Annotated in this window: 55 protein-coding genes, 1 tRNA gene and 1 riboswitch (2 of these 57 cut by a window edge); of the genes, 32 read left to right on the top strand and 24 right to left on the bottom strand. The window is 66.6% G+C overall.

Annotation, left to right across the window (positions count from 1 at the left end; all coding sequences use genetic code 11):
• The 5 genes from ispG to AC1RNQ_RS15805 form a co-directional block, all read left to right on the top strand.
• Positions 1-991 carry the 3' portion of a flavodoxin-dependent (E)-4-hydroxy-3-methylbut-2-enyl-diphosphate synthase gene (gene ispG, locus AC1RNQ_RS15825; RefSeq protein WP_493172510.1) on the top strand. Its footprint begins 161 nt before the window's first position, so 991 of the gene's 1152 nt are visible here — the last part of the coding sequence; its start codon lies beyond the left edge, outside the window; its stop codon occupies positions 989-991.
• A gap of 285 nt (positions 992-1276) precedes the next feature.
• Positions 1277-1519 (top strand): AbrB/MazE/SpoVT family DNA-binding domain-containing protein, encoded by a 243-nt coding sequence (locus AC1RNQ_RS15820; RefSeq protein ID WP_493172508.1) that lies wholly within the window; start codon positions 1277-1279, stop codon positions 1517-1519.
• Entirely contained in the window at positions 1516-1902 is a 387-nt protein-coding gene (locus AC1RNQ_RS15815; RefSeq protein ID WP_493172506.1) for a type II toxin-antitoxin system VapC family toxin, read from the top strand. The genes AC1RNQ_RS15820 and AC1RNQ_RS15815 overlap by 4 nt, the downstream gene beginning before the upstream one ends.
• 13 nt (positions 1903-1915) lie before the next feature.
• The gene (locus AC1RNQ_RS15810; RefSeq protein ID WP_493172504.1) at positions 1916-2686 is read left to right on the top strand and encodes a hypothetical protein; all 771 of its coding nucleotides are present in this window, start codon (positions 1916-1918) and stop codon (positions 2684-2686) included.
• Positions 2667-3098, top strand: a complete 432-nt coding sequence (locus AC1RNQ_RS15805; protein ID WP_493172502.1) for a hypothetical protein — start codon at positions 2667-2669, stop codon at positions 3096-3098. The genes AC1RNQ_RS15810 and AC1RNQ_RS15805 overlap by 20 nt, the downstream gene beginning before the upstream one ends.
• Here the strand turns inward: AC1RNQ_RS15805 and AC1RNQ_RS15800 are convergent.
• Positions 3095-4045 carry a nuclear transport factor 2 family protein gene (locus AC1RNQ_RS15800; protein WP_493172500.1) on the bottom strand — a complete coding sequence of 317 codons (951 nt, stop codon included), beginning with the start codon at positions 4043-4045 and terminating at the stop codon, positions 3095-3097. The genes AC1RNQ_RS15805 and AC1RNQ_RS15800 overlap by 4 nt on opposite strands.
• Positions 4039-4353, bottom strand: coding sequence for an NIPSNAP family protein (locus tag AC1RNQ_RS15795; RefSeq protein ID WP_493172499.1), 315 nt, complete (start codon positions 4351-4353; stop codon positions 4039-4041). Before AC1RNQ_RS15795 ends, AC1RNQ_RS15800 begins: the two co-directional genes overlap by 7 nt.
• Positions 4354-4419: 66 nt before the next feature.
• On the opposite strand from AC1RNQ_RS15795, the gene AC1RNQ_RS15790 reads away from it, so the two are divergent.
• Together AC1RNQ_RS15790 and AC1RNQ_RS15785 are read left to right on the top strand one after the other, a co-directional pair.
• Positions 4420-4788, top strand: a complete 369-nt coding sequence (locus AC1RNQ_RS15790) for a winged helix-turn-helix transcriptional regulator (protein WP_493172497.1) — start codon at positions 4420-4422, stop codon at positions 4786-4788.
• Positions 4789-4843: 55 nt separating this feature from the next.
• On the top strand, positions 4844-5323 hold the full coding sequence (locus tag AC1RNQ_RS15785) for a GNAT family N-acetyltransferase (RefSeq protein ID WP_493172495.1): 480 nt from the start codon (positions 4844-4846) through the stop codon (positions 5321-5323).
• A gap of 37 nt (positions 5324-5360) precedes the next feature.
• On the opposite strand, the gene AC1RNQ_RS15780 is transcribed toward AC1RNQ_RS15785, so the two are convergent.
• The 5 genes from AC1RNQ_RS15780 to AC1RNQ_RS15760 form a co-directional block, all read right to left on the bottom strand.
• The gene (locus AC1RNQ_RS15780) at positions 5361-6113 is read right to left on the bottom strand and encodes a class I SAM-dependent methyltransferase (RefSeq protein ID WP_493172493.1); all 753 of its coding nucleotides are present in this window, start codon (positions 6111-6113) and stop codon (positions 5361-5363) included.
• Positions 6114-6578: 465 nt separating this feature from the next.
• Positions 6579-7691 (bottom strand): S41 family peptidase, encoded by a 1113-nt coding sequence (locus AC1RNQ_RS15775; RefSeq protein WP_493172491.1) that lies wholly within the window; start codon positions 7689-7691, stop codon positions 6579-6581.
• 83 nt (positions 7692-7774) lie between these two features.
• Positions 7775-7975, bottom strand: a complete 201-nt coding sequence (locus AC1RNQ_RS15770; protein WP_493172489.1) for a hypothetical protein — start codon at positions 7973-7975, stop codon at positions 7775-7777.
• 10 nt (positions 7976-7985) lie between these two features.
• Positions 7986-9119 (bottom strand): acyltransferase family protein, encoded by a 1134-nt coding sequence (locus AC1RNQ_RS15765; protein WP_493172487.1) that lies wholly within the window; start codon positions 9117-9119, stop codon positions 7986-7988.
• Positions 9120-9224: 105 nt separating this feature from the next.
• Positions 9225-10742, bottom strand: a complete 1518-nt coding sequence (locus AC1RNQ_RS15760; protein ID WP_493172486.1) for an acyl-CoA carboxylase subunit beta — start codon at positions 10740-10742, stop codon at positions 9225-9227.
• Positions 10743-10798: 56 nt separating this feature from the next.
• Between AC1RNQ_RS15760 and AC1RNQ_RS15755 the strand changes: the two genes are divergently transcribed.
• From AC1RNQ_RS15755 to AC1RNQ_RS15745, 3 genes are all read left to right on the top strand, one after another.
• Complete coding sequence (locus AC1RNQ_RS15755) at positions 10799-11305, top strand: thioredoxin family protein (protein ID WP_493172484.1); 507 nt, start codon at positions 10799-10801, stop codon at positions 11303-11305.
• A gap of 10 nt (positions 11306-11315) precedes the next feature.
• A complete protein-coding gene (locus AC1RNQ_RS15750; protein WP_493172482.1) occupies positions 11316-12095 on the top strand; it encodes an SDR family NAD(P)-dependent oxidoreductase in 780 nt (259 codons plus the stop codon).
• Positions 12096-12264: 169 nt separating this feature from the next.
• Positions 12265-13167: a DMT family transporter gene (locus AC1RNQ_RS15745; protein ID WP_493172480.1), complete on the top strand. Its 903-nt coding sequence runs from the start codon at positions 12265-12267 to the stop codon at positions 13165-13167.
• A gap of 169 nt (positions 13168-13336) precedes the next feature.
• On the opposite strand, the gene AC1RNQ_RS15740 is transcribed toward AC1RNQ_RS15745, so the two are convergent.
• The gene (locus AC1RNQ_RS15740; protein ID WP_493172478.1) at positions 13337-14296 is read right to left on the bottom strand and encodes an L-threonylcarbamoyladenylate synthase; all 960 of its coding nucleotides are present in this window, start codon (positions 14294-14296) and stop codon (positions 13337-13339) included.
• Positions 14297-14350: 54 nt separating this feature from the next.
• Between AC1RNQ_RS15740 and AC1RNQ_RS15735 the strand changes: the two genes are divergently transcribed.
• Both AC1RNQ_RS15735 and AC1RNQ_RS15730 read left to right on the top strand, forming a co-directional pair.
• Positions 14351-16084, top strand: coding sequence for an acyl-CoA dehydrogenase (locus AC1RNQ_RS15735; protein ID WP_493172477.1), 1734 nt, complete (start codon positions 14351-14353; stop codon positions 16082-16084).
• A 221-nt stretch (positions 16085-16305) separates the two neighbouring features.
• Positions 16306-18576: an EAL domain-containing protein gene (locus tag AC1RNQ_RS15730; protein WP_493172475.1), complete on the top strand. Its 2271-nt coding sequence runs from the start codon at positions 16306-16308 to the stop codon at positions 18574-18576.
• Positions 18577-18992: 416 nt separating this feature from the next.
• On the opposite strand, the gene tuf is transcribed toward AC1RNQ_RS15730, so the two are convergent.
• From tuf to AC1RNQ_RS15715, 3 genes are all read right to left on the bottom strand, one after another.
• A complete protein-coding gene (gene tuf, locus AC1RNQ_RS15725; RefSeq protein WP_493172474.1) occupies positions 18993-20180 on the bottom strand; it encodes an elongation factor Tu in 1188 nt (395 codons plus the stop codon).
• 623 nt (positions 20181-20803) lie between these two features.
• Positions 20804-20878 (bottom strand) — tRNA-Gln (locus AC1RNQ_RS15720).
• An 83-nt stretch (positions 20879-20961) separates the two neighbouring features.
• Positions 20962-22047 carry a branched-chain amino acid aminotransferase gene (locus AC1RNQ_RS15715; protein ID WP_493172472.1) on the bottom strand — a complete coding sequence of 362 codons (1086 nt, stop codon included), beginning with the start codon at positions 22045-22047 and terminating at the stop codon, positions 20962-20964.
• 77 nt (positions 22048-22124) lie between these two features.
• Between AC1RNQ_RS15715 and AC1RNQ_RS15710 the strand changes: the two genes are divergently transcribed.
• Positions 22125-22637 carry a MarR family winged helix-turn-helix transcriptional regulator gene (locus tag AC1RNQ_RS15710; RefSeq protein ID WP_493172471.1) on the top strand — a complete coding sequence of 171 codons (513 nt, stop codon included), beginning with the start codon at positions 22125-22127 and terminating at the stop codon, positions 22635-22637.
• An 88-nt stretch (positions 22638-22725) separates the two neighbouring features.
• Here AC1RNQ_RS15710 and proC read toward each other — a convergent pair whose 3' ends face one another.
• A complete protein-coding gene (proC, locus tag AC1RNQ_RS15705) occupies positions 22726-23556 on the bottom strand; it encodes a pyrroline-5-carboxylate reductase (protein WP_493172469.1) in 831 nt (276 codons plus the stop codon).
• Positions 23557-23571: 15 nt separating this feature from the next.
• Positions 23572-25245, bottom strand: coding sequence for an alkaline phosphatase family protein (locus AC1RNQ_RS15700; RefSeq protein WP_493172468.1), 1674 nt, complete (start codon positions 25243-25245; stop codon positions 23572-23574).
• A 100-nt stretch (positions 25246-25345) separates the two neighbouring features.
• Between AC1RNQ_RS15700 and AC1RNQ_RS15695 the strand changes: the two genes are divergently transcribed.
• From AC1RNQ_RS15695 to AC1RNQ_RS15675, 5 genes are all read left to right on the top strand, one after another.
• A complete protein-coding gene (locus AC1RNQ_RS15695; protein WP_493172466.1) occupies positions 25346-27418 on the top strand; it encodes a protein-disulfide reductase DsbD family protein in 2073 nt (690 codons plus the stop codon).
• Complete coding sequence (locus AC1RNQ_RS15690) at positions 27418-28155, top strand: TlyA family RNA methyltransferase (protein ID WP_493172464.1); 738 nt, start codon at positions 27418-27420, stop codon at positions 28153-28155. The genes AC1RNQ_RS15695 and AC1RNQ_RS15690 overlap by 1 nt, the downstream gene beginning before the upstream one ends.
• Before the next feature lie 102 nt (positions 28156-28257).
• The gene (locus AC1RNQ_RS15685; RefSeq protein ID WP_493172462.1) at positions 28258-28815 is read left to right on the top strand and encodes a TspO/MBR family protein; all 558 of its coding nucleotides are present in this window, start codon (positions 28258-28260) and stop codon (positions 28813-28815) included.
• Positions 28816-28849: 34 nt separating this feature from the next.
• Positions 28850-29164: an accessory factor UbiK family protein gene (locus AC1RNQ_RS15680; RefSeq protein WP_493172460.1), complete on the top strand. Its 315-nt coding sequence runs from the start codon at positions 28850-28852 to the stop codon at positions 29162-29164.
• 45 nt (positions 29165-29209) lie between these two features.
• Positions 29210-29716 carry a type III secretion system chaperone family protein gene (locus AC1RNQ_RS15675; RefSeq protein ID WP_493172458.1) on the top strand — a complete coding sequence of 169 codons (507 nt, stop codon included), beginning with the start codon at positions 29210-29212 and terminating at the stop codon, positions 29714-29716.
• Positions 29717-29817: 101 nt separating this feature from the next.
• On the opposite strand, the gene AC1RNQ_RS15670 is transcribed toward AC1RNQ_RS15675, so the two are convergent.
• The 3 genes from AC1RNQ_RS15670 to lptF all read right to left on the bottom strand — a co-directional run bounded on the left by AC1RNQ_RS15670 (position 29818) and on the right by lptF (position 33403).
• Entirely contained in the window at positions 29818-30771 is a 954-nt protein-coding gene (locus AC1RNQ_RS15670) for a right-handed parallel beta-helix repeat-containing protein (protein WP_493172456.1), read from the bottom strand.
• 326 nt (positions 30772-31097) lie between these two features.
• Complete coding sequence (gene lptG, locus AC1RNQ_RS15665) at positions 31098-32195, bottom strand: LPS export ABC transporter permease LptG (RefSeq protein ID WP_493172454.1); 1098 nt, start codon at positions 32193-32195, stop codon at positions 31098-31100.
• Positions 32195-33403 (bottom strand): LPS export ABC transporter permease LptF, encoded by a 1209-nt coding sequence (lptF, locus tag AC1RNQ_RS15660; protein WP_493172452.1) that lies wholly within the window; start codon positions 33401-33403, stop codon positions 32195-32197. Before lptF ends, lptG begins: the two co-directional genes overlap by 1 nt.
• A gap of 120 nt (positions 33404-33523) precedes the next feature.
• Between lptF and AC1RNQ_RS15655 the strand changes: the two genes are divergently transcribed.
• Genes AC1RNQ_RS15655 through AC1RNQ_RS15645 form a run of 3 tightly spaced genes read left to right on the top strand, consistent with a single transcriptional unit; the run spans position 33524 to position 35852 of the window.
• Positions 33524-33997 (top strand): DUF2141 domain-containing protein, encoded by a 474-nt coding sequence (locus tag AC1RNQ_RS15655; protein WP_493172450.1) that lies wholly within the window; start codon positions 33524-33526, stop codon positions 33995-33997.
• Between the two features lie 6 nt (positions 33998-34003).
• The gene (locus AC1RNQ_RS15650) at positions 34004-34978 is read left to right on the top strand and encodes a diacylglycerol/lipid kinase family protein (protein WP_493172448.1); all 975 of its coding nucleotides are present in this window, start codon (positions 34004-34006) and stop codon (positions 34976-34978) included.
• 10 nt (positions 34979-34988) lie between these two features.
• Entirely contained in the window at positions 34989-35852 is an 864-nt protein-coding gene (locus AC1RNQ_RS15645; protein WP_493172446.1) for a hypothetical protein, read from the top strand.
• Positions 35853-36268: 416 nt separating this feature from the next.
• On the opposite strand, the gene AC1RNQ_RS15640 is transcribed toward AC1RNQ_RS15645, so the two are convergent.
• From AC1RNQ_RS15640 to AC1RNQ_RS15630, 3 genes are all read right to left on the bottom strand, one after another.
• Positions 36269-38230: an ATP-binding protein gene (locus AC1RNQ_RS15640; protein ID WP_493172445.1), complete on the bottom strand. Its 1962-nt coding sequence runs from the start codon at positions 38228-38230 to the stop codon at positions 36269-36271.
• A gap of 113 nt (positions 38231-38343) precedes the next feature.
• On the bottom strand, positions 38344-39546 hold the full coding sequence (spt, locus tag AC1RNQ_RS15635; RefSeq protein WP_493172443.1) for a serine palmitoyltransferase: 1203 nt from the start codon (positions 39544-39546) through the stop codon (positions 38344-38346).
• A gap of 146 nt (positions 39547-39692) precedes the next feature.
• A complete protein-coding gene (locus tag AC1RNQ_RS15630) occupies positions 39693-39926 on the bottom strand; it encodes an acyl carrier protein (RefSeq protein WP_137869062.1) in 234 nt (77 codons plus the stop codon).
• A 164-nt stretch (positions 39927-40090) separates the two neighbouring features.
• Here AC1RNQ_RS15630 and AC1RNQ_RS15625 point away from each other — a divergent pair, with 164 nt between their 5' ends.
• The 3 genes from AC1RNQ_RS15625 to AC1RNQ_RS15615 all read left to right on the top strand — a co-directional run bounded on the left by AC1RNQ_RS15625 (position 40091) and on the right by AC1RNQ_RS15615 (position 43056).
• On the top strand, positions 40091-40651 hold the full coding sequence (locus AC1RNQ_RS15625; RefSeq protein ID WP_493172442.1) for a Pycsar system effector family protein: 561 nt from the start codon (positions 40091-40093) through the stop codon (positions 40649-40651).
• Entirely contained in the window at positions 40648-41502 is an 855-nt protein-coding gene (locus AC1RNQ_RS15620; protein WP_493172441.1) for a toll/interleukin-1 receptor domain-containing protein, read from the top strand. The genes AC1RNQ_RS15625 and AC1RNQ_RS15620 overlap by 4 nt, the downstream gene beginning before the upstream one ends.
• 147 nt (positions 41503-41649) lie before the next feature.
• Positions 41650-43056: an MATE family efflux transporter gene (locus AC1RNQ_RS15615; protein WP_493172440.1), complete on the top strand. Its 1407-nt coding sequence runs from the start codon at positions 41650-41652 to the stop codon at positions 43054-43056.
• On the opposite strand, the gene AC1RNQ_RS15610 is transcribed toward AC1RNQ_RS15615, so the two are convergent.
• Positions 43001-43501 carry a hypothetical protein gene (locus tag AC1RNQ_RS15610; protein ID WP_493172439.1) on the bottom strand — a complete coding sequence of 167 codons (501 nt, stop codon included), beginning with the start codon at positions 43499-43501 and terminating at the stop codon, positions 43001-43003. The two genes, AC1RNQ_RS15615 and AC1RNQ_RS15610, sit on opposite strands and share 56 nt — an antisense overlap.
• A gap of 143 nt (positions 43502-43644) precedes the next feature.
• On the opposite strand from AC1RNQ_RS15610, the gene groES reads away from it, so the two are divergent.
• From groES to AC1RNQ_RS15590, 4 genes are all read left to right on the top strand, one after another.
• On the top strand, positions 43645-43932 hold the full coding sequence (gene groES / locus AC1RNQ_RS15605) for a co-chaperone GroES (protein WP_037514464.1): 288 nt from the start codon (positions 43645-43647) through the stop codon (positions 43930-43932).
• Between the two features lie 64 nt (positions 43933-43996).
• Positions 43997-45640 (top strand): chaperonin GroEL, encoded by a 1644-nt coding sequence (gene groL / locus AC1RNQ_RS15600; RefSeq protein ID WP_493172438.1) that lies wholly within the window; start codon positions 43997-43999, stop codon positions 45638-45640.
• 104 nt (positions 45641-45744) lie between these two features.
• Positions 45745-46944, top strand: a complete 1200-nt coding sequence (locus tag AC1RNQ_RS15595; protein ID WP_493172437.1) for a hypothetical protein — start codon at positions 45745-45747, stop codon at positions 46942-46944.
• Positions 46941-47702 carry a glutaminyl-peptide cyclotransferase gene (locus AC1RNQ_RS15590; RefSeq protein WP_493172436.1) on the top strand — a complete coding sequence of 254 codons (762 nt, stop codon included), beginning with the start codon at positions 46941-46943 and terminating at the stop codon, positions 47700-47702. Before AC1RNQ_RS15595 ends, AC1RNQ_RS15590 begins: the two co-directional genes overlap by 4 nt.
• 86 nt (positions 47703-47788) lie before the next feature.
• On the opposite strand, the gene AC1RNQ_RS15585 is transcribed toward AC1RNQ_RS15590, so the two are convergent.
• From AC1RNQ_RS15585 to AC1RNQ_RS15570, 4 genes are all read right to left on the bottom strand, one after another.
• A complete protein-coding gene (locus AC1RNQ_RS15585) occupies positions 47789-48469 on the bottom strand; it encodes a DJ-1/PfpI family protein (RefSeq protein ID WP_493172435.1) in 681 nt (226 codons plus the stop codon).
• Between the two features lie 20 nt (positions 48470-48489).
• Positions 48490-48581: riboswitch (ZMP/ZTP riboswitch) on the bottom strand.
• 35 nt (positions 48582-48616) lie between these two features.
• Positions 48617-48814: a hypothetical protein gene (locus AC1RNQ_RS15580; protein WP_493172434.1), complete on the bottom strand. Its 198-nt coding sequence runs from the start codon at positions 48812-48814 to the stop codon at positions 48617-48619.
• Positions 48815-48893: 79 nt separating this feature from the next.
• Positions 48894-49193, bottom strand: coding sequence for an entericidin EcnAB (locus AC1RNQ_RS15575; protein WP_493172433.1), 300 nt, complete (start codon positions 49191-49193; stop codon positions 48894-48896).
• Between the two features lie 185 nt (positions 49194-49378).
• Entirely contained in the window at positions 49379-49693 is a 315-nt protein-coding gene (locus AC1RNQ_RS15570; RefSeq protein WP_493172430.1) for a hypothetical protein, read from the bottom strand.
• A 235-nt stretch (positions 49694-49928) separates the two neighbouring features.
• Between AC1RNQ_RS15570 and AC1RNQ_RS15565 the strand changes: the two genes are divergently transcribed.
• The 4 genes from AC1RNQ_RS15565 to metH form a co-directional block, all read left to right on the top strand.
• The gene (locus tag AC1RNQ_RS15565) at positions 49929-50915 is read left to right on the top strand and encodes an ArsR/SmtB family transcription factor (protein WP_493172428.1); all 987 of its coding nucleotides are present in this window, start codon (positions 49929-49931) and stop codon (positions 50913-50915) included.
• The gene (metF, locus tag AC1RNQ_RS15560) at positions 50912-51853 is read left to right on the top strand and encodes a methylenetetrahydrofolate reductase [NAD(P)H] (protein ID WP_493172426.1); all 942 of its coding nucleotides are present in this window, start codon (positions 50912-50914) and stop codon (positions 51851-51853) included. Before AC1RNQ_RS15565 ends, metF begins: the two co-directional genes overlap by 4 nt.
• Complete coding sequence (locus AC1RNQ_RS15555; protein WP_493172424.1) at positions 51850-52899, top strand: homocysteine S-methyltransferase family protein; 1050 nt, start codon at positions 51850-51852, stop codon at positions 52897-52899. The genes metF and AC1RNQ_RS15555 overlap by 4 nt, the downstream gene beginning before the upstream one ends.
• Before the next feature lie 149 nt (positions 52900-53048).
• Positions 53049-54943 carry the 5' portion of a methionine synthase gene (gene metH / locus AC1RNQ_RS15550; RefSeq protein ID WP_493172423.1) on the top strand. The gene runs 733 nt beyond the window's last position, so only the first 1895 of its 2628 coding nucleotides appear in the window; the start codon lies at positions 53049-53051; its stop codon lies off the right edge, out of view.

Raw genomic sequence — 54943 nt, 5'->3', positions numbered from 1 at the left:
GATTCGCCGCTGCGAGGAGGCCGGCGCCGACCTGATCCGCGTCTCCTGCCCCGACACCGACAGCACCACGGCGCTCGGCAAGATCGTCCGCGCCGCGCGCATCCCGATCATCGCCGACATCCATTTCCACTATAAGCGCGCGCTCGAAGCCGCCGACGCCGGCGCCGCATGCCTGCGCATCAACCCCGGCAATATCGGCTCGTCGGAGCGCGTCGGCGAGGTCGTCCGTGCCGCCAAGGCCAACGGCTGCGCGATCCGCATCGGCGTCAACGCAGGCAGCCTCGAAAAGGATCTGCTCGAAAAATATGGCGAACCCTGCCCCGAGGCGCTGACCGAAAGCGCGCTCGACCATATCAAGCTGCTGCAGGACCATGACTTTCACGACTATAAGGTCGCGGTGAAGGCGAGCGACGTCTTCCTCGCGGTCGCCTCCTATATGCAGCTCGCCGACGCGGTAGACTGCCCGCTCCACCTCGGCATCACCGAGGCGGGCGGGCTGATCGGCGGCACGGTCAAGTCGGCGCTCGGCATCGGCAATCTTCTTTGGGCCGGCATCGGCGACACGATCCGCGTCAGCCTCTCGGCCGAGCCCGAGGAGGAAGTTCGCGTCGGCTACGAGATCCTGAAATCGCTGGGCCTGCGCACCCGCGGCGTCCGCGTCGTCTCCTGCCCCAGCTGCGCACGCCAGGGCTTCGACGTCATCCGCACGGTCCAGGCGCTCGAGGATGCGCTCAGCCACATCAAGACCCCGATGTCGCTCTCGGTCCTCGGCTGCGTCGTCAACGGCCCCGGCGAAGCACGCGAGACGGACATCGGCATCACCGGCGGCGGCAACGGCAAGCATATGGTCTATCTCTCGGGCGTCACCGACCACCATGTCGCCGACGCCGACATGATCGCGCACGTCGTCAAGCTGGTCGAAGCCAAGGCCGCCGAGATCGAGGCCGGCAGCGCGGTGAGCATGGACACGCTGCACGGCAAGGCGGCGTGAAGACCAAGGCCGACATCGTCGTCGAACCACCCGCCCTCCGCGAGGCAACCGCCATCGGCGGCCGGTGCCGCGGCGCTCGGCGCGGGCCAGGTCGCGGCGCTTGCGATCGGCGCCTTCGCCATCGGCCGCCTTCGCATCGGCAAGGCACGCATCCGCAAGCTGCGCATCGACGAGCTGAAGGTCGGGAAAAATAGTCCAAATCGGTCGCGACGGGACCTAGATCAGCTTCCGTTCCTTGTGCTCCCTTGGGTCCTACGCTATAAAATAGGACCTGAGGAGTTCACCATGACCCACCACGCCAAGCTTATCAAAGGTGGAAAGATCGTCATTCCGGCCGACCTTCGCCGTGCGCTCGGCTTCGATGAAGGCGATATGCTGGTTGTAGAACGCGATGGCGACGCACTTATCGTGCGTAGTCAGGCCGCGATGCTCAAGGACATCCGGGCGAAAGTGAAAGCCGGTCTGAAGCGCCCGCTCAGCGTCGAAGCCTATTTACAGGAAAAATGGGTCGAAGCGATCGACGAATGAGCTTCACCCTTGATGCTTCTGCTATCCTCGCAATGCTGCTCGACGAGCCGGGCGGCGATTACGTCTACGCTCGGCTCAACGCATCCCAAATCTCGGTCGTGAACCTCAGCGAAATTTATGCGGCGCTGCTCGACGGTGGCATGACATTCGACGAGGCCGAGGCCATTATCAATCCGCTGCCCTTTCGCGTCCGCACCTTTCGCGATGTGCATGCATGCAAGGTTGCGCAATTGCGCCCGATGACCAAACCGCTCGGCCTGTCGCTCGGCGACCGCGCGTGCATCGCGCAGTCGATGTTCAACGAGTTGCCGATCCTGACCGCCGACCGCCGGATGGCCGAGGCAAAATCCCTGCTCGACATCGACATCCGACTGATCCGCTGACAGGACCGCCACCATGCGCATCGCCGCCTTCTTCCGCACCATCGCCTCCGCCATCGGCGACTATCTGACCCGCACGGTCAGCCTGTTCTGGATCGGTCCCGCCGTTGTGGCGCTCGTCGTCGTCCCCGAATTCGCGCAGCATGTCGCGGAAATCCACCTTGGCATGTTCGACAGCCTCGCGATCGGGCGCAGCCTCGCCAATGATCCGCTGCGCTGGGCTTTTGGCTATGCGAAGCTCACCGGGCTCGCGCTGACCTTTTTCGCCTCGGCGCGCTTCTGGTGGTGCGCCGCGCATGGCGGGCGCTGGTATGATATCCGTAAGCTCGGCTGGGCTCGGCTGCTGCTCGGCTTTGTGCTGTTCTTCGCGATCGGATCGGTCGGCGAACTTTTCCCGCTGCTCGCGCACCGCGAACCGCCGGTTGCCGCCTCGATCGTCTTCAGCCTGCTCTCGCTCCCCTTCCTGTTCGTGATGATCGCGGGGCTGTTCGGCGACCGCGCGACACCGCTCAAGGGGCTGGTCCTGAAAAGCTGGCCATGGCTGTTGCTCCTCGCGCTGCTGCTCCCGCTCGTCTTCGCGCCGCTGTCGTGGTTGCACGGCATGAACCACAAATGGGCGATGGGCGCGCCCGACGCCGTCGTCTGGGCGCTGATGATCTTCGACAGCCTTGTCGTCGGCCTCATGGCCTCATCAGTGGGCGCGGCGCTGTCCGTCGCCTATGATCGCTTCTATAAGAGCGTCGGAACGACAAAATGGGGGAAGGGAGATGACAGCGGTAAAATATGACGCGCTCGACCGGCTGGTCCAGCTGCTCCTGCTGGTCGCGGCGGTCACCACCATCGCCAACGGCGCCTTCATGCTGGCGAGGCCGCTCGACTGGTATGTCTTTGTCCCCACCGTCGTCACCACCGGCCCGCCGAACGCGCATTTCATCCGCGACATCGGCCTCGCCTATCTCGGCAGCGGCGCGGTCCTGCTCTATGCGACGTTCGCTCCGGCCCGCCGCTGGCGCGCCGCGCTCGTCGGCGGGCTGTGGCTGGCGCTCCACGGCCTGCTCCACATCTATGAGGTCATGGCCGGCATCTGCGGCCCCGCGACCTTCTGGGCCGACGCGCCGGGAGTGATCGGCCAGCCCGCGCTCGTCATCGCGGCGCTCGGAATCGTCTATGCGCGTCGCAATGCGCGCGGCGCGCGCTAATCCGGAACACGCGTGAGCTGGGTATAGGCGATACGCCAGCGGCCATCCTGCCTGCTCCAGACATGCGCGATACGCAGCCGGCGGCTCTGCTGCCGCTCATCTTGCGTCCAGCGCAGCGTCATCACCCCGCCCGTCACCGCCATGTCGCCATCGACGCGCGCGACGGCTTGCTCGATCGCGAAGGGTTCGATGCGGAAATCGGGCTTCTCGAAATCGGCGAGATAGGAGCGCTTGTCCTGCGTCGTCGCGTCGGAGTTCACGAGCAGATAATCGTCGGTCACCACAGCGCCCAGCGCCGCGATATCCTTCGCCACCGTCGCGCGGTTGTGCGCCTCGACCGCCTGCGCGAGATCGGTGGGCAGGCTCGCGACGGCTTTCAACCGCCGGTCGACCGCGACCCAGTTCACTTCCCATGTCGCGCCGCCGTCGGCCGAAAAAGCCTGCTCGAAATGCACCTCGTCGGCCGATATCGGCGTGATGACGAACCGTACGCGGATCGGACGCCCGCCCAGCTTGTCGTCACCAGTGAAGACGCCGCGCCCGTCGGCGCCGAACCCGCCGGTCACCGGCGGGGTCATCGCGCCGTCGCGGAGGCTGGCGAAGTTGAGGCTCCATCGGCGCGCGCCGGGATCGTAGAGCCGGAGCGAAATGCCCTCGACCTTGCCCGCCGGTCCTGCGACCGACAGCTCGACGCTGTTCGCCCGCCCATCCATCAGCCCCCGAACAATGCTGGTGCCGCGATACTCCGCCCAGACCGGCGGTTTGCCCGATAGCGGATTGCGCAGCACACGCACGTCGGTCGCCCAGATCCCGATCTCGAAATCGAAATCATGCTGGCCGTCGCGCGCAAGGGCGGCCGGGGGCTCGCCCGGCGCAATATGCGCCATCGCGGGAGCGTCCAGCCCCGCGATCAGCAACACCGGCGCCAGCCATCGCACGCTCACCATGCGATCCGACCCTCGGGGTCGTCGACGACCACCACGTCATAACGTTCGAGCATCGGCATCAGCATCGCCTCCAACTCCTCTTTCCACAGCCGCCCTTCGTAAAAAGCCGCCTTCATCGTCTCGCGGCTTTCCATGTCGGGAAACCCGCGCATGAAAAAGAAGGCGTCCGCGTCCTCGACGCTCGGGAACGGCCCCGCGATCCGCATACCCAGCCGGTCATGCTCGGGACGCGTCTTGCTCTCGAAAATCTCGATAAAGCGGGTCCGCATTCCCGGCTTGGTCTGATAGGTCCGCATCTCGACGATCATCGCGTCATCCTGTCCGCTGCCGGAGGCGGCGACAAGGACGCACTTTCTGGTAACCGGGAGCATGCCATGGCCACATCGACCCCTTCGGACCCCGAAGCGAACATGCCGACCCCGCTCACCAATTGCCCGATGACCGCGGCGCTGAACGCGATCGGCGGCAAGTGGAGCCTGATCTGCCTCTATTATCTCGACAGCGGAACGCGCCGCTTCAACGAACTGAGGCGCCTGATCCCCGAGGTGTCGCACAAGGTGCTGACCGAAACGCTGCGCGGTCTCGAGGAAGAGCGGCTGATTGTCCGCGCCGTCCATTCGCTGGCGCCCTCGCACGTCGAATATGAGATTTCGCCGCACGGCGCATCGGTGCTTCCGCTGATGCACGAAATCCGCGCATGGGGCCGCAACCATCTCGACTATCGCAAGCAGGGCCTCGCTTAGGCCCCTTCCCCTCGTTAAAGGGAGCGGCCGACGTCCCTCTGCACAGGATATTTGCGTGACCCTTTCGATCCGCCCCGCCACCGCCGCCGACCTGCCGCTGATCGCGCAGTTCATCCGCGACCTCGCCGAATATGAAAAGCTCGCGCACGAGGTCCGCTTCGACGAGGCCGCTCTCGGCGACCGCCTGTTCGGCGCGCGCGCCTATGCCGAGGTGATCATTGGCGAGATCGACGGCGCGCCGCAGGGCTTCGCGCTCTTCTTCCACAATTTCTCGACCTTCGAGGGCAAGCCGGGAATCTATCTCGAAGATCTGTTCGTCCGCCCCGAAGCGCGCGGCTCGGGGCTGGGCAAGGCGCTGCTCGCGCATCTCGCGAAGCTCTGCGTCGAACGCGACTGCGCGCGCCTCGAATGGTGGGTGCTCGACTGGAACACCCCGTCGATCGGCTTCTACAAGAGCCTCGGCGCGCGGCCGATGGACGAATGGACCGTCATGCGCGTCGACGGCGACGCGCTGACCGCGCTGGCGGGCCAATAGCAAAAACCCCTCCCGCAGGCGGGAGGGGAATTGCTCGTCACCCCGGCTTCCTGAACCGCAGCACGAACTGGTCGGTCTTGCCCTGGATCGACGGATCGAACACCGCGACCGTCCGCGCATCGGCCTTGTTCGCGAGCAGCGGGCTTTCGCCGTCGAGCACGAAGCCCGCCGCGAGCACCTCGGCTTTCACCGCCTCGGCATCGATGCGGTGCAGTGTGTCGCAGTCGCGCGTCCCGGATCCCGCTGCGGCGCTATGGTCGAGCACAACATAATAGCCGCCGGGTTTCAGCGCCGCGAAGGCCGCCTTGTTCACGCGCTCGGCCGTATCCGTGGGCTGCTTGGCGCCCTTGAAGTCATGATAGTTGCGCGAGGTCCAGACGACATCGGCCGCCCCCGCCGAACCCACATTGTCGAACGAGCCTGCATAGGGTTCGACATTGGTGCGCCCCGGCTCGCCCGCGAGCGCCTTGATCGCATCGCTGCTGCTCGGCTCGGCCGCGACGACCTTGCCCTTCGGCCCCACCGCGTTCGAAAAGATGCGCGTGAAATAGCCTTCGCCGGGCAGGATTTCGACGACGGTGTCGCCGCGTTTGATGCGCGCGAACTTGACCATCATCCCGGGTTTGCGGTTGACGTCCTGCGCCTTGTCGGCGGCGGGGCGCCCCGGGTCGACCGCCGCGACCTGCGCCAGCGCGGGTTCGACCGGCACGACGAGGGCCGTGCCCGCGACGGCGAGACCGAAGGCGGCGAAAAGATAGCTGGTATTGCGGAGCAGTGCCTGACGCGTCATGATATTCCTCCCTTTTGGCGGCAGTTGACAGCGACTAGACGCCGGCAAGCGCGCGATTGGATGCAGCGATAAGGCAAAGCTGTCGCGCGCATGCGTATTATTCTACCAATACACTGATGCCGCCGACCAACCGACGAACAGCAGGGCGAAAGGCACCAGCGGCGCGTTGCGCGGTCATGATCGACCACACCGGAATCGTCGTCGGCGACCTTGCCGCGCCCGCGCCTTTTACGACGCCATCGCCGCCCCGCTCAGCCTCGCCACCGCGTCCAACGGACCCGAATCCTTTCTCTTCGGCAAGAGCAAGGAGGAACCCATTCCCTATCTCTGGAGGGGACCTTACGCCCCAGCTATTTGGCGGAAGGGCCGCGCCCCCGGGCTCACGCGAAGGCGGGCCGGCTATTATGGCGCCTTCCTGTTCGACCCCGACGGCAACAATATCGAGGCCTGCTGGCGCGAACCCTTCTAGCCGGCGGGTTTGGCCGTCCGCGGCTTGCGCCGCTCCATCGGCGCGCTCGGCATATGCGTATCGGAGAGCCGCTTCGCTTCGTCCACCGCGACGCCCAGATCGGTGAGCACGCGCATCAGCGCGTCGGCCGGCGCCACCGCGATGTCGGGCAGGACGCCCGTGCCTTCCCAATCCTTGCCCGTCAGCGGGTCATAGGTCCGCCCGACCGGGATGAACGCGCTATAACCGCCCCCCAGCTCTTCGCCCCGCCCGAAATGATTGGCGCCCGCGGTCGGCGCGCCGACCAAAGTGCCGCGTCCGGTGTGCTTCATCGCCAGCGAGAAATGCTCGGCCGCCGACGCCGTCCCGCCCGAGATCAGCACATAGACTTTGGCGTCGCGCAGCCGTACATCGGCGTTCGGCGTCACCCAATGTTCGCGCGTCACCATGCCCGCATCGCCCGCGACGCTGCGCATCGACGGCAAGCCGCCGATCGGCGATCCGCCGCCGGCATCGACCGACGCACGCGTCGCCATCGACACCAGCCGCGTCTCCTTGCCGAACAGCCACGGGAAGATGACGTCCATCTGTTCGACCCCGCCGCCGCCATGGGTGCGAATGTCGAAGATGATCGCCTTGGCATCGGCATGATCGGCCATGAATTTCGCCGCCTCGGCGGTCACCGCGGCATCCATCGGAAAGACGTTGAAGCGGACGAAGGCGATGCCCGGCGCGATCCAGCCCGCCTGCTCGACGGGCACGCGCGGCGCGCGGCGCATCGGCGGCGCACCGCCCGGCACGAGCGCTCCGGCCGCGCCCTCGGCTACGCGGATACGCAAATGGCCGTCGGGTGACACCGCATGGACATCGGCGTCGATCGCCGCGCCCAGTGCTTCGCCCGACAGCGAGGCATAGCGCCCCGCCTTGATCGCCGCGCGGATCGCCTCGGCATAACGCTTGCCCGTTTCGGGATAGACATAGTCGCGCGCCAGCAGCGCGGCATAGGCTTCGGCGATCGCATCGCCCTTTTCTGCGGGCGCGGCCGCTTCCTCGGCGGCGTGAACGGGCATTGCGGCAAGCGGCACCGCCGCGGCGAGCAGGAGCGGCAAAAGGCGCTGAGGACGAATCATCTTTGTCTCCAATCCAACCCCGGTCGGACGGACGTGTATCATGTCATCAATACAGATCAACTACATTTGTAGTCGATACGCATTCACGGCTTTTTGCGCGCAAACCAGACCAGCGCGATCCCGACCACAGCGAGTACGGTGCCGTTGCGCGTCCAGGTGATATCGCCCAGCATGAAGCTGCTCGATGGCCAGCGCACGATGTCGAGTCCCTGCAGGATCCACAGCCCGCCCATCAGGATCGCCGCGACCCCGACCACCGCCATCAGGCCTTTTACTGCGCCCATGTCCGTCTCCCTATTGGCGCTGCAGTCCGATCAGCGGCCGCAGCCAGCCGATGCTGCGCCCGATCCGATAGAAAAGCCAGCATCCCGTCACCGTCGCGGCGACCAGGATCAGGAAGGACGGCAGCGCCGCGACCTGCCCCTGCAGCAACCACCAGCCGGTGACGACGATGATCGTCTGGTGGACGATATAGAAGGGGAAGACCGCCTCGGCGAGCATCGCGCGGCGCGGGTGGTCGCGGTTCCACCAGCGGTCGGCGATCCCCAGCAACGCGATGAGGATCAACCAGCCGTTGACGTTGCGCGCGACATGATAGGGGAGGAACACCTCGGGGGGTGCGACTGTCTCGCCTGGCCAGGTCCATTCGATCCACGCGACGGGAAGGAAGGCGAGCAGGCCGAGCAGCAGCGCCGCCTTCCACCAGCGCGCCACGGCCTCGAACAGCACGGGCCGCACCCGCAGCAGCCAGCCGACGCCGAACGCCGTCAGATAATGAAGGTGCGACGGGCCGTCGTCGAACAGCGCGTGCGTCTCGTCATGATCGGGAAAGGCAAGGTAGATCGCGACCCACCACAGCGCCGGCACCACCAGCAACCGCCAGCCGCCGAGCAACCGCGCCGCGCCGTCGGCGATCCGCGCGCGCGCCGCCACGGGCACGATTGCCAGCAACAGCGCCGCGAGCATCGTATAGACCCAGAGGTACACGACGAACCACAGATGCTGCCACGTCGGCAGCGCGATGCCGTCGATGAACTGGAAGCCGAAATAATCGTGCAGCCAGAAATGCAGGAAACCGTGCGGGTAACCGTGCTGGCCCGCAAGATCGATCCACGGCTGCGGCGGAATGATCACCGCCATGCCGAACAGCAGGGGGATCAGCAGCCGCGCGCTCCGCGACCGCGCGAAGCCGCCCGGCCCGCCGAGCTTGGCAAACAGCGCCGCGCTCGCATAACCTGACACGAGGAACAGCAGCGCGAGCCGCCAGCTGTTCGTCGCGAGCATCGGCAGCGCGACCCATTCGACCGGCTCGGCGATCTTCACATGCCAGCCCCACGGCACGAAATACATGCCGATATGATAGAGGATCAGCAGCGCGAACGCCCCGATGCGGAGCCAGTCCATGCCGTAATGGCGCGCGCCGGTCATACTCTTCCCCCACTCCGTTCGCCCTGAGCTTGTCGAAGGGCCGTTCTTCCCTTTGGCGAGGTTGGAAAAAATAACGGTGCTTCGACAAGCTCAGCACGAACGGGTCTATTTCAACACCCGCCAGGCCAGTTCCGCAAACTCGCACAGCAAGGGCCGCGTATCGCGCGGATCGATGATGTCTTCGACTCCATATTTTTCGGCGGTGCGGAACGGCGAGCGCACGCGGTTCAGCCGCTCCCTGATCGCCTCCAGATGCGCCGCCGGATCCGCGGCGGCTTCCAGTTCGCTCTTGTACGCGACCTCGACCCCGCCCTCGATCGGCAAGCTGCCCCAGTCGCCCGAGGGCCAGGCGAAGCGATACTGGAAACGTTCGGCATTGCTCATCGCGCTGCCCGCGATCCCGTAAGCGCGGCGCACCACGACCGACGCGAGCGGCACCGTTGCGCGATAGATCGCGTTCATCGCCTGCACCCCATAGCGGATCGTCCCCGTCCGCTCGGCCTCGCCGCCGATCATGAAGCCGGGATTGTCGACCAGGTGGACGATCGGCAGGCGAAACTGGTCGGCCAGTTTGACGAAGCGCTCGGCCTTCTCGCTGGTCTTCGCGTCCCACGACCCGCCAAGGTACGAGGGATCGCTCGCGAGCACCGCGACCGGATAACCGTCGAGCCGGGCAAGGGCGGTGATCACCGCCCGCCCCCAGCGCGCGCCCATCTCGAAAAAACTGTCCAGGTCAAACACCGCCGCGCAGATCCGCCGCATCGCATAAACCTGCTTCGCCTCGCGCGGGACGGCCGACAGCAAGGCTTCCTCGCGCCGGTCGACCGGATCGCTGCATTGGGTCCGCAAGGCCCGGTCATGAATCGACGACGGCAAATAGGACAAAAACCGCCGCGCCGCCGCGAATGCCTCGGCCTCGCTCGCGACCTCGTCATCGACGACGCCGTTGCGCGTATGCACATCGCTCCCGCCCAGTTCCTCGCGGTCGAGCGTATCGCCGATCGCCGCCGCGACCGCCGGCCCCGCCGCGAACAGCTGCGACAGCCCGCGCACCATCACGCTGTAATGGCTCGCGACCACCCGCGCCGCACCCAGCCCAGCGGTCGGCCCCAAGGCCAGCGCCACGACCGGCACGGTATCGAGGTTAACGATGATCTCGTCCCATCCGGGCACGTGCGGGATATAGGTATAGCCCATATCCTCCAGCGTCTTGACCGACCCGCCGCCGCCGGTGCCGTCGATCATGCGGATCAGCGGCAGGCGATATTCATGCGCCATCGCCTCGCACTGCACGAACTTCCTGTGCAGCGCTGCATCGGCCGCGCCGCCGCGCACGGTGAAATCGTCGGCCGAGGCGACCACCGGCCGCCCATCGACATTCGCGCGCCCGAAGATGAAATTGCTCGCGGCCAGATCTTCCAGCTCGCCATCGGGGCCATATTTTCCGCGCCCCGCGATCTTGCCGATCTCGCGAAAGCTGCCCGGATCGACGATCGCCGCGAGCCGCGCCCGCGCATCCATCTTGCCGCGCCCGTGCTGGCGCGCGACCTTTTCCTCGCCGCCCATCTTCTCGGCCATCGCGCGGCGCGCGGCGAGTTCCTCGACTTCTTTTTTCCAGCTCATGGGACGGAGGCTAACTGACGTTGACGGAAACGTCATGCAAAACCTATCGTCGGCGCATGATGCGCAAAATCGCCCTCGCCTTCGCGATAGTCCTCCTCCCGCTCGTCCCCGCGCGGGCCTTCGACGACGCCCCGCTCCGTTCGATCCCCGGCGTCGAAAAGCCTTATGAAACCAACGTCTTCGATCCCGGCTCCGACGCGATGGCGGCGATCGATGCGGCGATCGCCGCCGCGCGCCGGTCGGGCAAGCGCGTGCTACTGGTGATGGGGTCGAACGACTGCCACGACAGCGCCTGGTTCGCCAACGCCGTGACCAGCGCCGGCCTCGCGGGCACGCTCGCCGCGCGCTACCATATCGTCTTCGTCGATATCGGCATGCCGCAGGTCGGCCAGGGCCGGAACCCCGAAATCCCGGCGCGCTTCGGCTTCAGGAAGATCAAGGGCACGCCGACGGTGGCGATCCTCGACGCGCGCGGCCATGTGCTCAACCGCAAGGCCGCGCCCCAATGGCGCAACGCCGCGAGACGCGACACGCACGAAATCCAGACCGAATTGATGCAATAGGGAGAGAGGCATGGCCGAGATGAACCTTGCGGGGCGCACTGCGCTCGTCACCGGCGCCTCGCGCGGCATCGGTCGCGGCATCGCGCTCGCGCTGGCCGAAGCGGGCGCCGACGTCGCGGTCAACTATACCCGCGACGAAGGCGCCGCCGCCGAAACCGTCGCCGCGATCCAGGCGCTCGGCCGCCGGGCCAAGGCCTATCAGGCCTCGGTCACCGACGAAGAAGCCTGCGCCGCGATGGTCGCGGGCATCGAGACCGATTTTGGCCCGCTATCGATCCTGGTCAACAACGCCGGCATCGCCAGCCGCGGCCGCGGCGTCGCCGACACCGACGCTGCCGAGGTCGAGAAACTGCTCGCGGTCCACGCGGTCGGCCCGCACCGGCTGTCGCGCCTCTGCCTGCCGCAGCTCCGCCAGCATGAACGCAGCGACGTGGTGGTCATCTCCAGCATCGCCGCGACCCAGCACGCCCCATTCGGCGCGCCCTACACGATGGGCAAGGTCGCGGGCGAAGCGCTCGCGATGGCGCTCGCCAAGGAGGAGCTCAAGCACGGCGTCCGCGTCAACATCGTCGCCCCCGCGCTGACCGTCAGCGACATGGGCGAACGCCTGTCGCGCGCGATCACCGGCCAGGACGACATCCACCACCTCGCGTCGAAAATGCCCTTCGGCCGCGTCGCCGAACCGAGCGACGTCGCCGCGGCGGTGCTGTGGTTCGTCAGCGACGCCAACCCCTATTGCTCGGGCCAGAGGCTCGCGATCGACGGCGCGGGCATGGCGACGTTCCGTTAGCCATAGGCGCCGGTTTCGGACGAAACACGACGCAAAAATCCTCCCCATCGACTTGCGATGGGGAGGATCCTTGGGTTCGCTCCCTACCCCAAACCCTCCACTCCAGCCGTCACGCCGCCCCAAAAACCAAAGCGCGATCAACGCGTCATTCTCGGCTACAGCCCCCGCCATGCGCCCCGATTCGCCCTCGCCGCTTATCCCCTTCCTGATCGCCTGCGCGGGAATCGCGACCTTTTCGGCGATGGACGTGCTGATGAAGGGGCTGTCGATCGACCTCGGCGCATACAACGCGGTCCTGTGGCGCACCGGCTGCGGCACGCTGGTCAGCGGCGCCATCTATTTCTCGCTGCGCCCGATCTGGCCCGACCGCGCGACGATGCAGATCCACGCCTGGCGCTCGCTGTTCGTCGCCGCGATGGCGCTCTGCTTCTTCTGGGCGCTCGCGCGGCTGCCGATCGCCGAGGCGATCGCGCTCGCCTTCGTCGCGCCGCTGATGGCACTCTACATGGCGGCGATCTTCCTCGGCGAGAAGATCGGCCCGCGCTCGGTCGCCGCTTCGCTGCTCGGGCTCGGCGGCGTAATCGTCATCGTCGCGGGCAAGATCGGCGGCAGCGATTATAATGCGGAAGCGTTATGGGCGGTCGGCGCGGTGTTCCTCTCGGCGGTCTTTTACGCCTACAACCTCATCCTCGCGCGGCGGCAAGCGAAGATGGCCGAGCCGCTCGAAATCGCCTTCTTCCAGAATTTCTTCGTCGCCGCGATCCTTGCGCTCGGCGCGCCCTGGTTTGCGGTAGTACCCAGCATCGACCACGCCCCGCATATCCTCGGCGCCGCGATCCTCGCGACGACGTCGCTGCTGCTGCTCAGCTGGGCCTATGCCCGCGCCGAAACGCAGATCCTCGCGACCACCGAATATACCGGTTTCCTGTGGGCGATGCTCTTCGGCTGGGTCTTCTTCGCCGAGCCCGTCACGCTGCCGACAATCGCCGGCGCAGTGCTGATCGTCGCCGCCTGCCTGATCGTGGCGCGCAAGGTCCCGCACGGCGATCCGGTCGAGCCGGCAGCGGCTTAGGAATAATCTCATGCGAAGGCGCGGAGAAATCCCAAAATCCGTTCGTGCTGAGCTTGTCGAAGCACCGTTCTTCCCTTCGCCGCCGGAAGAAAGAACGGCCCTTCGACAAGCTCAGGGCGAACGGAGTTTGAAAACGATATTTCTTCGCGTCTTCGCGTGATTCAAAATTTCACACCGCTGCGCGCGAAAGCCGGTCGTTGATCGCTGCTCCCAACCCATCCCGCGGGATTGCCGCCACCGCGATCCGCGTCTGCGCGCTCGCTGCCCCCGCGTGCAGCGCGTCGAACAGCCGTGCCGCCGCCTCGGTCAGGTCGCCCGCCCCGCTCAGCTGATAGTCGCCCACGAGCGCACCAAAACCGATCCCATATTCGTCGTCGGCAAAACCATCCGCCCCCAGTCGCATCGGCTTGCCCGGGGCATAATGGCTTGCGAGCATCCCCGGCGCGACGATCTCCGATCCCGCGACCCCCGTCACTGCCAGCCCCGACGCCTCGGCCAGCATCGCCGCCGTCACCGGCCCCGGCCGCAGCACCTCGACCGCGCCGTCCTTCACCCGCGCGATCGTCGATTCGACCCCCGCGCTCGTCGGCCCGTCGTCGATCACCAGCGCGATCCGCCCATCCAAAGTCGCCAGCACATGGCTCGCCCTGGTCGGGCTCACCCCGCCGCTCGCATTCGCGCTCGGTGCCGCCAGCGGCGCGCCGCTTTCAGCGAGCAAGGCCTGCATCGCGCGGTGCCCCGGCACGCGCAGCGCAATCGTATCGAGCCCCGCCGTCGCGATGCTCGCCACCGGGCAATCCGCCGTACGCGGCACCACCAGGGTCAGCGGCCCCGGCCAGAAACGCACCGCCAGCACCCGCTCGACCGCGCCAAACACGCCCAGCTTTTCTGCTGCCGCCAGATCGGGCACATGAACGATCAACGGATTGAAATCGGGCCGCCCCTTCGCCGCATAAATCCGCGCCACCGCCGCGGCGTTGCGCGCATCGGCGGCAAGCCCGTAGACCGTCTCGGTCGGCACCGCGACCGGCTGCCCCTCCCCGACAAGCCCCCCGGCGCGCGCGATTGCCTCCGCCGAGAAAGCGCGGGTATCGGTGGTGTAAAGCGGTGTTGTTTGACCCTTGGCCATGCCGCGCTATAGCGCCGCCACCTGTGGAATCATCCCTAAAAGGGGAGCCGGACCTTGACCTATACGCCGCCCACCACCGAACAGCTTTTTGTCTTGGGCCATATCGCGCGGATCGACGCGATGGCGCAACACGAACGTTTCGCCGACGCGACCCCCGACATGGTCGAGGCGATCGTCACCGGCATCGGCGAGTTCGCGGCGGAGGTGTACGCGCCATTGAACCGCGTCGGCGACGTCAACAACCCCAAGTGGCACGACGGCAAGGTCACCATGCCCCCGGGCTTCAAGGAAGCGTATCAGGCGTTCGTCGACGCCGGCTGGGGCAGCATCGACGGCCCGACCGAATATGGCGGCCAGGGCCTGCCCTTCACGCTCGCAACCGTGATCATCGAGGCGCTCGGCACCGCCGACATGGGCTTCACCCTGTGCAACATCCTGACTCCCGGCGCGATCCACGCGCTGATGGCCTATGGCACCGGGGAACAGCGCCAGACCTGGCTGCCCAAGCTGGTGTCGGGCGCGTGGAACGGTACGATGAACCTGACCGAGCCCGCCGCCGGCAGCGACGTCGGCGCGCTGCGCTCGACCGCTGAAAAAGTCACCGAAGGCCCGAACGCAGGCCTCTACAGGATCAAGGGGCAAAAGATCTTCATCACCTTCGGCGAGCACGACCTCACCGACAATATCGTCCACCTCGTCCTCGCGCGCACGCCCGGCGCAAGCGAGGGAACGCGCGGCATCTCGCTGTTCCTCGTCCCCAAATATCGCCTCGATGCGGAGGGCAATCCGACGATCGGCAACGGCGTCCACTGCGCCTCGATCGAGCACAAGCTCGGCATCCACGGTTCGCCGACCGCGGTGATGGTCTATGGCGAGGACGAAGATTGCCTCGGCGAGATCGTCGGCGCCGAAATGGGCGGCATGCGCGCGATGTTCGTGATGATGAACAACGCGCGGCTGATGGTCGGCTGCCAGGGCGTCCAGATCGCCGAACGCGCGACGCAGCAGGCGCAGGCTTTCGCCGCCGAGCGCATCCAGTCGTCGCTCGCCGGATCGCCCGACCGCACCCCGGTGACGATCGACCAGCACCCCGACGTGCGCCGCATGCTGTGGCGCATGCGCGCGCAGACCGAGGCCGCGCGCGCGCTGATCTATTACGCCTCCGCCCAGACCGATTTCGGCAAATTGGGCGACGAGGGTGCCGCGATGCGCGCCGAAATCCTGATTCCGCTCGCCAAGGCGCACGCGACCGACATCGGCTGCGAGGTCGCCAGCCTCGGCATCCAGGTCCATGGCGGCATGGGCTTCATCGAGGAAACCGGCGCCGCGCAGCATTATCGCGACGCGCGCATCGCCCCGATCTACGAAGGCACCAACGGCATCCAGGCGGCCGACCTCGTCGGGCGCAAGCTCGGCATGGCGGGCGGCGATCTCGTCCGCGGCCTGATCGACGACATCGCGCATGGCGCGGGCGATTTCCCCGAACTGCAGCAGCTCGTCGACGCGTGCCGCGCCGTCACCGACTGGATGGTGAACGCGTCGACCGGCGACCGGCTTGCGGGCAGCTATCCCTATCTCACCATGCTCTCGACCGCGACATGCGGCTGGCTGATGGCGCTGCAGCATAAGGCGGCGAAAACCGCACTCGATGAAGGCAATGGCGACACCGCCTTCCTCGAAGCCAAAATGGCATCGACGCGCTTCTACCTGCAACAGATCGTCCCCGCCGCCACCGGCCTCGCGCCGTCGGCGCTGGCGGGCGACGCGGCGCTTCCCGCCTTCGGCTGACGCCGGCCAGTCTCCGGTCCGGGGTGGTTTCCAGACTCAAAAACCCCTCCTCTGAAGAGGAGGGGCTGAGAAATGTCAGCTCCCACGCCGAAATCCGACGCACCATCACGCCCGGAAAACCGCGCCCATCCGTTAATCATTAACGCGATGATAACCATCGCGGCTTAGGCACATACGCTAACCGCTGGAGACGTGCGCGCGTGCCATTGATAGTCAACAGGATGATCGTCAGCTGGCGCACGCTCGGGCTTGCGCTGCTGCTCAGCATCATCGTCGGCATTTCGGGCGCGGGCGAGGTTCCCGACCGGATGATCGCGATGGCGACCAGCCGGCTCGGCGACCGGCCGGTTTCGGGCGATATCGTCATCGTCGCGCTCGACGACCGCACGCTCGGCCAGACCCCGGGCGGCGAATTTTCGATGACCCAATATGGCGAGGTCGTCAACGCGATCGACAAGGCCGGCGCGAAGCGCGTGTTCCTCGATTTCTATTTCGACCGCCGCGAATCCGATCCCGATTTCTCGAAACTGACCGAAGCGGTGCGCAAGATGGGCAACCGCGCGGTGCTCGCGGTTGCGACCAAGTCGATGCCCGGCACCGACCGCAGCCGCTCGATCTTTCCCAATCCCGCCTTCGGCGAACAGGCGCAGCTCGCCAGCATCGCCTGGGACTATGAATTCTGGCAGGTCTGGAACGTCCCGATCACCTATCTCGCCGACGGCCGCAAGCTCCCCAGCTTCGCCTCGCTGCTCGCGAACAAGCGCTCGGCCGAACCGAAGGCTTTCCGCCTCGATTTCTCCTACGACACCGGCAGCATCCCGCAATATGGCGCCGCCGACCTGCTCGCGGGGCGCATCGGCGCGGCGCAGCTCAAGGGCAAGGACGTCATCTTCGCGCCGACGGCCTCGACTTTCCAGGACGCCCATTATCTCCCCGGCCACGACCTCGTGCCCGGGGCCTATATCCATCTGATCGGCGGCGAGACGCTGAAGCGCGGCAATCCGGTCGATATCGGCTGGATGCCCGCGCTCGCCCTGATGGCGCTCACCCTCTTCGCCGCGCTGCTGCCGCGCTTCCAGCGCTGGTACGCACCGACCGCGATCGCCGCGGTCGGCGTCGCGGTCGTCGGCAAAGTGCTGCTCGCCACCCTGCTCGTCACCAGCTCGATCGGCGCCGCGCTCTTCTTCGTCGCCGCGGTCAGCGCCAATGTCTCGCGCAAACGCCGCCGCGCCTCGGCGCAGCGCGAGAATCCGGTCTCGGGCCTCCCCAATTTCGAGGCCTTGCGCGCGCAGGCCGCGTTCGGCAGCGCAACGGTCATCGCCGCCAAACTCGTCAATTTCGAGGATCTCGCGGCCTTCCTCCCCGGCCAGGGCAGCCAGCAGCTGGTCGACCAGGTCGCACGCCGCCTGACGCTCGCGTGCCATGGGACGCAGCTTCACCACGATCTCGACGGCACCTTCGCCTGGCTGGTCCCCTATTATCAGCACAGCCAGATCGAGGGGCATCTCGCCGGCCTCGCCGCCTTGTTCAACGCGCCGCTGACGATCGGCGAACTGCGCGTCGACGTCGCGATCGCCTTCGGGGTCAACGACGAGTTCGAGGGCTCGAACGCGCAGCGCCTCGCCGCCGCGCTCGTCGCCGCCGAACGCGCGATCCGCACCCGCGCGCTGTGGACCAAATATTCGCCGCGCCAAAAGGAAGACGCGGGCTGGCAGCTCAGCTTCCACTCGCAGCTCGAGGACGCGCTCACCGGCGGCGACATCTGGGTCGCCTTCCAGCCGCAGTACGACATCCGCACCCGCGCGCTCGTCGGGGTCGAGGCACTCGCGCGCTGGACCCACCCGACGCGCGGGCCGATCCCGCCCGACGAGTTCATCGTCCAGGCCGAAAAGAGCCAGGACATCTATCGCCTCACCTTGTTCGTGATGGACCAGGCGATCCGCTCGGCGGCGCAGCTGCAGGAACGCGGGTTCAAGATCCACATGTCGGTCAACCTGTCGGCGACCTTGCTCGATCATGCCGACCTCGTCGGCACGATCCGTGTGATGCTGACCGCGCACCACCTGCCGCCCGAGATGCTGACGATCGAAATCACCGAAACCGCGCAGATCGAAAACAGCCGCCAGGCGCGCCAGACCCTCGCGCAATTGCGCCGCGCGGGCATCCGCCTGTCGATCGACGACTATGGCACCGGCCAGTCGAACCTCGAATATCTGACCGAGATCGAGGCCGACGAAATCAAGATCGACAAGCGATTCGTGATGACCATGCGTGATTCGCAGCGGAACTTCGAAGTGGTCAAGTCCACCATCGATCTCGCGCACCGTCTGGGCGCCGTCGCGGTCGCCGAAGGCATCGAGGATGCCCCCACTATGGCGTTGCTCGAGGAACTCGGCTGCGATGTCGGCCAGGGTTATCATCTTGGCAAGCCGCAACTATTTTCCGAACTCGCCGCGTCGCTCACCACAACCCCGCACAGCCGCACCGCCTAATCGTTACCAAAATGGTACCAAAATCAGTTAAGACTCGATTTACCACGCCTGTTAGGGTATATGCTCCGTTAACTGCTCTGCATGGGCAGTCATGCAGTTGCATCTAGGAGACGTCCGATGGGTTGGTTTTGGCGTTGGATGGGCGGCGGCGGCACCGGTAGCGGTGGCGGTCAGGCCTGATCCGAAAACGAAATAGGGAAAGGGCCTCGGCATAGCCGGGGCCTTTTTTCATTTGGGGTCCGGAAACGGCAAGTAGCTGGATCGCACGCGGAACCGATGCGCGCTGCAGACCGCTTCGGTTCTCATAATTCGCCCACCTGCGCGCGGTTCCGGCAGCGAGATATCCGGAGGAAACTCCCGACCCCCGAAGGACCTGCCTCCGAGAGCCGGGAGCCCGGCATCGTCACATCACGCTCTCATCCGGCGACCTCGGTCACCAGCCCCGCGCCGACGGTCTTGCCGCCCTCACGGATGGCAAAGCGCACGCCCGGCTCGATGCCGACCGGCCGGTTCAGCTCGAAGCCGACCTCGACCTGCGAGCCCGGCTCCACGACCGCGCCGTCATTGGTGTGGATCACACCCGTGACATTGGTCACGCCGAAGAAGAACTGCGGCCGATAGCCGCTGGCAAACGGCGTGTGCCGGCCGCCTTCTTCCGCCGAAAGTACGAAGACCTGCGCCTTGCCCCGCGTGTGCGCCTTGATGGCACCCACGGCGCTCAGCACCTGCCCACGCTCGACGTCGTCGCGCTTGAGACCGCGCAGCAGCAGTCCCACGTTCATGCCGGCGCGTGCCTCCGGAACATCCTTCCGGAAGGCCTGCGTGCCGGTCACGACCAGCGCGACGCCTTCGTTGTCGACCCCGACGATTTCCACCGTGTCGCCGACGCGCACGATGCCGCGCTCGACGCGGCCGGAAACGACCGTGCCGCGGCCCGGGATCGTGTGGACGCCCTCGATCGGCATCAGGAATGGGCTGTCCACATCCCGGACCGGGTCTGGAATATGCGCGTCGAGCGCCGCGACCAGATCGACGATCCCCTGAACCGCCGGATCGCCAAGGTCACCGCGCGCCACCGCCTCGAGCGCGCCGAGCGCGCTGCCGAAGACGAACGGCGTATCGGCATAGCCCTGGCGAGCCAGCAACTCGCCCGTCTCGAGCTCGATCAGCGCGACCATGTCCGCACGGTCTTCGACCGCAACCGCGTCCATCTTGTTCACGAACACGACGATGTGGCGAACATTCACCTGACGCGCGAGCAGGATATGCTCGATCGTCTGCTTCGCCGCGCCTTGCGTCGCGTCGACGAGCAGGATCGCGCCGTCCATCTGCGACGCGCCGGTGATCATATTCTTCACATAGTCGGCGTGACCCGGACAATCGATGTGGGCATAGTGCCGGGTCTCCGACTCATATTCCACATGACTGGTGTTGATCGTGATCCCGCGGGCCCTTTCTTCGGGGGCCTTGTCGATCTGATCGAACGCCAGGGCCTGGCCGCCGAGCCGGGCCGCCTGGACCTGTGTGATCGCGGCGGTCAGCGTCGTCTTGCCATGGTCCACATGACCGATGGTTCCAACATTCACATGCGTCTTGATAGGCATTTTTACCTCCTGCCTATTGTGGGCGCCGCCTGAACCGGGATGGCCAATCCCGATCCAGGCGGCCATTGGCATTGGCGCGCCAATTCGGTGTGGGCCGCGGGGGCGGCCCGAAACAAAAGAGCCCGCCGGACGGGACCGGCGGGCTCGTGCTATTAGAGTGTCCCGGGTCCCTTTCGGCGGCCCCGGCGGATGTGCCAGGGGCGTCAGCTCGCAAATCGCCAAGCGCGATCGGCGCGCGGCGCGGCGCGCAGTTCGGTGCGAGCGATGGTCAACGTCGTGCGGGTCATGGTTCCGGCTCCTTGTTCGTCGGCGCACGAAAAGCGCCCAATAAAAAACCCTGGAGGGTCGGGCCTTCCAGGGTCATCGGACACAGGAGGCCGTTCGCCTCCTCGAAATCGAGAGGCAGATCAGGAATCGATAAAATAAAGCGCGGCGCCGGCAATAGCCGTCGCTTCGAGCGCTGCTTGTTTCTGGTCCACGATCATATTGCTCCATCTGAAAACGCGGGTGGCACATAGCGACGCGGCCTGTCGATTACAAGCAAGTTGGTCGCAACCCGATACGATGCCGGTCACCAAAAGGCGTGGAGCGTTCGTGGATACCACGAGATGCAGGCCACCGGCTGGCTGGGGCGGCAGGATTCGAACCTGCGCATGGCGGCATCAAAAGCCGCTGCCTTACCGCTTGGCGACGCCCCAACGGCCGGTGCGAGCGCGTCTATAGCGCTCGCCGCGTGAATGGCAAGTTGGCGCCTCGACGGCGCGGTAATTGAGTACGGACCCTAAAGCCGCGTGACCCAGCCGTGCGGATCGGCGGCGCGGCCGCGCTGGATGTCGACCAGCTTGTTCTTGAGCTTCGTCGTGACCTGCCCCGGCCCGCCGGCGCCGATCGTGAAGCTGCTGTCCCCGCGCGTCACCTTGCCGACCGACGTCACCACCGCCGCGGTGCCGCAGGCGAAGCTTTCGGTCAGCTTGCCGCTCTCCGCATCGGCCTGCCACTGGTCGATCGCATAGGGTTCCTCGCGCACCGTCAGCCCCGCATCGCGTGCCAGCGTGATGATCGCGTCGCGCGTGATGCCGGGCAGGATCGTGCCCGTCAGCGGCGGCGTAACGATGCTGCCGTCGTCGAAGACGAAGAACATGTTCATGCCCCCCAGCTCCTCGATCCAGCGATGCTCGGCGGCGTCGAGGAAGACGACCTGGTCGTGCCCCTTGGCGATCGCCTCGCGCTGCGCGACCAGGCTGGAGGCATAGTTGCCGCCGCATTTGGCGGCGCCGGTGCCGCCGGGCGCGGCGCGGGTATAATCCTCCGACACCCACAGCGAGATCGCCGGGGCGCCCGATTTGAAATAATTGCCGACCGGCGAGACGATGACGAGGAAATGATAATCGGCCGCCGGCTTGACACCCAGGAACACCTCGCTCGCATACATGAAGGGACGCAGGTACAGCGCGCCGCCGTCGACCGGCGGGAACCAGTGCGCGTCGGCGGCGACCGCTTCCTTCACCGCCGCGATGAAGAGCTCCTCGGGCAGTTCGGCCATCGCCATGCGCCGCGCGCTGGCGTTGAAGCGCGCGGCATTGGCCTCGACGCGGAACAGCGCCATCGATCCGTCGTCGAGCCGGTACGCCTTCAATCCTTCGAAGATTTCCTGCGCATAATGGAGCACTGCGGTCGCGGGATCGAGCGTCAGCGGGCCGCGCGGCATCACCTGCGCGTCGTGCCAGCCCTTGTCTTCCGAATAGCGGATCGAGACCATATGGTCGGTGAAGACGCGGCCGAACACCGGATCCGCGATCGCCGCCGCGCGTACCTCGTCCGCGACCTTGCTGGGGTGCGGCAGATGGGTAAAGGCGGAAGCGGACATGCAGGAACCTACTCGGTCAAGGGTGAATCACGCGCGCCTCTTGCCAAAGCCGGGCGCCGGGCGCAACGGTAGTGACTATGCCGAACGATAATTTTCTTTCACAAGTGCCCGGCGCCTCTGCCCTTTTCTTGCGCGAGGCCGAGGTGCGTCGCGGCATCGAATATCTGTTTTTCGCGCATGGATCGCTGTGGCGCTCGGTCGATGCGCGGCTCGCCGAAATGGACCTCGGGCGCGCGCATTACCGTGCGCTTTACTTCATCGCACGCCAGCCCGGCCTTACGATTTCGGACCTGCTCGCGCTGCTCGGCATCACCAAACAGTCGCTGGGGCGCGTGGTCAAGGATCTGGAGGCGCGCGACATGCTGGCGACGCGCCCGGGCAACCGCGACCGGCGCCAGAAGGAATTGCGGCTGACCGAGGAAGGTCGCGCGGTCGAGGCGGCGGTCTTCGCGCTGCTGCGCGACGCGATGAGCCGCGCCTATACGCAGGCGGGTCAGGCGGCGGTGACCGGATTCTGGCAGGTGAGCGAGGCGCTGCTGCCGCCGCGCGAACGCGGCCGGATGGCGAAGCTGGGCGGCGATACCACCTGAACCAAAACCCGTAGCCCTTGAGCCTGTCGAAGGGTGCCTCACTGAGAAGCGCCCTTCGACAGGCTCAAGGGCTAGGGTTCAGACCGACTTACCCCTCGCCGCGCGCGATATCCGCCAGCTCGCGCCCGCGGTCGCGCGCCGCGCGCAGCACATTGGTCATCAACGCGACGAGCTGCCCGCCTTCGTCGAGGACGTCGAGCCCCGCCTGCGTCGTGCCGCCCTTGCTCGCGACCTGCGCGACCAGCGCGCCCGGCTTTTCGTCGCTGTCGGCGAGCAGCGCGGTCGACCCGCCGAAGGTCGCGGTCGCGAGCTTGAGCGCGTCCTCGGGCGACAGGCCGAGCCGCTCGCCCGCGGCGGCATAGGCCTCGATCAGGCGAAAGACGAACGCCGGGCCGCTACCGGTGAAGGCGGTGACCAGATCCATCGTCGAATCGTCGCCCAGCGGCACGACCTGGCCGAGCGGCGCCAGCAAGGCCGTGATTGCCTTCTCGTCGGCGCGGCCCAGGCTGGCGAACGCCGATACGCCGGCGCCGATACGCGCCGCAAGATTGGGGAGGATGCGCACCTGCGCGCGCGCGTTCGGGAAGCGCGCGACCAGATCGGCGAGCGACACGCCCGCGAGGATCGACAGCAGATGGACGTCGTCGGCGACCTGCGGGCCGAGCTCGCCCGCGACCTCGCCCAGCTGCTGCGGCTTCATGCCCAGCATGATCCAGTCGGCGCTGCCGCCCGCCACCTGCCACTCGCCGAGCGATGCGTGCTGCGCGATGCCCGCGCGCGGCGCGGCGAAGGGATCGACGATCGCGACCTGCGCCGGGTCGAGCCCCTCCGCGAGCCAGCGACCCAGCATCGCCCCCGCCATGTTTCCGCAACCGACCAGCAACAGCCGGCCGGAAAAAGTCCGCAAAGTCTTTGTCATCGTTCCTGTTTCATCCTAGCGGCAGCTGCTCTCGGGACCCGAGATCAGGTCCAGGCAACGGCCGTCGATCTTGGCGGCGTCGACCGGCAGCCCGATCAGCGACGCGAGCGTCGGCATGATGTCGACCGTCATCACTGCATTGGGCTGTTCGAAACCGGCCAGCCCCTTGCGCCAGAACAGCATCGGCACGCGCCGGTCATAATCCCACACCGACCCGTGCGTCGCGACATAACCAAGGCCCGATTCAGGGATCGGCGTCACGCGCGGCTTGAGCGCGACGACGAAATCGCCTGAACGCTGCGGATTGTATGACGCGCGCAGCTTGTCCATCAGCGACCAGACGTCGGGCGAGCGTTTCGAGATCGGGTGTTTCGCCAGTTCCTCGGCCGTAACCACAGCCTCGACCTGCGGGTGCGCGCGCCAGCGGGCGAGCAGTTCGGTCGAGGCGGCCTTGCGCTGCGCGGAGGTCAGCGTCTTCGACAGATACATGTCGCCGAACGGGCCGTCGCTGTAGAGCAAAGGCTGCGGCAGGCCGAGCTTTTCGGCGACCGCCTTGCCCAGCTGGTCGGCGTCGAGACCGCGGTCGACGCGCTCGGCGGCGGGCCAGGCGTTCTGGCGGTTGCGCTCGGGCAGGTCGTGGCCACCATGGTCGGCGGTCAGCGCGACGGCATAATCGATGCCGGTCGCGTCGAGCCGCGCGAAGAAATCGCCGAGTTCGCGGTCGAGGCCCGCCATCTGCAGGCACATTTCGCTGCCCTCGGTGCCATAGGTGTGGCCGACATAGTCGGTCGCCGACAGCCCGACGATGAGCAGGTCGGTGGTGTCGCCCTCACCCATCTTGCGCGTCTGGCGCAGCGCCGCGGCGGTGGCGAGGACGGCGCCATCGGCCTCGGGCGAGGCCATGAAGCCGCGGAAATTGCCGCCGTCGCGCGCAAGGCGGCCGGTGCCGACGGAGCCCCCTTTGTCGATCGGGATCGCGATATCCTTCGCCGCGCAATCGGTGGGCAAGGTCAGCGCCGGGCGCGGCTGCGCCAGCGCGGCGGCGATCGCGGCGCTCGCCTGCGTCGCGACGGGCGACAGCGCGGTGCCGCGATAGCTGGTGAGCCCCGCCGGGACGAGCCACATCAGTTCGTCGGCCTGATGCCCGCCCATCATGATCGCCGCGCGGTCCTTGCCCGCGACCGAGACGACCTGCGCGTTCGGGTCGCGCGCCTTCATCAGGTCGCCGAGCGTCGGAACCAGCAGATGCTTCACCGACGCCGCATATTTGCCGCTGCCCGATGTCGTCCCGGCCACGCTCTCATCCTCGGCGCAATAGACGCGCTTGTCGTCGCGCGGCGTCGACAGGTCGAAATAATTGTTCGCGACGATGCCCGTGCGCGCGGGGTGGCTGCCGGTCAGGATCGTCGAGTGGCCGGGGCAGGTCTCTGTCGCGCCGTGCGACTGATAGCCCGCGGGAAAGACTACGCCCGAGGCGAGCCGCGCGAGGCCGCCGGTGAAATGGCCGCGATATTCGGCGAACAGGTCGGCCGAAAACTGGTCGACCGCGATCATCACGATCAGCCTGGGCGGCGGGGTCGACGCCGTCATCTTCTGCGCCGGGGCCGCCGAATCCTGCGCAAGGACGGCGCCGGTCGCGGCGACCGAGAGCGTGGCGGCAAGCGCCGTGGCCAGATGTTTGAACGACACGATCGGCGTCTCCCCATGCAGCGATGTCGGTGCGGGCTGTCCTCTCGACCAAAGCCGCCTATATGGCAAGCCTTGAACGATGGATTGCGGCGGGACGGCTATGAAAGCCCGGAAGGACGGATTTGTGACAGGCATCTGGCGCGCGGCGCTGGCTTTGCTGGCGCTCGCGGCGCTCGCGCTTGCCCCGGCCAAGGCGCAGCCGGTGAACATCGCGCCGCAGTTGATCGCCGAATCGCCGGCGCCCGCGCCGGGCTCGACGACGACGCTGGCTCTCGCCATGACCCCCGCCAAGGGCTGGCACGGCTATTGGCTCAACGGCGGCGACGCCGGCTTCGGGATGACGGTCGAGTGGAACGCGCCCGAGGGCGTGACGGTCGCGCCCTTCCGCTATCCGGTGCCCGAGGCGCTCACCCTCTTCGGCATGATGAACCATGTCTATGAGCATCCCTATGCGCTGCTCGCCGATGTCCGCATCGACAAAAGCGTGGCGCCCGGAACCGACCTGACGCTGTCGGGGGTCGCCAACTGGCTCGCCTGCACCGACAAGGTCTGCGTCCCCGAAAAGGCAGTGATTTCGGTCAAGCTGACCGCCGGCGACGGCGCGGTCGCCCCGGCGTCGCGTGCGAAATTCGACGCGTGGCGCGCACGATTGCCGCAGCCGCTCGACCGCGCGGGCGCATGGGAGCGGCGCGGCGACACCGTCCGCTTCGAAATCCCCCTGCCCCGCGGCGTCGCGATCGCGGTGCCGCATCTGTTCCTCGAGACCCCCGAACTGATCGATTACGCCGCGCCCCAGGCAATCAGCCGCAACGGCGACTGGATCGTCGTCGAGACGCGCGCGAACGGCGAGGCCGCCGGCCCCGTGGCGGCGCTGCTCAAACTGGCCGACGGTCGCGGCCTCGCGGTGCGGTTCGAGCCGGGCGCCGTGCGCGCGGCCGGCGAACCGCTGACCGCGCCGTCGAAGGCGGTCGATAGGACGCTCTTCTGGACCGCGCTCGGCGGCGCGATCCTCGGCGGGCTGATCCTCAACCTGATGCCCTGCGTCTTCCCGATATTGAGCCTCAAGGCGCTGAGCCTCGCGCGCTCGGGCGGCGCGGCGCGCGAAGCGAAGGTCGAGGCGCTCGCCTATACCGCGGGGGCAGTGCTCGTCTCGCTCGCGCTCGGCGCAATGTTGCTGGGACTGCGCGCCGCGGGAACCGAGGTCGGCTGGGCTTTCCAGCTGCAGCATCCGGCGAGCGTCCTTCTCCTGCTCGTCCTCGCGACGGCGATTACGGCAAATCTGCTCGGACTGTTCGAACTGCCGGCGTTCGGTGGCGGCCAGCAATTGACCGCGCGGGACGGCGCGGCGGGGGGCTTCTGGACCGGTGCGCTCGCGGCCTTCGTCGCCACCCCGTGCAGCGGCCCGCTGCTCGGCGCGGCGCTCGGCGCGACGCTGGCCTTGCCCGCATGGGCAGCGCTGCCGATTTTCGGCGGACTGGGACTGGGCCTCGCCCTGCCCTTCCTGATCGTCGCTTTCGTGCCGGGATTGCGTACGCGCCTGCCCAAACCCGGCCCGTGGATGGCGAGCTTCCGCAAATGGCTGGCGCTGCCGATGGGGCTGACCGCCGCCGCGCTGCTGTGGTTGCTCTCGCGCCAGTCGGGCGTCGGCGGCTGGATCGTCGGCGGCGCGGCGCTGCTGATCACCCTCGGGATTTTCGCCTCGCTTGGACGGATCCAGCGTCAGGAGGGCACAAGGGCCGGCCGGTTGCTGATGGCGGCCGTCATCGCGATCGGCTTTGCGATCGGGACCCAGCATCTGGCGCAGCGTTTCATGCCCGCGGGGACGGCCACAGCCGCTGCGGGCAGCAGCTTCACCCCCGAAGCCCTCGCCAAGGCGCGCGCATCGGGCAAACCCGTCTTCGTCTATTTCACCGCCGACTGGTGCCTGTCGTGCAAGGCCAATGAAGCCGGCGCGATCGACCGCGAAGCCGTGCAGAAAGCGTTCGACAAGGCGGGCGTCGTCACGCTGGTCGGCGACTGGACCAACGGCGATCCGGCGATCACGCGCACGCTGGCCGGGCACGGCCGCAACAGCGTGCCGCTCTACCTCTGGTACGCCCCCGGCGCCGACAAGCCCGAAATCCTGCCGCAGATCCTGACCCCCGGCATGCTCACCGAGCTGGCCGAGCGCTGATGGCCAAGCTCCGCGCCGACCAGCTGCTCGTCGACCGCGGCCTCGCCGAGAGCCGGACGCGCGCGCAGGCGCTGATCCTCGCGGGGCTCGCCTTCGTTGGCGACCGCAAGATCGACAAGGCGGGGCAGCAGGTCACCGCCGACGCCGACATCAGCGTCAAGGGCCGCGACCATCCCTGGGTCTCGCGCGGCGGGATCAAGCTCGACCATGCGCTCGCGCACCTCGGCTGGGACGTGGGCGGAGCGGTCGCGATCGATGTCGGATCCTCGACCGGCGGCTTCACTGACGTGCTGCTTAGCCGCGGCGTGCGCCGCGTCTACGCCGTCGATTCGGGCACCAACCAGCTCGCATGGAAGCTGCGGCAGGACGAGCGCGTGATCGTCCACGAACAGACGAGCGCGCGCATCCTGACGCCCACGCATATCCCCGAGCCGATCGACCTGATCGTCTGCGACGCGAGCTTCATCGCGCTGGCGAAGGTCCTGCCCCTCCCGATGTCCTTCGCGAAACCCGGCGCGCGCCTGGTCGCGCTGATCAAGCCGCAGTTCGAGGCCGAGCGCCACGAGGTGGGCAAGAAGGGCGTCGTGCGCGACCCCGCCGTGCACGACCGCGTCTGCGCCGAAGTCCGCACCTGGCTGGAGAACGAAGGCTGGGCGGTTTCCGACCTCGTCGAAAGCCCGATCACGGGACCCGAGGGCAATGTCGAATTCCTGATCGCGGCGGTGCGCGGGGGTTGAGACGCCGTCTTATGGATTGGCACCTACGCCTGATCGCTTGACGAGCATCGCGCCAGTCGCGACACCTTGCCGCGCAGAATCGCGAACAGGGGCCGCCATCCGATGAGTGAAATCGCCACGCCGGGTCAGCTACGCATGTCTTATCTCCGCTGGGCGCTGGTCACTGTCCCCGCGATCGTGCTGATCGGCAGCCTCTCGGGCCTCCTCTCCAACAGCGGCTACGGCAACCGCTGGTTCGCGTCGCTCGACCTGCCCGCGATCACGCCGCCGGGCTGGGTGTTCGGCACGGTGTGGCCGATCCTCTACATCCTGCTCGGCCTCTCGCTCGCGATGATACTCCATGCGCGCGGCGCGAAGGGGCGCGGACTCGCACTGTTGCTCTTCTTCGTCCAGCTGATCGCCAATTTCGCCTGGTCACCGCTCTTCTTCGGCGCGCATCAGGTGACGACGGCCTTTTACCTGATCGTCTTCATCCTGCTGATGACGATCGCCACCGCCTTCGCCTTCGCGCCGATTCGCAGGGCTGCGGCGTGGCTGCTGGTGCCCTATATGGCCTGGCTCTGCTTCGCCGCGATCCTCAATTTCCAGATCGATCAGCGCAATCCCGATGCCGAAGACAAGGGGGTTGTCGTCCCAGCCGCGAGCACCCAGATAGGGTGACGGCAAGGGTTCTCCCCCACGAAGGAACACGACAATGCAGAGCGAAAACCGCTTTTTCGACGATCTGGCCAAGATGATCAACGGCGTCGCCGGAACCGTCGCCGGCGCCGGCCGCGAGGCCGAGGCCGCGATGCGCGAGCGCGCGAAGGAATTCGTCGGCCGCATGGATTTCGTCAGCCGCGAGGAATTCGAAGCGGTGAAGCAGATGGCCGCCACTGCGCGCGCCGAAGCCGAAGCGCTCAAGGCGCGGCTCGACAAGCTGGAAGGCGCGAGCAAGGCCGACACGGTCAAGACGCCCGCCGGCAAGCCCGCGGCGAAGCCCGCTTCGCTGCGCAAGCCCAAGGCCTGACGCAGCGACTCGCCACCTCGCGCGTTTCCCGCTAAAGGCGCGCGCATGAGCGACGATATCTACGACGACGAAGACGGCCAGGACGCCGCGCCGATGGAAATGCTGGCGTCCTATTTCGCCGCGCACGACTGGCCGCACGAGATGGTCGGCGAGGACGAGATCGTCGCGACCGCGCAGGGCAGCTGGACGACCTACGAGCTGCGCGCGGTGTGGCGCGCCGACGACGGCGTCATCCAGCTGCTCGCCTTCCCCGACATCCGCGTCGTCGAGGACAAGCGCGCCGTCGCGCACGAAGCGCTGGCGCTGATCAACGAACAGCTCTGGCTCGGCCATTTCGAGCTCTGGTCGAACAGCGGCACGATCCTGTTCCGCCACGGCATGCTGCTGGGCAGCGACGCCTCGCTCCCGCTCGACCTCACCGAGACGCTGATCGAAAGCGCGATCGACGAATGCGAGCGCTTCTACCCGGTGTTCCAGTTCGTGCTGTGGGGCGGCAAGTCGCCCGCCGAGGCGCTCGCCGCCTCGCTGATCGAAACGCGCGGGGAAGCTTAAACCCTACCCCTCAGCCGTTGGTGTCGAGCGTAGTCGAGACACGTGGGGGCGCGCACCCATTCGTCTCGACTTCGCTCGACACGAACGGAATGGGGGGCGTTTTAGTTCGAGCGCTTCTCGAACCGCGCCAGCCCCGCGCCCAGCTCGTTCGCACCGATCGCCAGCGCTTCGCCGCTCCAGTCGGCGACGAACACCGACTTGCGGTCCATCCCCGCGGGCAGGCTCGCGCGATTACCGACGATCGACAACCCGCGCGACGGGTTCTTGCGTTCCTCGGCGGCGACCGCGATCAGCGCCGAATAATTTTCCTTGTCGCGCCCCTGTACGAACATATTGCCCGCGATCTGGCCGACCGACCCCGACGGCAGGTCGATCATATAATTGGTCGCCGTGCCCTGTGTGTCGTCGAAGCTGTTGTCGCGGACGTCGACCACGATGCCGCGCGATTTGAAATAATGACCGCCGCTGCCCTTTTCGAAGCGCGTGCGGGTGACGATCACGCGGCCATAGATGCCGGTATAGACGCTGTGCGCGCAGCTCAGACCGCGGTCGCAGCGCCCGAGGCGCGAGAAGGTCGAGCGGTCGATGGTCAGCGTCGCCTCGGGATCGTCGGCGGTGAGGATCCCCTCCTCGCTGCTGCGAAACATGCTGTTCGCCACCTCGAGGTCGCTCGTCTCGAGCCTTATGCCCGCGCCATTGCCGTCGGGGACGCGCATGTTCTGGAAGACGATGCCATCGACCTTGGCGCCGCCGCCGCGCAGCACCAGCGCCGCCTTGCCCTCGCAGGTCACGCCGTCGAAGATCGCCTGCCCGGCTTCGGCGGCGACGAAGGCGATGCGCCCCGCGGTCTGCACCGCGCAGTCGCGGTGATAGCCCGGCGCGATCCGGATCGTTCCCTGGCCTTCGCCGATCGCATCGACCGCGTCCTGCAGGCGCGAAAAGCCCCGGCCGTCGATGCTGTAGGGCGCACCGCCGGTCTGGGCAGGCGCGGGGGCGGAGGCGGCCGCGGCGGCGATGAGCAGCGCGGCGACGAGGCTGGGGCGGATACGGACCATGGCGCGCTTATAGGCCGGCGCGGCGCGCCAGTCGTTTGCAAGGCTGGTTAATAGGCGCGCCGTCCCGAAAGCGGACGCCCGGGGTGGCGGGGATTAATGCAGGCGTCGGGTTGGGGACAAGCATAAAACCCCTTCTCTTCAGAGGAGGCGCAGTGAGACTTGGTCCGGCGCAGCCGGGCCTTTAGTCGAACGGGGTGGTGGCCGGAGGCACACGCCCAGCGGCGAACACCACCCCGCTGCGACTAACGCGCAAGCGCATAAGTCTCGCAGGCCCCTCCTCTGAAGAGGAGGGGCTTGGTATGGTCGCTACCGCCCGATACCGGCCCCTATTCCTCGGTCCGGATCAGGATCATCTCGCCGATCAGCGCGAAGAGGATGAACGGCCCCCACGCCGCCAGGAACGGCGAATAGGCACCGAGATCGCCCATCGCGAGCGCGAAATTGTCGGCGACGAAATAAGCGAAGCCCAAGGCCATGCCGAGGATCGCCCGCACGAAGAGCTTGCCCGAGCGCGCCAGCCCGAAGGCCGCGACTGCACCCAGCAGCGGCATCAGGATCGCCGACAGCGGCCCCGAAATCTTGTGCCACAGCACGCCCTTCAGCGCGTCGACCGGGCGGCCCGCGGCCTCCAGATCGTCGATCGCGGTCTTCAACTGGACGAAGGGCAGCTGGTCGCCCTTGACCTGCGCCAGCGTGAACTGGTCGGGGCGCACACCCTTCGCCGCGACGATCGTGCCCAACGGCTGGACCGTGCCCGAGCGGCGGTTGAAGCGCTTGGCATTGGTCAGTTCCCAGCCGCCGTCGACCGCGCGCGCGCTGTCGGCCGACAGGATCGACGACAGCACTCCGCCGGTGCGCTCGTAAATCTTGACCCCGGTCAACCGCACCACCGGCCCGCCGGTCTCGACCGTCGCCGCGTTGATCAGATCATCGCCCGCGCGCACCCAGATGTTGCTGCGCACGCCGTTGTCGGGCGGGACCTGCGCATATTGCACCTTTTGCCACGCAGCGAGCGAGGCGGTGGCGCGCGCGACGATCCGCTCGTTGAAGGCGAAGCTGATCCCCGCGACGAGAAACGCGGCGAGGAACAACGGCGCCAGCACCTGATGCGCCGACATGCCCGCGCCCTTCATCGCGATGACCTCGCTGTTCTGGTTCAGCGTCGCGAGGGTCAGGATCGTGCCGAGCAGCACCGAAAAGGGCAGGAAGGTCTCGACGATCTGCGGGATGCGCAGCCCCACATAGCGCCATACCTCGGCATCGCCATTGCCCGCGACCGCCAGGATCTTGCCGCTCTCGCCGAGCAGGTCGAGCGTCTGGAGGATCAGCACCAGCGCGAACAGGATCGCGAAGGTGCGGATCAGGAACAGCCGCCCGACGTAGACCGCCATGGTGCGCGAGGGGAAAAAGGCGAGTGCGTGCATCAGGCGGCCACCGGCTTGCGCTGGAACATCTTGGCGAGCCCGCGGATGCGCTTGCCGATGTTCGCCGCGACGCGCTCGAGCGCGCCGATCGGCTGGCCGCCCGGCACATGCGCGGTCTGATAATACATCCAGACCGCGAGCGCGGCGAACAACAGGAAAGGCACCCACAGCGCGATCAGCGGATCGACGGTGCCCCGCGCGCCCATATCCTCGGCATATTCGTTGATCTTGTGCTGGGTGACCAGCAGCACGATCGACAGGAAGATGCCGAGCGACGAGGTCGATCTCTTGGGCGGGATCGCGAGCGCGATCGCGATCAGCGGGATCAGGAACATCGAGGCGACCTCGACGATCCGGAAGTGGAAATTGGCGCGCGATTCAAGGCGGGTCTTGAGCGGTTCGCTCCGGTCCTTGCCGGCAACGAACAGCTCGGGGATCGTCTTTTCGCGGTCGGCGCCGCCGCGGGTGCGAAAGGCGTCGATCTTGGGCAGCGGGATCGGCAGGTCGTGATTGTCGAAAGTCAGCACGCGCGGCACCGCGAACTTGGGCGATTCGTGGATCAGCACACCCCTGGTCAGCCGCAGGATGATCGTGTCGGGGTCGTCAGTGGCGAGGAATTGCCCCTGCGCCGCGGTCGCCGACACCGCCTGCCCGTCCTTCTGCTCGCCGCGCACGAAAATGCCGCGCAAGCTGCGGCCCTCGTTGGAGCTTTCCTCGATGCGCAGCGTCATGCGCTCGCCGAGGTTGGTGAACTCGCCGACCTTGATCGACGCGCCGAGCGCGCCCGAGCGCAGTTCGAACTGCAGCCCTTCATAGGCGTAGCGCGCATAGGGCTGGATGAAGCCGACGATCGCAAGATTGAGCAGGGCGAGCGCGAGCGCATAGGCATAGGGCACGCGCATCAGCCGCCCGAAGCTCATCCCCACGCCCTTCAGCACGTCGAGCTCGCTCGACGTCGCGAGGCGGCGGAAGGCAAGCAATATGCCCAGCATCAGCCCGATCGGGATGCCGAGCGAGAGATATTCGGGGATCAGGTTGGCGAGCATCCGCCACACGACGCTGACCGGCCCGCCCTCGGTCGCGACGAAATCGAACAGCCGCAGCATCTTCTCGAGGACGAGCAGCATCGCCGACAGGACCAGCGTGCCGAGCATGGGGAAAAAGATGAGCCGCGAGATGTAGCGGTCGATGGCGGGCAATCTATTCAAGCTTTCGTCGCCCTATTACCATGATTTGGCCGCAAATGATTCCGATATGCCGATGCAAGGGCGACAGGGACCCGTGCCAGCGTGGCTGGCATGGCTATAGCCACTGGGAGCTAATGCGTCATGTCGAAATTTGTATCGACGTCTCTCTGCATCATTCTGCTGGCGGCCGCCTGGCCGGCGCTGGCGGAAGGACAGGTCCTGTCGAACGATCTGTCGAAATGCCGGAACGGTCCGTCCACGCTGGTCCAGATCAGCGGCCTCAAGGCCGGGTCGGGCAAGGTGCGCGTCCAGGCCTATCGCGCCACCTCGGCCGAATGGCTGACCAAGGGCCGCTGGATCAACCGGATCGAGGTGCCCGCGCGCGCCGGATCGATGACCGTGTGCGTGCCGCTGCCCGAAGCCGGCAGCTATGGCATCGCGGTGCGTCACGACGTCAACGGCAACGGCAAGACCGACCTGTCTTCGGACGGCGGCGGCATGTCGAACAACCCGAGCATCAACATCTTCAACCTCGGCAAGCCGAGCTACAAGAAGACGGCCTTTGCAGTCGGCAACGCACCGAAGACGATCTCGATCACCATGAAATATATGTAAGGATATATGGCCAGCGTCGCGCTCCTTTCCAATCCGCGCTCGACGGGGAACCGTGCCCTGTTGCCGCGCGTCCGGGAATATTGCGCCGCGCATCCCGATATCTTTCATTACGAGGTCGAGGACGTCGCCCAGATCGGCGAGGCGATCCGCACCATCGCGATGGTCAGCCCGCGCATCGTCGTCGTCAACGGCGGCGATGGCACCGTCCAGGCGGCGCTGACCGAGCTTTATTCGGGCGGCCATTTCAATGGCACGCCGCCGCCGGTCGCGGTGCTGCCCAACGGCAAGACCAATTTGATCGCGCTCGACCTCGGCGCCGAGGGCGACCCGCTGAAAGCGCTCGAACGCGTGATCGAACTGGTCGAAACCGGCCGGCTCGAGGATCATGTGATCCAACGCCAGCTGATCTCGCTCGACAGCGGCGGCGAAGCGCGGCCGGTGCTCGGCATGTTCCTCGGCGGCGCCTATCTCGCCGACGTGATGCTCTATTGCCGCAACCGCATCTATCCGCTCGGCCTGCCCAACGGCGTGTCGCATTTCCTCGCGGCGGTGCTCGGCCTCTTCGCGATGGTGCTCGGGCTCGGCGGCGGCCGCCTGCCGCCCAAGCCCGAACCGATGACCGTGTCGCTGATCCGCCAGGGCGAGTTCAAGGGCAAATTCTCGCTCCTGATCGTCACCACGCTCGAGAAATTGCTGCTCAGCATCCGCACCAGCGAAGCGCATGGCACCAACGGCCATATGAAATTGCTCGCGACCGAGACCAGCGTCGGGGCGCTGTTCCGCATGCTCGGCGGCGCCTGGCGCGGCACGCTCGGCCAGCGCCAGCTCGACGGCGTGCATTTCGAGCAGGGCGACGAGATCCGCATCGAGGGCAAGCGCTCGAACGTCATCCTCGATGGCGAGATTTTCGAGTCGATCGGGGGCAAGCCGATCGTGCTGACCTCGACCCAGCCGGTGCCCTTCCTGCGCCTTGCCGCCTGAAGGCACCGCCATGTCCGACAGCCTGGCCAACCTGGTCCGCGCCGAACTTTCCACCCCCGTCGATCCGCGCGCCAAGGCGATGGCGATGGCGATCGCGGCGCAATATCCGGGCTCGGCGCGCGCCGTGCTCTTCTACGGCAGCTGCCTGCGCGAAAGCGAGCTCGACGGGCTGATGCTCGACTTCTACCTGATCGTGTCCGATTATGGCGACGCCTATGACCGGCGCTGGATGGCGGCGGCGAACCGGCTGATCCCGCCCAATGTCTTCCCCTTCCAGCACGAAGGGCTGATCGCCAAATATGCGGTGCTGAGCGAGGCCGACTTCGACCGGCTGAACGGGCCCGAGACGCGCAACGTGTCGGTATGGGCGCGCTTCGCCCAGCCCTCGCGGCTGGTGTGGAGTGTCGACGACACCGCCGCCAACCGCGCCGTCGCCGCGGTCGCGCGCGCGGCACCGACGCTGCTGGCAGCCGCCGGCCGCATCGCAGGCGAAGAGGCGCTCGACTGGTGGCGCCGCGCCTTTTCGCTCACCTATTCAGCCGAACTGCGCGCCGAGCGCACGAGCCGAGCGCAGTCGGTGGTCGACGCCGATCCCGACCGCTACCGCCGCTTCGGCCCGCCCGCGATCGCCGCGATCGCGGCGAATGCGCGCACCGGCGGCTGGCCGCGCCGTCGGCTGGAGGGCAAGGCGCTCAGCATCGTCCGCCTCGCCAAGGCCAGCCTGACTTATGCCGGCGGGATCGATTATCTCGCGTGGAAGATCAATCGCCACGCGGGGACGAAGATCGAGATCAAGCCCTGGCAGCGGAAGTGGCCGCTGGTCGCGGCGCTGACTTTGGTCCCGCGGCTGATGCGCAGCGGAGCGATCAAATAGGGCGAGTTTCGGGCGGTTGCGGACCTTTCTCAACCCCTCCTCTTCAGAGGCGATTATGTCCTTTGCAAACACGACAATGAATGACCGGTTCCGGGCGGAAGCGGACAAGAGCGATCCTCCCCCAAGGGGGGAGGGGGACCAGCGAAGCTGGTGGAGGGGTACAGGCGGTTTGCCTTGCCGGTGAGGTAGCGCACTGCAGGATCGCAGCTTGGGAATGAGCGGCTTGTCAGTTTGGTTACGCAAACCTCCTGTGCCCCTCCACCACCCTTCGGGTGGTCCCCCTCCCCGTGCCGGGGAGGATCGGTGATGGCCGCTACCCACACCCCAAAGCCGCCGTTCGGAGGAGAATTTGCAATCGATATAATCGCCTCTTCAGAGGAGGGGTTTTAGGTCCGCTCCCCACCCCAAAGCCGCCCTCAGCCGAACGCCGCGATCTTCTCCGCCGTCCGCGGTTCGGTGCTGCGCCGGATCGCCTGCTCCAGCTGCGTCAGCGTGAAGGGCTTGCGCAGCACGTCATGGTCGCCGAAGCTCGCGATCTCGCTCGCATCGCCCGCAAAGCCGGTCACGAACAATACCGCAATGTCGGGCCAGCGCTGCTTCAGCCCCGCGACCATCTCGGGCCCGGTGAGGTCGGGCATCAGCACGTCGGACAGGATGAGGTCGAATTCCTGCGCCTCGACCAGCGCGGCGGCGGCGCGCGGGTCGCTGCACGCGACGGTGCGGTGGCCGAGTTCCTCGACCGCATCGACCGTCGCCGCGAGCACGCGCAGATCGTCCTCGACGACCAGGATGTGCAGCGCCTCGCCCGCACTTTCGGGCTCGGCGACCGGCGCCGCGCCCGGTTCGGATTCCATCGCGGCGTCCGGCCGGATGACGGGCATCAGCATCGCCACGCTGGTCCCCTCGCCTTCGGTCGAGCTGATCTGCACCTCGCCTCCCGACTGGCGGCAAAAGGCGAAGACCTGGCTCATGCCCAGGCCCGTGCCTTGCCCCGCGGGCTTGGTGGTATAGAAAGGGTCGAAGACGCGTTCGAGCACTTCGGGCGTCATGCCGCAGCCGGTGTCGATCACCTGCACCGCGAGCGCTGCCGTCTCCTCCTGCTCGTCGCGCAGCGTGCGGATCGTCAGCGCGCCATGGCCGTCCATCGCATCGCGCGCATTGACCGCGAGGTTGAGCAGCGCATTTTCGAACTGCTGGCGGTCGAGCCAGGCCGCGAGCCCCGGCGCCTGCAGGTCGAGCGTCAGCGCGATGCGGTCGCCGATCGTCCGCTCGATCAGCTCGGCAAAGGCCGCGATGCTGTCGTCGACGACGATCATTTCGGGCCGCGCGGGTTCAGAGCGCGCGAAGGCGAGCAGGCGCCGCGTCAGGTCGGCAGCGCGGTTGGCCCCGTCGAGCGCGTTATGGATGTGCCGCTGCGCCTTGTCGGGGGCATCGGCCAGCCAGCGCTGCGCGAGTTCGAGCCCCCCGACGACCACCGCGAGCATATTGTTGAAGTCGTGCGCGATGCCGCCGGTCAGCTGGCCCACCGCCTCCATCTTCTGCGCCTGGCGCAGTTGCGCCTCGGCGGCGGCGCGGTCGGCCATCTCGCCGCGCAGCGCAACGTTGGCCCGCGCGAGTTCGGCGGTGCGTTCGGCGACCGCGGCTTCGAGCAGCGACGCGCGGTCGCTTTCGGCAAGCTGCTCGCGGCGCGCGAGGCGGCGCTCGCCCTCGGCGCGGACGAGCGAGAAGGTCGCGACGATCGCGATCAGCGCGGCAAAGGCGCCGAGCAGCGAGAAGAGCAGGATCGCCTGGTTCAGGCTGTCGCGGTCCGCCGCGGCAATGCGGTTGCGTTCGGCCAGGATGGCGCGTTCGTTGCGGATGAGGTCGCTGAGGATGCGGTCGATGCGGATCAGCGCGGCGTCGTGCCCCGCGGCATTATATTTGGAGATCGCCGCGACGGTCTGCCTGTAATTGGCGCTGAGCGCGGCGTCGCCGAGCTGTTCGCCGCGGCGGTTGAACTCGGTCGTCAGCTTGGCGACCAGTTCGGCCTGTTCGGGATTGTCGCGCACGTTGCGCGTCAGCAGCGTCAGATATTGGCGCGCGACGCCCCATTGCTGCTGATAGACGCGGCCGTCCTCCTTCTGCAGCCCGACCGCGAAACGCCCCAGCGCCGCCTCGGCGCGCGCGAGCGATGCGTCGAGCGAGCGCGTCTGCGAAATGACCTCCAGGCTGTGCGCCTGCCAGCCGAGCGAGCGGTCGTAATTGTCGTTGGCGCGCATCAGCAGCAGCACGAGCGCCGCGACGACCCCGGTCAGGATCGCGCCGACGCCGACCGTCAGCCAGAAGCGCAGCCGCTCCCGCCGATTGTCGCTTTCGCTGTCATAATCCGCCTCGAACACCGCGGCTTTGTACCGGAGTCGCGGCGCGCGGGAAAGCGGCGAACGAGTCGCAGCGTGCCTGCCAGATCAATTCGCCCCGAAAAGGAATCGGGTTGTCGGCACCGCGCCTCGGTTCAGCCGATAATCCCGACGCGTTTGCCCGCGCGTTCGAAGCGGCCCAGAATCTCGCCGACCTGCTCGCTCGAATGCTCGGCGCAGAGCGAACAGCGCAGCAAGGTCATGCCCGCGGGGGTCGCGGGCGGGCGCGCGAGATTGACGTAGAGCCCCTCTTCCAGCAGCGCTTCCCACATCATCGCACCGCGCTCGAGGTCGGGCATGATCACCGCGATGATCGCCGACTGCGGCTCGTCGGTGCCGAGCGTGAAGCCGAGATCGCGCAGCCCCTTGTGCAGGTCCTTGGAATTTTCCCACAGATGCGCGCGTTTGTTCGACCCGTGCATCAGCTTGCGGATGCTCGTCGCCGCGGTCGCGACGACGCTCGGCGGCAGCGACGCGGTGAACACATAGGGGCGGCAGACGAGCCGCAATATCTCGAACTTCGGATGGTTCGACACGCAGAAGCCGCCGACCGTACCGACGCTCTTCGAAAAGGTGCCGATGATGAAGTCGACGTCGTCGATCACGCCCTGCGCCTCGGCGACGCCGCGGCCATGCTCGCCGATGAAGCCCATCGAATGCGCCTCGTCGACCAGCACCATCGCGCCGTTTTCCTTCGAGACGCGGATCATCTCTTTCAGCGGCGCGATGTCGCCGAGCATCGAATAGACGCCTTCGAGCACGACGAGCTTGCCCGCCTCGGCGGGCAGACGCTTCAGTCTTTTTTCGAGCGCCTCGACGTCGTTGTGGCGGAAAGCGACGATTTCGGCGTTGCCCATCGCGCAGCCGTCATAGATCGACGCATGGCTGTCGATGTCGAGGATGACGTAGTCGCCCTTGCCCGCGATCGTCGAAATGATGCCGAGGTTCGCCTGGTATCCCGTTGAAAACACCATGGCATGGTCCATGGCGTAAAATTCCTTGAGCGCGTCCTCGCACTCCTTGTGGCCCTGATAGGTGCCGTTGAGCACGCGGCTGCCGGTGGTGCCGCTGCCGAATTTGTCGAGCGCCTCCTTGCCCGCGGCGATGACATCCTCGTCGAAGGTCATGCCCATATAATTATAGGTGCCGAGCAGGATCGTCTCGCGCCCGTTGCAGATCGCGACGGTGGGCGAGACCACCTTCTCCATCACCAGGCTGAACGGGTCGGTGACGCCGGTCGCGAGCAGATCCTCGCGCTGCTGGATCAGCGGATCGAATTTCGAGAAGAGATCGGTCATGTGATGCTTCCAAATTCCGTTCGCATCGAGCGAAGTCGAGATGCCCCTCGGCATGGCGCCATCTCGATGAGTGTCTCGACCTTTAGGTTTACCCTGAGCGCCTGCCAAGGCAGTCGAAGGGCTCGACACGAACGGGAAGAGAGAGTTCAGCCCTGCAGCTTTTCGACCGCGGCGACCAGCTGGCCGACGGTTTCGATCTCGGCCTGCATGTTCATGCTGATGATGATGTCGAACGTGTCCTCGACCTCGGCGACGAAATCCATCACCGTCAGGCTGTCCCATTCGAGGTCGCCCGCGAAGGTCGTGGCATCGGTCAGTTCGACGCCCTTCTTGTTGAACGGCGCGATCAGGCCGTGAATCTGGTCCTTGAGGCTGCTCATTGGCTGCGTCCCGTAAAGAAAGAATGTTGCGCGCGGGCATGCCGCGCTCATTCCCGCTTGGCAAGCGAATGCGGCGGGATTCGGGCAGCATCTTGCCGCCCGCGGGACTTCATGTCATTCGGGTTATGGGGTCACCCACAGCCTTGCGGCAGGGAGGGGATTGTATGGACAGCGAAAAACCGGCGGTGCCGCCGATCAGCTTCCCGCCGAACGCGGTCCATCTGGTGCGCACGACCCAGCAGATCACGATGCAATTGTCGCAAATGGCCGACCAGAAGGCGTCGATCCTGATGGGCGCGACCTTCGTCGTCTTCACCCTCGCGGTCGGGCAGGCGCGCTCGGGCGGCGGCGCGCTCGCGATGCCGCTGACGATCCTCGCGACCTTCTCCTTCCTCTCGGCGCTGCTCGCGGTGTCGGCGGTGCTGCCGCGCGTCGGCAAGGCGCCGCCGGTGGTCTATCGCGATGGCAAGGACCATAGCAACATCCTCTTCTTCGGCCGTTTCGCGCAGATGGACGAGGATGAATATATCGCCGCGGTGAAGGCGCGCCTCCGGACCGAAGAGGATATGTATGAGGTGATGCTGCGCGACACCTACCAGAACGGCATGGTCCTCGCGCGGCGCAAATATCGCTACCTCGCTTATGCGTACCGGCTGTTCGTGGTTGGGCTGACGCTGACCTTCATCGCCTTCGCGTTCGAGATGGTGGTGCTCTGGATGCGATGACCGACGTCTTCATCAGCTACAAGCGCGAGGAGCGCCCGCGCTGCCTCGCGATCTACAACGCGCTCGTCGACCTGAAACTTGCGGTGTGGTTCGACGCGCATATCGAACCCGGCATATCGTTCGCGAAGGAAATCGAGGGGGAGGCTGAAAATGCGAAAGCCATCCTGGTTCTTTGGTCGCCGCTTGCCTGCGGAAGTGACTGGATTCGTGACGAGGCTGACGTCGGCAAACGGTCGGGAAAGCTTGTCGCGGCAAGGATTGAAAACTGCGATCCGCCAATGGGCTTCAGGGCCGTGCAGGCTGCCGAGTTGTTCGGCACGGATGATTTTCGCTCCTGCGCAGGATGGCGACAGATCGTCGAACGTATCGGCCGACTGGCCGGTCGCCCGGGCTTGGGCAGCTATGTGCAATGCGAGCAAGCAGCGGACGCCTCACTCTGGCGCAGCTGGATTTCAACGAACCCCGATGATCCTTTGCTCGGCACCGCAACAAAAACGCTCGAAACATTCAACGAGCACGACAGTGACGCGGGGAGCGGGCTTTGGAAACCTCCCGGGCCGTCCGGTCGGCCCGCCTCGCCGGTTGACGCGCGCCCACCCCAGGTTACGGGTGCACAATCTCCAACGATCCGAAGCGTCAACGCCGAAAACATAAAATTGCATTTTTCAAATTCCGGCAATCAACATGAAAGCTTCAGAAAAAATGATAACAATCCATCTAAAAATACAAATATTTCTCAAAATTCAAAACTAAAAGAAACTGCTTCAATTGTTTGGAATTTATTTATTTTTTGGGTTATATTGTCATTCGTTCTATATCTATTAAGTAGCGTCGGAATAATATCGAAGTGATATCTGATACCTTACGGCCTTTGTCGCGTTGGCGATCTGTCGTCTTCGGAACTGTGGCCAAATTGCAACCGCAGATCGCAAAACATCCCGACCGGCGTTAGGAAGATTGCGGTCGCCCCCCGGCTTCGCCTATCCGGGCCGGCTGTGTTGCAGAAGACCACCCCCCTGACCGCGGAGGTTCCGCAGGGTCTCGGCGCCGAATTCCGCGCGACGCTGGCGCTCGCCTGGCCGCTGGCGGCGGCGAACCTGCTCCAGATGCTCGTCCATGCGATCGACGTCATCTTCGTCGCGCGCCTCGGCGACGCCGCGCTCGCGGCCTCGTCGCTCGGGGTGTCGATCTTCGGGCTCCTGCTCTGGACCGGTTCGGGGCTCGTCGGCGCGGCGGCGCCGTTGATCGCCGCCGAGCTCGGGCGCCGCAAACATGCGGTCCGCGAGGTGCGGCGCACGGTGCGCATGGCGCTGTGGCTGAGCGCGCTCGTTTCGCTGGTCTTCATGGGCGTCTGCGCCGCGGGCGGGCCGATCATGCTCGCGACCGGGCAGGCGGCCGACATGTCGGCGCGCGCCGCGGGTTTCCTGCTCATCCTGCTGTGGGGCATGTTCCCGATGATCGCGGCGAGCGTGCTGCGCATCTTCGTCTCGGCGCTCGGCCGGCCGAAGATCGCGACCGCGATCACCTTCGCCGCGCTCGGGGTCAACGCGCTCGGCAATTGGGCGCTGGTGTTCGGCAACCTCGGCATGCCCGCGCTCGGCCTGCACGGCTCGGCGATCTCGAGCGTGCTGACCAGCACGCTGATGCTGCTCGCCTATGTCGTCATCATCCAGTCGGACCGGCGGCTGCGGCGCTATCACCTGTTCGGCAACTGGTGGCGCAGCGAATGGACCCGCTTTTTCGAGATGCTGCGCATCGGCTCGCCGATCGCGCTCACCATCCTCGCCGAGGCGGGGTTGTTCACCGGCGCCGCCTTCCTGATGGGGCGCATCGGCGAAGCGCAGCTCGCCGGGCATACGATCGCGCTGCAGGTCGCCGCGCTCGCCTTCCAGATTCCCTTCGGCGTCGCGCAGGCGGCGACGATCCGCGTCGGGCTCGCCTATGGTGCGCGGGACCACCGCGGCATCGGCCACGCCGGCACCGCGGCGATGGTGCTCGGCATCGGGTTCATGGGCATCACCGCGCTGACGATGTGGCTGTTCCCCGCGCTCGTGCTGTCAATCTATGTCGACGTCGACGCCGCGAAGAACGCCGCGCTCGTCGGCTTCGCGATGCAGTTCCTCGTGGTCGCCGCCGCCTTCCAGCTGTTCGACGGCGCACAGGCGGTCGCGGCGGGCGCATTGCGCGGGCTGCAGGACACCCGCACCCCGATGATCATCGCGATCTGCGGCTATTGGATCGGCGGATACGGCACCGCGATCTACCTCGGCTTCTGGACGCCCTGGGCGGGAGTCGGGGTGTGGATCGGGCTCGCGGTCGGGCTGGTGCTCGTCGCGGGGCTGCTGCTGCTCAGGTGGCGGATGCGGGAACGGCTGGGGCTGCTTCCTTCAGTTGCTGCTGGCTGAACTGGAGCGCCAACTGATTGAGCCGCCGGGTCATCGCGATCAACTCGTCGCGATCGATCAGCATGGCGGGACGTTGGGCGTTCGATGAATTACGAAAGCTCAGCTTGCTGGCCGTCGCGCGCCCGTCGAATATCACGGCGACTTCAAGCACCGAATGGACGATGTCCGCACGGACCGGCAGAAGCTGTTGGATGGCTGCAATGCGAATGTCGAGGCGCTTGGGATTGCGGAAATGATCGCGGGCCCTTTGCAGCAGGGTCAACTTCTGACCGAAAGGCTGACCGGTGCTCGCCTTGACGTCGGTCTTGCCGATATATTGCATCACCGCCGACTCGAGCCGCGCGAAGGCATCGAGGAAATCGCATCGCAGCAACTGGGCGTCGTGCCGCAGCGCGATGAAATCGGGCGCATCCGCCCCCTTGCCGATCGGAATCTCGCACCCCATCTGGTCGTCGTAACGCGTTGCCGAAAATTTTCCCTTAACCCGCCTTGACGCCTCTATGGGTGCCGCCCATATGCCCGTCTGTTAGCACTCTCGCCTCGCGAGTGCCAAACACGACATCATTTGCATCTCTGGAGGGATATTCCATGCAATTTCGTCCGCTGCACGACCGCGTGCTTGTTCGCCGTATCGAAGCCGAAGAAAAGACGGCCGGCGGCATCATCATCCCCGACACCGCCAAGGAAAAGCCGCAGGAAGGCGAAGTCGTCTCGGTCGGCACCGGCACCCGCGCCGATGACGGCAAGGTGACCCCGCTCGACGTCAAGGCGGGCGACCGCATCCTGTTCGGCAAATGGTCGGGCACCGAGGTCAAGGTCGACGGCGAAGAGCTGCTGATCATGAAGGAATCGGACATCCTCGGCGTCATCGCCTGAGCGATTTTTTTCGAATTCAGTGTGAAGTTACGCAGTTTTCTGCGGATTTTAAAGGAACAAGCCCATGGCTGCTAAAGACGTCAAATTCTCGCGCGACGCGCGCGAACGCATCCTGCGCGGTGTCGACACCCTCGCCGACGCAGTGAAGGTCACCCTCGGTCCCAAGGGCCGCAACGTCGTGATCGACAAGAGCTTCGGCGCCCCCCGCATCACCAAGGACGGCGTCACCGTCGCCAAGGAAATCGAACTCAAGGACAAGTTCGAGAATATGGGCGCCCAGATGCTGCGCGAAGTCGCATCGAAGGCGAACGACAAGGCCGGCGACGGCACCACCACCGCGACCGTGCTCGCCCAGGCGATCGTGCGCGAAGGCATGAAGTCGGTTGCCGCCGGCATGAACCCGATGGACCTGAAGCGCGGCATCGACCTCGCGGTCACCAAGGTCGTCGAAACGATCAAGGCGCAGTCGAAGCCCGTTTCGGGCACCGCTGAAATCGCCCAGGTCGGCATCATCTCGGCCAACGGCGACACCGAAGTCGGCGAGAAGATCGCCGAAGCGATGGAAAAGGTCGGCAAGGAAGGCGTGATCACCGTCGAGGAAGCCAAGGGCCTCGATTTCGAACTCGACGTCGTCGAAGGCATGCAGTTCGACCGCGGCTATCTGAGCCCCTACTTCATCACCAACCCCGAGAAGATGCTCGTCGAGCTCAGCGATCCGTACATCCTGATCTTCGAAAAGAAGCTCTCGAACCTGCAGGCTATGCTGCCGATCCTCGAAGCCGTGGTGCAGTCGGGCCGTCCGCTCCTCATCATCGCCGAAGACATCGAAGGCGAAGCGCTCGCCACGCTGGTGGTCAACCGCCTGCGCGGCGGCCTGAAGGTCGCGGCCGTCAAGGCCCCGGGCTTCGGCGATCGTCGCAAGGCGATGCTGCAGGACATCGCGACCCTCACCGCGGGTGAAATGATCAGCGAAGACCTGGGCATCAAGCTGGAGAGCGTCACGCTCGCCATGCTCGGCCAGGCCAAGCGCGTCACCATCGACAAGGACAACACCACCATCGTCGACGGTGCGGGTGACCATGATGCGATCAAGGGCCGCGTCGAGCAGATCCGCGCGCAGATCGAAACCACGACCAGCGACTATGACAAGGAAAAGCTGCAGGAACGTCTGGCGAAGCTCGCCGGCGGCGTTGCCGTGATCAAGGTCGGCGGCGCTTCGGAAGTCGAAGTGAAGGAACGCAAGGATCGCGTCGACGACGCCCTCCACGCGACCCGCGCTGCGGTCGAGGAAGGCATCGTCCCCGGCGGCGGCACCGCGCTTCTGTACGCGACCAAGGCGCTCGAAGGCCTGTCGGGCATCAACGAAGACCAGACCCGCGGCATCGACATCATCCGTCGCGCGCTGCAGGCTCCGGTCCGCCAGATCGCCGAAAACGCGGGCTTCGACGGCGGTGTCGTCGCGGGCAAGCTGTTCGACCAGAAGGACAGCAACTTCGGCTTCAACGCCTCGACCGACGTCTATGAAGACCTGGTCAAGGCCGGTGTCATCGACCCGACCAAGGTTGTCCGCATCGCGCTGCAGGATGCGGCCTCGGTTGCCGGTCTGCTGATCACCACCGAAGCCGGCATCGCCGAATCGCCCGACGACAAGCCCGCCATGCCCATGGGCGGCGGCGGCATGGGCGGCATGGGCGGCATGGACTTCTAAGTCCAAACCGTTCGGCACCTGCCAACGAACAAGAGGGCCGGGGGAGCGATCTCCCGGCCCTTTTTCTGTTTCCCCGCAGCCCAATGGCGGGCATGAAGCGGCCGATGACGCCCGCTTCGCCGATCGACCGCCTCCGCGCCGCGCTGCTCGCCGACGAGGATGCGCAGCTTCGCCTCGCGCCGATTGTCGAGGTCGGGACGTTCCTCGACGCGATCACCGCCTATGCCGACGGATTGGGCCTGCCGATCACGCGCGAAACCCTCGCCGCCGGCCTCGCCCGCGCCGCGACGCCGCAGATGGAGCAGCAACTCCCCGCGCTCCGGCTGGCCGATGCACCGCCGCGCCACTGGCTGCCCGTCGAGCTCAAGGGCTATCAGGGCGCGGTCGTCGTCGAATGGCTGCATTTCGCGGGGCTGCCGCTGACCGATCCCTTTTTCGAGGAAACATGGCGCAAGGTGCGCGTGCTGCCGTTCAACCGGCTGATGCGCTGCGCGACGCCTCTCGCCGCGATCGAGGCGTTCGCCGATGCGCCGCCCCCCGACGGCCTCGTCTTCCATATGTCGCGCTGCGGCTCGACGCTCGTCGGACAGATGCTCGGCGCGGTGTCCGAGCATGTCGTCGTCTCCGAGCCGCCGGTCCTCGATACCATGATCCAGCTCGTGGGGCACGGGCAGCTGCCGCCGGGCACGATCCGCGCGATGGCCGGAGCGCTGACCCGCGACCGCGGCGAAGGCGTGCGCCACCATTTCCTCAAGCTCGACGCCTGGCACGCTTTCGTCCTGCCGCTGCTCCGCGAGCTATGGCCCGGCGTGCCGTGGGTCTTCCTCTACCGCGACCCGATCGAGGTGCTGGTGTCGCAGCAGCGCCGCGCGGGCATGCACGTCCGTCCGGGCGTGCTGCCGCTCGATGCCTATGGCATCGATCCGGCCGAGGGCGCGGCGGCGGGCGATTATGCCGCCTGGATCCTCGACCGCATCTGCCGCGCCGCTGCCGACGGGGTCGATGCGCAGTGCCTGCTGCTCAACTACAGCGAGCTGCCCGGCGCGCTGACCCAAGCGATCCTGCCGCATTTCGGGATCGCTCCCGACCCCGCCGCGCTGGAACGGATCGTCGCCGCGGGCGGGCGCTATTCGAAAGCCCCCGGACAGGCCTTCACCGGCGACAGCGAAGCGAAGCAGCGCGCGGCGTCGGACGCGCTGCGCAAGGCCGCGGCGCCGCTGCTCGCGACCCACGCACGGCTCGAAGCGATGCGCCGCGAGCGCGCCATGGCGGGTTCATTGGGGCCGGTGCAAAGGGTGCTATGACTTTCGCGCTCGCCTTGGCCATCGCCTTCGCCGCCGCCGAGCCCGCCCGCCCGGCACCCGTGCCACGCTGCGGCTATCGCATCGTCCAGACCTATCCGCACGACACCGACAGCTTCACCCAGGGCCTCTTCTGGCACGACGGGCATCTCTACGAAAGCACGGGCCAATATGGCCGCTCGCGCGTCGCGCGGCTCGACCTCGCCACGGGCAAGGCGCTCGCCGAGACCAGATTGCCCGCCGATCAGTTCGGCGAGGGCATCATGCGCTGGAAAAACCAGATCGTCGGGGTCACCTGGCAGGGCGGCATCGGCCATCGCTGGCGGATCAAGGATCTGAAGCCGATCGGCGATTTCCGCTACACGGGCGAAGGATGGGGCGTCACCTTGGTCGGCGACAGCCTGGTGCTCAGCGACGGCACGCCCGAGCTGCGCTTCTTCGACCCCGCGACGATGGCCGAGCAGAAGAAGGTCATCGTGCGCCTGTCGGGCGGGCCGCTGCCGATGCTCAACGAGCTTGAGACGGTCGACGGCGAAATCTGGGCCAATGTCTGGATGACCGACGCGATCGTGCGGATCGATCCCGACAGCGGCGCGGTCAAATATATCGTCGATCTGGACGGCCTGCGCGACCAGGCCGGCGGCAACGACCGCGACGCGGTGCTCAACGGCATCGCCTGGGACGCCAAGGGCAAGCGGCTGTTCGTCACCGGCAAATATTGGTCGAAACTGTTCGAGATCGCGCTGACCGACTGCCGCTAGGAGTTTTTGTTCCGTAACCCTGAGCCTGTCGAAGGGCGCTTCTCAGTGAGGCGCCCTTCGACAGGCTCAGGGCTACGGTCTGAAATTCACTCTGTTCCCTTCAGGGCCGCCTCCATCCGCGCCGCCGCCGCGTCATAGACGCGCGCCTTCAGCCCCGCGGTCACCGCCGCGGGGGCGCGGTCGGGATGGCCGCCGGCGAAGGGGGGTGCAGGGTCATATTCGATTGCCAGCTGGATCGCCTGCGCCACCGCCTCGCCCTGGATGCGCGCGATCAGCGTCAGCGCGAAGTCGAGCCCCGAGGTCACCCCACCGCTGGTCACGATCTGACCGTCCTCGACGACGCGCGCGTTCACGGGTTCGGCGCCGACCAGCGGCAGCAGATGGGTATAGCCCCAATGCGTCGCCGCGCGCTTGCCCGTCAGCAGCCCGGCGCGGCCGAGCAGGAAGGCGCCGGTGCACACGCTGGTCGCCCATGTCGCACCCGCGGCCTGCCGCGCGATGAAGTCGATCGTCGCGCTATCGCCCAGCGCGTCGGCGACGCCGTGCCCGCCGGGGACGCAGAGGATATCGGCCTGCGGGCAGGACGCGAAATCATGCGTCGGCAGGATCGAAAAACCGCTGTCGGTAGCGATCGGGTCGAGGCTCTTCGCGGCGCCGGCCAGCGACGCGCCGGGCATGCGGCACAGCGCCTGCGCGGGGGCGGTGAAGTCGAGCTGGGTGATGCCCGGGAACAGCAGGAAGACGATTTGGGTGGCGGCGTGGGTCATGGCGCACTCCTGTCGGCAGGATGGGTCGCCCAGGCGCGCGGCTCGTTCGCCGGTCGGCGAAATCCCGCTCCCTGATGGGTTCCCATCGTCAGCGCCAGTTGCGGGACGGTCCGGGTGTACGCTTTCGCCGCGCGAAACGAAAGAGGGCTATTCGCCGGCTTCGTCCGTCGCCGTCGCGGCGGGCGCCGCGCTCTCGCGGCTCTCGAGCATTTCGGCAGCGTCGTCGAGCGCCTTGGCCTCGGCGACGGTCACCCCGCCGGGGCCGGGCTCATTGTCGGTGCGGCTGCACGCGGCGGCCAGCGCGAGCATGGCGACGCTCGCCAGGAGCAACAGGATCCGGTTCATGGGCGATCTCCCGACGAAAAAGGGCTCCATTCGCGCGGAATGGAGCCCCGTTTTCTGCACGCCGAAGCGCGCCGACGACTTACTTCTTTTCGTCGTTGGCGGCGGCCTTGGCGGTTTCTTCCTTGACCTTGTCGCCCGCGGCAGCGGCGGCGTCGCCGGCGGCGTTCACGGTGCCTTCGACGGCGTTGCCGGCGTCCTTGGCGGCTTCGGCGGTCGCATCGGCGGCCTCGGCGGTCGCGTCGGCGGCGGCATCGCCCGCGGCGGCGGCGTCGTCAGCGGCCGAATCGGCAGTCGCCGAAGCGGCGTCCTGGGTCTTTTCCGAGCAGGCGGTCAGGCTGAAGGCAGCGGCGGCGACCGACGCGATGATGAGTTTGCGCATAGATATTCCTTTCGAATGCCAAGGTGACCGGCATCCGGTCCCTGCGGCAAGGACTAACCCTCGGCGGCCCCCTTGGCAACCGTGCAACGGCGGAGGGCCGCACACATCTGTTCCAGAACGGAAAAGGGGCCGCCGGCTGGAACCGGCGACCCCCTTTTTCCTCCGGCCGAAAGCCGGGGAGAAGCTTACTTCTTGGCTTCTTCGACGGCAGCCTTGGCTTCGCCGGCCGCGGCCTTGGCAGCGTCGGCGGCTTCGGTGGCCTTGTCGGTCGCAGCGGCGGTGTCGCCAGCAGCAGCGGCATCGGCGGCGCCGGCAGCGGCGTCGGTCGCGGTCGCAGCAGCGTCGGCGGCGCCGGCAGCGGCGTCCATCGCGCCTTCGGCAGCGGCTTCGGGCTCGGCCGTCGCTTCGGTGGTCGCGGCTTCGTCAGCCTTCTTTTCGCCGCAAGCAGCGAGGCCCAGCGAGGCGGCGAGGACGAGCGACAGAGTGATGGTCTTTTTCATATGGGAATACCCCTCTCGATTGAACTGATCGGTAGCATTCCGGATGCGGTCGATCCCGACCCGGCGATTTGCCAACCGCCCTTACCGCTACAGTTTCGCAAAAAGCCGCGCAACGGGGTTTTTGCGCGGCCCGCCGCAATTGCGACGAGGCGCTCGTTCATCTGGCCGAAAGCTGTGGGAAAAGCGCCTCGCCGTTCGGTTGACTAGATATAAAGAAATCTTTATATGTGACTGGATGACCGAGTTGCTCGACATTTTCCGTGCTCTGGCCGACCCGACCCGCCTGCGAGTCGTGGCCTTGCTGCGCGAGATGGAGCTGGCGATCGGCGAGCTCGCGGTCGTGCTCGAACAAAGCCAGCCGCGCGTGTCGCGCCACGTCCGCATCCTCGCCGACGCCGGGATCATCGAACGGCGGCGCGAGGGCAGCTGGGTGTTCCTGCGGATCGCCGTAGACGGGCCGGTCGGCAAGATTCTGGCGCGCGCCGAGCTGTGGCCCTTCTCGCCGCGCGAGGCGCTGATCATCGGTTACGACGCGCAGCGGCTCGCCGCGGTGCGCGCCGACCGCGCGGCTGTTGCCGAGCGCTATTTCGCCGATCACGCCGCCGAATGGGACGCGATCCGCTCGCGCCACGTCGCCGAGAGCGAGGTCGAGGCGGCGATGCTGGCGCTGATGCACAACCGCCGGCTCGGCCATCTGCTCGACATCGGTACGGGGACGGGCCGCATGGCCGAGATTTTCGCGCCGACGGTACGCCGCATCACCGCGCTCGACCGCAGCCCCGAAATGCTGCGCATCGCGCGCGCCAAGCTCGCCGACCAGCCGGTGCCGATCGACCTGGTGCAGGGCGATTTCCTGAACCTGCCGCTCGCCGACGCCAGCATCGACAGCATCGTCATCCACCAGGCACTGCACTTCGCGCACGAACCCGACCGGGTGGTCGCCGAGGCGAGCCGCGTGCTGCGCGGCGGCGGCCACCTGCTGATCGTCGATTTCGCGCCGCACGAAGATGAAGAGATGCGCACCGTCGCGGCGCACGCACGCCTCGGTTTTTCGGACGCGCAAATCCGCGGCTGGTTCGCCTCGGCGGGCATGGTGCTCGAAACCGCGCAGACGCTCGAAGGCGGCGACCTCGCGGTCAAGCTCTGGCTCGGCCGCCGCCGCTCCGACGAAGATCAATCCCCCGTCCATGAGGACGGGCAACGCAAAAGGCTTGCGGCATGACCACTTCCCTTCCCTCGCAGTCGGAGGCGCGCCGCGCCGCCGCCTCGCCGCTGTTCGCGGGGCTCGCCGGCGACATCGGCATCAGCTTCGAATTCTTCCCGCCCAAGACCGAGAAGATGGGCGAGACCTTGTGGGAGTCGATCCGCACGCTCGAACCCTTGGGCCCGAACTTCGTGTCGGTGACCTATGGCGCGGGCGGCTCGACGCGCGAGCGCACCCATGCGACCGTCGCGCGCATCGTGCGGGAAACCGGCATCCCCGCCGCCGCGCACCTGACCTGCGTCGACGCCAGCCGCGACGAGATTGCCGAGGTCGCGCAGGCCTATTGGGATGCGGGCATCCGTCACATCGTCGCGCTGCGCGGCGACCCGCCGGTGAAGGGCGAAACCTTCCGGGCGCGGCCCGACGGCTATAGCTGCGCCGCCGATCTCGTGTCGGGGCTGCTCGACATCGCGCCCTTCGAAATCTCGGTCGCGGCCAATCCCGAGACACATCCCGAGGCGCTGAGCGCAGCGGCCGACCTCGACAATCTCAAGCGCAAGCTCGACGCCGGGGCGACGCGCGCGATGACGCAATTCTTCTTCGAACCCGACACCTTCTTCCGCTTCCGCGACGCGGCGGCGGCGGCAGGCATCACCGCGCCGATCCTGCCCGGGATCATGCCGGTCAGCAATTTCGCCGCGATCTTGCGCATGTCGGCGATGTGCGGCACCGACGTGCCGCGTTGGCTGGCACAGTTGTTCGAAGGGCTCGACGATTTGCCCGCCGCGCGCCAGCTCGTCGCCGCGACCACCGCCGCCGAACTCTGCCGCCGCCTTTACGCGGGCGGGGTGCGCGACTTCCATTTCTACACGCTCAACCGCGCCGAACTCAGCTATGCGATCTGCCATATGCTGGGGGTTCGTCCGGCGGCGCCCGCAACGGAGAAAGCCGCATGACCAGCGCAAGAGAAGCCCTCGCCGCTGCCGCCAAAAAGCGCATCCTGCTCACCGACGGCGGCTGGGGCACCCAGATCCAGGAACGCAAGCTGAACGAGGCCGACTATGCCGGCGCGCTCGGCCTCGGCCACGACCAGAAGGGCAATAACGACATCCTCGCGCTGACGCGCCCCGACGTCGTGACCGCGATCGGCGAAGCCTATCTCGCCGCCGGATCGGATATCGTGTCGACCAACACCTTCAGCGCCAACCGCATCAGCCAGGCCGATTATGGCGCCGAACATCTGGTCGCCGACATCAACATCGAAAGCGCACGGCTGGGCCGCGAGACCGCGGTCAAATATGAAGCGCTCGACGGGCGCCGCCGCTTCGTCGCGGGGGCGGTCGGGCCGACGAACAAGACGCTGTCGCTGTCGCCCGACGTCAACAATCCCGGCTATCGCGAGATCGATTTCGACGAGCTCAAAGCCGTCTATCTCGACCAGGTCGTCGCCCTCGCCGAGGGCGGCGCGGACTTCATCCTGATCGAGACGATCTTCGACACGCTCAACGCCAAGGCGGGGATCGCCGCGGTGCTCGAAGCCGAGACCAGGGTCGGGCGCGAACTGCCGCTGATGATCTCGATGACGCTCACCGACCTCAGCGGGCGCAATCTGTCGGGCCACACGGTCGAGGCCTTCTGGCACGCGGTGCGCCATGCGCGGCCGCTGACGATCGGGCTCAACTGCTCGTTCGGCGCGGCGCAGCTCCGCCCGCATGTGAAGGTGCTGTCGGACATCGCCGACGCGCTGGTGATGGTCTATCCGAACGCGGGCCTCCCCAACGAACTCGGCGAATATGACGAACTGCCCGAGACGACGGCAGAGCTGGTGCGCGAATGGGCCGAGCATGGCCAGGTCAATATCCTCGGCGGTTGCTGCGGCTCGACCCCCGCGCATATCGCGGCGATGGCGAAGGCGATCGAGGGGCTGCCGGCGCGGCAGATTCCCGCGGTGCCGGTGCGCACAAGGCTGGCGGGGCTGGAGCCCTTCACGATGGCGGCATAACGATCCTCCCCGCTCGCGGGGAGGTGGCAGCGCGCAACGCTGACGGAGGGGGTTCTCGGTCAGCAGCCAAGGTTTTTGACGAGAGCCCCCTCCACCACCGCTTTGCGGTGAGCCCCCTCCCCACGAGCGGGGAGGATTTTGGAAAACAGATGACCGAGAATACCGCCTCCTCCGCCACCAACTTCGTCAACATCGGCGAGCGCACCAACGTCACCGGCTCGGCGGCGTTCAAGAAGCTGATCCTCGCCGACGATTATACCGCGGCGGTCGAGGTCGCGCGCCAGCAGGTCGAGAATGGCGCGCAGATCATCGACGTCAACATGGACGAAGGGCTGCTCGACGCCGAATATGCGATGACGACCTTCCTGAAGCTCATCGCCGCCGAACCCGATATCGCGCGCGTGCCGGTGATGATCGACAGCTCGAAATGGGACGTGATCGAGGCCGGCCTCAAATGCGTGCCGGGCAAGCCGATCGTCAATTCGATCAGCATGAAGGAGGGCGAGGAGCCCTTCCTCGCCCATGCGAAGAAATGCATGGATTATGGCGCCGCGGTCGTCGTCATGGCCTTCGACGAAGTCGGGCAGGCCGACACCCGGGAGCGCAAGATCGAGATTTGCGAGCGCGCCTACAAGCTGCTGATGACCATCGGCTTCCCGCCCGAGGACATCATCTTCGATCCCAATGTGTTCGCGGTCGCGACGGGGCTCGAGGAGCATGACAATTATGCGGTCGACTTCATCGAGGCGGTGAAGGAAATCCGCGTTCGCTGCCCGCACGTCCATTTCTCGGGCGGCCTCTCAAACCTCAGCTTCGGGTTCCGCGGCAATGAGGTCGTGCGCCGCGCGATGCACAGCGTCTTCCTCTATTATGCGATCCCCGCCGGGCTCGACATGGCGATCGTCAACGCGGGCCAGCTCGACGTGTACGACACGATCGACCCCGAATTGCGGCAGGCGTGCGAGGACGTCGTGCTCAACCGCAAGGTCGAGGGCGAGGCGGAATCGCCCACCGAACGGCTGATCGCGCTCGCCGAACGCTACAAGGGCAGCAATCCGGCGCAGGAAAAGGCGGCCGAGGAATGGCGCGGCTGGGAGGTCGCCAAGCGGCTCGAACATGCACTGGTCAAGGGCATCGACGCCTATGTCGTCGACGATACCGAGGAAATGAGGCTGCTGCTCCCGCGCCCGATCGAGGTGATCGAGGGGCCGCTGATGGACGGCATGAACGTCGTCGGCGACCTGTTCGGGTCGGGCAAGATGTTCCTGCCGCAGGTGGTGAAATCGGCGCGCGTGATGAAGAAGGCGGTCGCGCATCTGCTGCCCTTCATCGAGGCGTCGAAGGAGCCGGGCGCGAAGGGCAAAGGCAAGGTCGTGATGGCGACCGTCAAGGGCGACGTCCACGACATCGGCAAGAATATCGTCGGCGTCGTGCTCCAGTGCAACGGCTTCGAGATCGTCGACCTCGGCGTGATGGTGCCGTGGAGCAAGATCCTCGAGGCGGCGAACGAGAATGACGCCGACATCATCGGCCTGTCGGGCCTCATCACCCCCTCGCTCGACGAGATGGTGACCGTGGCCGAGGAGATGCAGCGCGCGGGCATGACGATGCCGCTCTTGATCGGCGGCGCGACGACGTCGAAGGTCCACACCGCGCTGCGCATCGACCCTGCCTATGCCGGGCCGGTCCTCCACGTCCTCGACGCGAGCCGCGCGGTCGGCGTCGCGACGGCGCTGGTCAGCGACACCGGGCGCGACGCCTATGTCCAAGGCTTCAAGGACGATTATGCCCATGTCCGCGACGTGCGCGCGGGCAAGGGGCAGAGCGTGTTGCACAGCCTCGAAGAGGCGCGCGCCAATTATTACGACGCCTATCTCAGCGACAAGCCCGCGCCGCCGCTGCAGCCCGGGCTGCACCGCTTCGATGACTGGTCGCTCGAAGATCTGCGCGAGTGCATCGACTGGACGCCCTTCTTCCGCGCCTGGGAATTGCACGGCACCTGGCCGTCGATCATGGACGATGAGGTGGTCGGCGAGACGGCACA

The organism is Sphingopyxis sp. GW821-FHT12F08 (assembly GCF_058806755.1).
This window is presented reverse-complemented; position numbering and strand designations above follow the sequence as displayed.

Coding starts and splice junctions, on each gene's coding strand:
- AC1RNQ_RS15595 (WP_493172437.1), top strand. CDS start 45,745: ATGACGCCCGCTTCGCCGATCGACCGCCTCCGCGCCGCGCTGCTCGCC.
- AC1RNQ_RS15770 (WP_493172489.1), bottom strand. CDS start 7,975: ATGGGCGCAGTAAAAGGCCTGATGGCGGTGGTCGGGGTCGCGGCGATC.
- AC1RNQ_RS15815 (WP_493172506.1), top strand. CDS start 1,516: ATGAGCTTCACCCTTGATGCTTCTGCTATCCTCGCAATGCTGCTCGAC.
- AC1RNQ_RS15780 (WP_493172493.1), bottom strand. CDS start 6,113: ATGACGCGTCAGGCACTGCTCCGCAATACCAGCTATCTTTTCGCCGCC.
- AC1RNQ_RS15645 (WP_493172446.1), top strand. CDS start 34,989: ATGTCCGACAGCCTGGCCAACCTGGTCCGCGCCGAACTTTCCACCCCC.
- lptG (WP_493172454.1), bottom strand. CDS start 32,195: ATGCACGCACTCGCCTTTTTCCCCTCGCGCACCATGGCGGTCTACGTC.
- AC1RNQ_RS15690 (WP_493172464.1), top strand. CDS start 27,418: ATGGCCAAGCTCCGCGCCGACCAGCTGCTCGTCGACCGCGGCCTCGCC.
- AC1RNQ_RS15570 (WP_493172430.1), bottom strand. CDS start 49,693: ATGAAAAAGACCATCACTCTGTCGCTCGTCCTCGCCGCCTCGCTGGGC.
- AC1RNQ_RS15565 (WP_493172428.1), top strand. CDS start 49,929: ATGACCGAGTTGCTCGACATTTTCCGTGCTCTGGCCGACCCGACCCGC.
- AC1RNQ_RS15765 (WP_493172487.1), bottom strand. CDS start 9,119: ATGACCGGCGCGCGCCATTACGGCATGGACTGGCTCCGCATCGGGGCG.
- AC1RNQ_RS15760 (WP_493172486.1), bottom strand. CDS start 10,742: ATGAGCTGGAAAAAAGAAGTCGAGGAACTCGCCGCGCGCCGCGCGATG.
- AC1RNQ_RS15795 (WP_493172499.1), bottom strand. CDS start 4,353: ATGATCGTCGAGATGCGGACCTATCAGACCAAGCCGGGAATGCGGACC.
- proC (WP_493172469.1), bottom strand. CDS start 23,556: ATGACAAAGACTTTGCGGACTTTTTCCGGCCGGCTGTTGCTGGTCGGT.
- AC1RNQ_RS15740 (WP_493172478.1), bottom strand. CDS start 14,296: ATGGCCAAGGGTCAAACAACACCGCTTTACACCACCGATACCCGCGCT.
- AC1RNQ_RS15610 (WP_493172439.1), bottom strand. CDS start 43,501: ATGGGGTGCGAGATTCCGATCGGCAAGGGGGCGGATGCGCCCGATTTC.
- AC1RNQ_RS15655 (WP_493172450.1), top strand. CDS start 33,524: ATGTCGAAATTTGTATCGACGTCTCTCTGCATCATTCTGCTGGCGGCC.
- AC1RNQ_RS15680 (WP_493172460.1), top strand. CDS start 28,850: ATGCAGAGCGAAAACCGCTTTTTCGACGATCTGGCCAAGATGATCAAC.
- AC1RNQ_RS15585 (WP_493172435.1), bottom strand. CDS start 48,469: ATGACCCACGCCGCCACCCAAATCGTCTTCCTGCTGTTCCCGGGCATC.
- AC1RNQ_RS15810 (WP_493172504.1), top strand. CDS start 1,916: ATGCGCATCGCCGCCTTCTTCCGCACCATCGCCTCCGCCATCGGCGAC.
- AC1RNQ_RS15555 (WP_493172424.1), top strand. CDS start 51,850: ATGACCAGCGCAAGAGAAGCCCTCGCCGCTGCCGCCAAAAAGCGCATC.
- AC1RNQ_RS15790 (WP_493172497.1), top strand. CDS start 4,420: ATGGCCACATCGACCCCTTCGGACCCCGAAGCGAACATGCCGACCCCG.
- AC1RNQ_RS15650 (WP_493172448.1), top strand. CDS start 34,004: ATGGCCAGCGTCGCGCTCCTTTCCAATCCGCGCTCGACGGGGAACCGT.
- AC1RNQ_RS15800 (WP_493172500.1), bottom strand. CDS start 4,045: ATGGTGAGCGTGCGATGGCTGGCGCCGGTGTTGCTGATCGCGGGGCTG.
- spt (WP_493172443.1), bottom strand. CDS start 39,546: ATGACCGATCTCTTCTCGAAATTCGATCCGCTGATCCAGCAGCGCGAG.
- tuf (WP_493172474.1), bottom strand. CDS start 20,180: ATGCCTATCAAGACGCATGTGAATGTTGGAACCATCGGTCATGTGGAC.
- AC1RNQ_RS15755 (WP_493172484.1), top strand. CDS start 10,799: ATGATGCGCAAAATCGCCCTCGCCTTCGCGATAGTCCTCCTCCCGCTC.
- AC1RNQ_RS15675 (WP_493172458.1), top strand. CDS start 29,210: ATGAGCGACGATATCTACGACGACGAAGACGGCCAGGACGCCGCGCCG.
- AC1RNQ_RS15670 (WP_493172456.1), bottom strand. CDS start 30,771: ATGGTCCGTATCCGCCCCAGCCTCGTCGCCGCGCTGCTCATCGCCGCC.
- AC1RNQ_RS15630 (WP_137869062.1), bottom strand. CDS start 39,926: ATGAGCAGCCTCAAGGACCAGATTCACGGCCTGATCGCGCCGTTCAAC.
- metF (WP_493172426.1), top strand. CDS start 50,912: ATGACCACTTCCCTTCCCTCGCAGTCGGAGGCGCGCCGCGCCGCCGCC.
- AC1RNQ_RS15820 (WP_493172508.1), top strand. CDS start 1,277: ATGACCCACCACGCCAAGCTTATCAAAGGTGGAAAGATCGTCATTCCG.
- AC1RNQ_RS15715 (WP_493172472.1), bottom strand. CDS start 22,047: ATGTCCGCTTCCGCCTTTACCCATCTGCCGCACCCCAGCAAGGTCGCG.
- AC1RNQ_RS15775 (WP_493172491.1), bottom strand. CDS start 7,691: ATGATTCGTCCTCAGCGCCTTTTGCCGCTCCTGCTCGCCGCGGCGGTG.
- groES (WP_037514464.1), top strand. CDS start 43,645: ATGCAATTTCGTCCGCTGCACGACCGCGTGCTTGTTCGCCGTATCGAA.
- AC1RNQ_RS15575 (WP_493172433.1), bottom strand. CDS start 49,193: ATGCGCAAACTCATCATCGCGTCGGTCGCCGCCGCTGCCTTCAGCCTG.
- AC1RNQ_RS15695 (WP_493172466.1), top strand. CDS start 25,346: ATGAAAGCCCGGAAGGACGGATTTGTGACAGGCATCTGGCGCGCGGCG.
- AC1RNQ_RS15745 (WP_493172480.1), top strand. CDS start 12,265: ATGCGCCCCGATTCGCCCTCGCCGCTTATCCCCTTCCTGATCGCCTGC.
- AC1RNQ_RS15620 (WP_493172441.1), top strand. CDS start 40,648: ATGACCGACGTCTTCATCAGCTACAAGCGCGAGGAGCGCCCGCGCTGC.
- AC1RNQ_RS15710 (WP_493172471.1), top strand. CDS start 22,125: ATGCCGAACGATAATTTTCTTTCACAAGTGCCCGGCGCCTCTGCCCTT.
- AC1RNQ_RS15590 (WP_493172436.1), top strand. CDS start 46,941: ATGACTTTCGCGCTCGCCTTGGCCATCGCCTTCGCCGCCGCCGAGCCC.
- AC1RNQ_RS15625 (WP_493172442.1), top strand. CDS start 40,091: ATGGACAGCGAAAAACCGGCGGTGCCGCCGATCAGCTTCCCGCCGAAC.
- AC1RNQ_RS15750 (WP_493172482.1), top strand. CDS start 11,316: ATGGCCGAGATGAACCTTGCGGGGCGCACTGCGCTCGTCACCGGCGCC.
- groL (WP_493172438.1), top strand. CDS start 43,997: ATGGCTGCTAAAGACGTCAAATTCTCGCGCGACGCGCGCGAACGCATC.
- AC1RNQ_RS15685 (WP_493172462.1), top strand. CDS start 28,258: ATGAGTGAAATCGCCACGCCGGGTCAGCTACGCATGTCTTATCTCCGC.
- AC1RNQ_RS15730 (WP_493172475.1), top strand. CDS start 16,306: ATGATCGTCAGCTGGCGCACGCTCGGGCTTGCGCTGCTGCTCAGCATC.
- AC1RNQ_RS15805 (WP_493172502.1), top strand. CDS start 2,667: ATGACAGCGGTAAAATATGACGCGCTCGACCGGCTGGTCCAGCTGCTC.
- AC1RNQ_RS15580 (WP_493172434.1), bottom strand. CDS start 48,814: ATGAACCGGATCCTGTTGCTCCTGGCGAGCGTCGCCATGCTCGCGCTG.